The 57,671-nt window shown below is 54.8% G+C and carries 45 protein-coding genes (2 of these 45 running past the window's edge); 12 read left to right on the top strand and 33 right to left on the bottom strand.

Annotation, left to right across the window (positions count from 1 at the left end; genetic code table 11):
* The 10 genes from AC0KVN_RS01425 to AC0KVN_RS01380 all read right to left on the bottom strand — a co-directional run.
* Positions 1 to 4,221, bottom strand: partial view of a DUF7359 domain-containing protein gene (locus tag AC0KVN_RS01425; protein ID WP_483655362.1) — the 5' portion only. Its footprint begins 1,605 nt before the window's first position; the window shows 4,221 of its 5,826 coding nt (coding positions 1-4,221); the start codon lies at positions 4,219 to 4,221; its stop codon lies off the left edge, out of view.
* Positions 4,222 to 4,275: 54 nt separating this feature from the next.
* Positions 4,276 to 4,497 carry a hypothetical protein gene (locus AC0KVN_RS01420; protein WP_483655361.1) on the bottom strand — a complete coding sequence of 74 codons (222 nt, stop codon included), beginning with the start codon at positions 4,495 to 4,497 and terminating at the stop codon, positions 4,276 to 4,278.
* 48 nt (positions 4,498 to 4,545) lie between these two features.
* On the bottom strand, positions 4,546 to 4,833 hold the full coding sequence (locus AC0KVN_RS01415) for a hypothetical protein (RefSeq protein ID WP_483655360.1): 288 nt from the start codon (positions 4,831 to 4,833) through the stop codon (positions 4,546 to 4,548).
* A 78-nt stretch (positions 4,834 to 4,911) separates the two neighbouring features.
* Entirely contained in the window at positions 4,912 to 16,494 is an 11,583-nt protein-coding gene (locus tag AC0KVN_RS01410) for a beta strand repeat-containing protein (RefSeq protein WP_483655359.1), read from the bottom strand.
* Positions 16,495 to 16,522: 28 nt separating this feature from the next.
* The gene (locus tag AC0KVN_RS01405; RefSeq protein ID WP_483655358.1) at positions 16,523 to 17,317 is read right to left on the bottom strand and encodes a hypothetical protein; all 795 of its coding nucleotides are present in this window, start codon (positions 17,315 to 17,317) and stop codon (positions 16,523 to 16,525) included.
* A gap of 9 nt (positions 17,318 to 17,326) precedes the next feature.
* The gene (locus AC0KVN_RS01400; RefSeq protein WP_483655357.1) at positions 17,327 to 21,973 is read right to left on the bottom strand and encodes a DUF7359 domain-containing protein; all 4,647 of its coding nucleotides are present in this window, start codon (positions 21,971 to 21,973) and stop codon (positions 17,327 to 17,329) included.
* A 28-nt stretch (positions 21,974 to 22,001) separates the two neighbouring features.
* Complete coding sequence (locus AC0KVN_RS01395; RefSeq protein ID WP_483655356.1) at positions 22,002 to 22,769, bottom strand: hypothetical protein; 768 nt, start codon at positions 22,767 to 22,769, stop codon at positions 22,002 to 22,004.
* A gap of 37 nt (positions 22,770 to 22,806) precedes the next feature.
* Positions 22,807 to 30,123 (bottom strand): cell envelope integrity protein TolA, encoded by a 7,317-nt coding sequence (locus AC0KVN_RS01390; RefSeq protein WP_483655355.1) that lies wholly within the window; start codon positions 30,121 to 30,123, stop codon positions 22,807 to 22,809.
* On the bottom strand, positions 30,120 to 32,477 hold the full coding sequence (locus AC0KVN_RS01385; RefSeq protein ID WP_483655354.1) for an Ig domain-containing protein: 2,358 nt from the start codon (positions 32,475 to 32,477) through the stop codon (positions 30,120 to 30,122). Before AC0KVN_RS01385 ends, AC0KVN_RS01390 begins: the two co-directional genes overlap by 4 nt.
* Before the next feature lie 36 nt (positions 32,478 to 32,513).
* Positions 32,514 to 33,149 (bottom strand): hypothetical protein, encoded by a 636-nt coding sequence (locus AC0KVN_RS01380; RefSeq protein ID WP_483655353.1) that lies wholly within the window; start codon positions 33,147 to 33,149, stop codon positions 32,514 to 32,516.
* A gap of 153 nt (positions 33,150 to 33,302) precedes the next feature.
* On the opposite strand from AC0KVN_RS01380, the gene AC0KVN_RS01375 reads away from it, so the two are divergent.
* From AC0KVN_RS01375 to AC0KVN_RS01350, 6 genes are all read left to right on the top strand, one after another.
* Positions 33,303 to 34,103, top strand: a complete 801-nt coding sequence (locus AC0KVN_RS01375; RefSeq protein ID WP_483655352.1) for a hypothetical protein — start codon at positions 33,303 to 33,305, stop codon at positions 34,101 to 34,103.
* Positions 34,104 to 34,135: 32 nt separating this feature from the next.
* Positions 34,136 to 34,660 carry a hypothetical protein gene (locus AC0KVN_RS01370; RefSeq protein ID WP_483655351.1) on the top strand — a complete coding sequence of 175 codons (525 nt, stop codon included), beginning with the start codon at positions 34,136 to 34,138 and terminating at the stop codon, positions 34,658 to 34,660.
* On the top strand, positions 34,599 to 35,444 hold the full coding sequence (locus tag AC0KVN_RS01365) for a hypothetical protein (protein WP_483655350.1): 846 nt from the start codon (positions 34,599 to 34,601) through the stop codon (positions 35,442 to 35,444). Before AC0KVN_RS01370 ends, AC0KVN_RS01365 begins: the two co-directional genes overlap by 62 nt.
* An 18-nt stretch (positions 35,445 to 35,462) precedes the next feature.
* Positions 35,463 to 35,807: a hypothetical protein gene (locus AC0KVN_RS01360; protein WP_483655349.1), complete on the top strand. Its 345-nt coding sequence runs from the start codon at positions 35,463 to 35,465 to the stop codon at positions 35,805 to 35,807.
* Positions 35,808 to 35,883: 76 nt separating this feature from the next.
* Positions 35,884 to 36,117 carry a hypothetical protein gene (locus AC0KVN_RS01355; RefSeq protein WP_483655348.1) on the top strand — a complete coding sequence of 78 codons (234 nt, stop codon included), beginning with the start codon at positions 35,884 to 35,886 and terminating at the stop codon, positions 36,115 to 36,117.
* A 3-nt stretch (positions 36,118 to 36,120) separates the two neighbouring features.
* Positions 36,121 to 37,347, top strand: a complete 1,227-nt coding sequence (locus AC0KVN_RS01350; RefSeq protein WP_483655347.1) for a PAS domain-containing protein — start codon at positions 36,121 to 36,123, stop codon at positions 37,345 to 37,347.
* On the opposite strand, the gene AC0KVN_RS01345 is transcribed toward AC0KVN_RS01350, so the two are convergent.
* The 16 genes from AC0KVN_RS01345 to AC0KVN_RS01270 form a co-directional block, all read right to left on the bottom strand.
* Complete coding sequence (locus AC0KVN_RS01345) at positions 37,338 to 37,589, bottom strand: hypothetical protein (protein ID WP_483655346.1); 252 nt, start codon at positions 37,587 to 37,589, stop codon at positions 37,338 to 37,340. The genes AC0KVN_RS01350 and AC0KVN_RS01345 overlap by 10 nt on opposite strands.
* A 62-nt stretch (positions 37,590 to 37,651) precedes the next feature.
* Positions 37,652 to 37,981, bottom strand: coding sequence for a GIY-YIG nuclease family protein (locus AC0KVN_RS01340; RefSeq protein ID WP_483655345.1), 330 nt, complete (start codon positions 37,979 to 37,981; stop codon positions 37,652 to 37,654).
* Between the two features lie 40 nt (positions 37,982 to 38,021).
* Positions 38,022 to 38,654, bottom strand: a complete 633-nt coding sequence (locus AC0KVN_RS01335; RefSeq protein WP_483655344.1) for a hypothetical protein — start codon at positions 38,652 to 38,654, stop codon at positions 38,022 to 38,024.
* Positions 38,651 to 39,877, bottom strand: a complete 1,227-nt coding sequence (locus AC0KVN_RS01330; protein ID WP_483655343.1) for a T4 RnlA family RNA ligase — start codon at positions 39,875 to 39,877, stop codon at positions 38,651 to 38,653. Before AC0KVN_RS01330 ends, AC0KVN_RS01335 begins: the two co-directional genes overlap by 4 nt.
* 59 nt (positions 39,878 to 39,936) lie before the next feature.
* Positions 39,937 to 40,356, bottom strand: coding sequence for a hypothetical protein (locus AC0KVN_RS01325; protein ID WP_483655342.1), 420 nt, complete (start codon positions 40,354 to 40,356; stop codon positions 39,937 to 39,939).
* 37 nt (positions 40,357 to 40,393) lie between these two features.
* Positions 40,394 to 40,990, bottom strand: coding sequence for an ATP-dependent Clp protease proteolytic subunit (locus AC0KVN_RS01320; RefSeq protein ID WP_483655341.1), 597 nt, complete (start codon positions 40,988 to 40,990; stop codon positions 40,394 to 40,396).
* An 86-nt stretch (positions 40,991 to 41,076) separates the two neighbouring features.
* Positions 41,077 to 42,537 (bottom strand): vWA domain-containing protein, encoded by a 1,461-nt coding sequence (locus AC0KVN_RS01315; RefSeq protein WP_483655340.1) that lies wholly within the window; start codon positions 42,535 to 42,537, stop codon positions 41,077 to 41,079.
* Positions 42,534 to 43,934: a hypothetical protein gene (locus AC0KVN_RS01310; RefSeq protein ID WP_483655339.1), complete on the bottom strand. Its 1,401-nt coding sequence runs from the start codon at positions 43,932 to 43,934 to the stop codon at positions 42,534 to 42,536. The genes AC0KVN_RS01315 and AC0KVN_RS01310 overlap by 4 nt, the downstream gene beginning before the upstream one ends.
* A 56-nt stretch (positions 43,935 to 43,990) precedes the next feature.
* Positions 43,991 to 44,407, bottom strand: coding sequence for a hypothetical protein (locus tag AC0KVN_RS01305; protein ID WP_483655338.1), 417 nt, complete (start codon positions 44,405 to 44,407; stop codon positions 43,991 to 43,993).
* Complete coding sequence (locus AC0KVN_RS01300) at positions 44,400 to 44,699, bottom strand: hypothetical protein (protein WP_483655337.1); 300 nt, start codon at positions 44,697 to 44,699, stop codon at positions 44,400 to 44,402. Before AC0KVN_RS01300 ends, AC0KVN_RS01305 begins: the two co-directional genes overlap by 8 nt.
* 143 nt (positions 44,700 to 44,842) lie before the next feature.
* Positions 44,843 to 45,082, bottom strand: a complete 240-nt coding sequence (gene rpsU, locus AC0KVN_RS01295; protein WP_483655336.1) for a 30S ribosomal protein S21 — start codon at positions 45,080 to 45,082, stop codon at positions 44,843 to 44,845.
* A gap of 60 nt (positions 45,083 to 45,142) precedes the next feature.
* Positions 45,143 to 45,640, bottom strand: coding sequence for a nucleoside 2-deoxyribosyltransferase domain-containing protein (locus AC0KVN_RS01290; RefSeq protein WP_483655335.1), 498 nt, complete (start codon positions 45,638 to 45,640; stop codon positions 45,143 to 45,145).
* Positions 45,633 to 46,880 (bottom strand): ATP-dependent Clp protease ATP-binding subunit ClpX, encoded by a 1,248-nt coding sequence (clpX, locus tag AC0KVN_RS01285; protein WP_483655334.1) that lies wholly within the window; start codon positions 46,878 to 46,880, stop codon positions 45,633 to 45,635. Before clpX ends, AC0KVN_RS01290 begins: the two co-directional genes overlap by 8 nt.
* A 66-nt stretch (positions 46,881 to 46,946) precedes the next feature.
* Positions 46,947 to 48,293, bottom strand: a complete 1,347-nt coding sequence (locus AC0KVN_RS01280) for a hypothetical protein (RefSeq protein ID WP_483655333.1) — start codon at positions 48,291 to 48,293, stop codon at positions 46,947 to 46,949.
* Between the two features lie 71 nt (positions 48,294 to 48,364).
* Positions 48,365 to 48,847, bottom strand: a complete 483-nt coding sequence (locus AC0KVN_RS01275; protein ID WP_483655332.1) for an S-adenosylmethionine decarboxylase — start codon at positions 48,845 to 48,847, stop codon at positions 48,365 to 48,367.
* Positions 48,847 to 49,401, bottom strand: coding sequence for a hypothetical protein (locus AC0KVN_RS01270; protein ID WP_483655331.1), 555 nt, complete (start codon positions 49,399 to 49,401; stop codon positions 48,847 to 48,849). Before AC0KVN_RS01270 ends, AC0KVN_RS01275 begins: the two co-directional genes overlap by 1 nt.
* Positions 49,402 to 49,520: 119 nt before the next feature.
* Between AC0KVN_RS01270 and AC0KVN_RS01265 the strand changes: the two genes are divergently transcribed.
* From AC0KVN_RS01265 to AC0KVN_RS01245, 5 genes are read left to right on the top strand one after another with little or no spacing between them, the layout of a single operon-like run.
* Positions 49,521 to 51,431 (top strand): toprim domain-containing protein, encoded by a 1,911-nt coding sequence (locus tag AC0KVN_RS01265; protein ID WP_483655330.1) that lies wholly within the window; start codon positions 49,521 to 49,523, stop codon positions 51,429 to 51,431.
* 2 nt (positions 51,432 to 51,433) lie between these two features.
* Entirely contained in the window at positions 51,434 to 52,840 is a 1,407-nt protein-coding gene (locus tag AC0KVN_RS01260; protein WP_483655329.1) for a DNA gyrase subunit A, read from the top strand.
* A 52-nt stretch (positions 52,841 to 52,892) separates the two neighbouring features.
* Positions 52,893 to 53,336, top strand: a complete 444-nt coding sequence (locus AC0KVN_RS01255) for a hypothetical protein (protein ID WP_483655328.1) — start codon at positions 52,893 to 52,895, stop codon at positions 53,334 to 53,336.
* 11 nt (positions 53,337 to 53,347) lie between these two features.
* Positions 53,348 to 53,584, top strand: coding sequence for a hypothetical protein (locus tag AC0KVN_RS01250; RefSeq protein ID WP_483655327.1), 237 nt, complete (start codon positions 53,348 to 53,350; stop codon positions 53,582 to 53,584).
* 17 nt (positions 53,585 to 53,601) lie between these two features.
* Positions 53,602 to 54,024: a hypothetical protein gene (locus AC0KVN_RS01245; RefSeq protein ID WP_483655326.1), complete on the top strand. Its 423-nt coding sequence runs from the start codon at positions 53,602 to 53,604 to the stop codon at positions 54,022 to 54,024.
* A 25-nt stretch (positions 54,025 to 54,049) separates the two neighbouring features.
* Here the strand turns inward: AC0KVN_RS01245 and AC0KVN_RS01240 are convergent, their stop codons facing one another.
* The 7 genes from AC0KVN_RS01240 to AC0KVN_RS01210 all read right to left on the bottom strand — a co-directional run bounded on the left by AC0KVN_RS01240 (position 54,050) and on the right by AC0KVN_RS01210 (position 57,023).
* Positions 54,050 to 54,493 carry a hypothetical protein gene (locus AC0KVN_RS01240; protein WP_483655325.1) on the bottom strand — a complete coding sequence of 148 codons (444 nt, stop codon included), beginning with the start codon at positions 54,491 to 54,493 and terminating at the stop codon, positions 54,050 to 54,052.
* Positions 54,490 to 55,143 carry a hypothetical protein gene (locus AC0KVN_RS01235; protein WP_483655324.1) on the bottom strand — a complete coding sequence of 218 codons (654 nt, stop codon included), beginning with the start codon at positions 55,141 to 55,143 and terminating at the stop codon, positions 54,490 to 54,492. The genes AC0KVN_RS01240 and AC0KVN_RS01235 overlap by 4 nt, the downstream gene beginning before the upstream one ends.
* Entirely contained in the window at positions 55,140 to 55,562 is a 423-nt protein-coding gene (locus AC0KVN_RS01230) for a hypothetical protein (protein ID WP_483655323.1), read from the bottom strand. Before AC0KVN_RS01230 ends, AC0KVN_RS01235 begins: the two co-directional genes overlap by 4 nt.
* Positions 55,559 to 55,714, bottom strand: a complete 156-nt coding sequence (locus AC0KVN_RS01225; RefSeq protein ID WP_483655322.1) for a hypothetical protein — start codon at positions 55,712 to 55,714, stop codon at positions 55,559 to 55,561. The genes AC0KVN_RS01230 and AC0KVN_RS01225 overlap by 4 nt, the downstream gene beginning before the upstream one ends.
* The gene (locus tag AC0KVN_RS01220; protein WP_483655321.1) at positions 55,711 to 55,935 is read right to left on the bottom strand and encodes a hypothetical protein; all 225 of its coding nucleotides are present in this window, start codon (positions 55,933 to 55,935) and stop codon (positions 55,711 to 55,713) included. The genes AC0KVN_RS01225 and AC0KVN_RS01220 overlap by 4 nt, the downstream gene beginning before the upstream one ends.
* Before the next feature lie 2 nt (positions 55,936 to 55,937).
* The gene (locus tag AC0KVN_RS01215) at positions 55,938 to 56,237 is read right to left on the bottom strand and encodes a hypothetical protein (RefSeq protein ID WP_483655320.1); all 300 of its coding nucleotides are present in this window, start codon (positions 56,235 to 56,237) and stop codon (positions 55,938 to 55,940) included.
* A 474-nt stretch (positions 56,238 to 56,711) separates the two neighbouring features.
* Positions 56,712 to 57,023, bottom strand: coding sequence for a hypothetical protein (locus AC0KVN_RS01210; RefSeq protein WP_483655319.1), 312 nt, complete (start codon positions 57,021 to 57,023; stop codon positions 56,712 to 56,714).
* 375 nt (positions 57,024 to 57,398) lie between these two features.
* Between AC0KVN_RS01210 and AC0KVN_RS01205 the strand changes: the two genes are divergently transcribed.
* Positions 57,399 to 57,671, top strand: partial view of a TerD family protein gene (locus AC0KVN_RS01205; RefSeq protein ID WP_483655318.1) — the 5' end (the start) only. It continues 1,854 nt past the right edge of the window; 273 of the gene's 2,127 nt are visible here — the first part of the coding sequence; it begins with the start codon at positions 57,399 to 57,401; the stop codon falls past the right edge of the window.

Here is a 57,671-nt window from a genome sequence, read left to right as displayed (position 1 = left end):
CATGATGAACCCGCGCTTCTCCGGCGTCACATAGTAGACCATTTCGGCAGCCGCTTGGGTTCCCAGCGTGTAGGCCGATGAGGATGTGGACTGGTAGATGAAGACGATGAAGCCATCGATATCATTGTTGGACCCAGCCCATGTCCACTCGAAACTGATATTGGCCGAGCCGTCAGTGTTGAGCGTATGATCGACAGCCGTGCCATCACTGGGGACGATCGGTGAGATGATCGGCGAACCATCACGGTCATTTCGGTCATTGAAGTTGATGACCGATTCCTGCACCGTGACCGCGCTCTGGTTACCGACATTGTCGGTGTTGGTCGCGCTGCCGCCCTTGGAGCCAGACGCCGCGAAATTGAACTCGACGTTGCCAGCAGGGATGGTATTGCCGGTGCCGCTGAACTTGCTCCATGCGTTGACCGCATTTTCCTTGACGGTCGTAGCAGGGGTTCCGGCAACCGAACCGGTGACGTCGCCGTTGAAGGCCACGGTCGCGGATGGACGATACGGGTTCTCCTCCGCCAATGTGCTTTTCACGATAGCGCTGCGCACATAGCCGGTGGCGCTGACATCGGTATCTACGATACGATAAGCTTCCACGAAGAACGTGTAATATTGATTGGCGGGTACGCCGTAGGTGATAAACGCGCGCTTCTCCGGCGTGAGGTAATAAACTGCTTCCGCTCCGGTGTTGCTTCCCTTGACATAAGCAGCATTGGAAGTGCTCTGGTAGAGGTATACTATGAAACCGTCGATATCGGCGTTACTACCGCTCCATGTCCACTCAAAGCTGATATTGGCGGAACCATCTGTGCTGATCGTGTGATCAACAGCGGTTCCGTCTGTGAGGATTACCGGGGCAGCAATCGGCGACGCATTGCGGTCATTTCGATCATTGAAGTTGATGACCGACTGTTGAACCGTCGTTGCCGTTTGGGTGCCGACATTGTTGGTATTGTTGGCGGCACCACCCTTTGATCCCGATGCCGCGAAGTTGAACTCAACTGCGCCAGCGGGCAGCGTATTGTTCACACCGTTGAACTTACCCCATGCGTTGAGAGCAGCCGTCGAAACCTCGTTGGCATTCTTGCCGTCGATCGTCCCCTTGATATCGCCGTTGAACACCGGGGCGGTTGCAGGGCGATAGGGGTTTTCTTCGGAGCGAGTGCTCTTCACAGCAGCGCTGCGCAGGTCGCCGTCGGCCTCGATGTCGGGGTCGACGATGCGGTAAGCCATCACGTAGAAGGTGTAATATTGGTCGACCGGAACGCCGGACAAAATGATCGCACGACGGTCAGGCGAAACATAATAGACCGTTTCCATGGTGGGGTAGGTCCCAAGCACATAGGCTGCCGACGAGGTTGACTGATAGATGTAGACGATGAAACCATCGATATCGGCATTATTGCCACTCCACGTCCATTCGAAGCTGATGTTGGCCGAGCCGTCCGTGTTGAGCGTGTGATCAACGGCCGTACCATCGGTCAGGACTACCGGGTTGACGATAGGCGACGCATCGCGGTCGTTTCGGTCATTGAAGTTGATGACCGATTCCTGAATACTCGATGCAGGCTGGTTACCGACATATTCGGTGTTCGTTGCTGCGCCACCCTTCGACCCGGATGCTGCGAAGTTGAAATCAACAGCGCCCGCAGGCAAGTTGTTGTTGGTACCGCTGAATTTGTTCCAAGCATTGGTTGCAGCGTTCGCAACGGTGGCTGCCACTTTACCGTCGATCGTGCCCTGAATATCACCAAGGAATACCGGCGCTGACGCCGGGCGATATGGGTTTTCTTCCGCGCGCAGGCCCTTTACGGCTTCGCTTCGGATGTATCCGCTCGCAGAAATATCCGGATCGACGACGCGATAGGCTTCGACATAGAAGGTGTAATAGAGATCGGCCGGAACGCCGCTCATGATGAACGCACGTTTCTCCGGGGTCACATAATATGCAACCTCCGCCGAAGGGGTGGTCCCAAGGCTATACGGGGCATTGCTGTTACTCTGGTAGACGTAGACGATGAAACCATCGATGTCGGCATTGTCCCCAGCCCAATTCCATTCGTAGCTGATGTTGGCCGAACCATCCTTGTTGACCGTGTGGTCGACGGCAGTGCCATCAGTGGGGATCACAGGTGCGACCACGGGCGAGGCATTGCGATCGTTGCGTTCCGTGAAATTGATCACGGACTCGTTGATCTGCTCAGCAGTCATGTCGCCCAGATTGAGCGCGTTGGTAGCTGAGCCGCCCTTTTCGCCCGATGCGGCGAAATTGAATTCGACGTTACCCGCCGGTAGCGTCGCACCAGCGCCGGTGAACTTACCCCAAGCTTCGATCGCGGAATCACGCACGGTCGAAACTGGCGTGCCCGCGATTGAACCCGTGACATCGCCTGCGAACGCAACGTTTTCGGACGGACGGTAGGGATTTTCCCCCGTTGCGCTACTCTTGACCGCGACGCTCTTCATGATGCCATCGGCGTTGATGTCCTTGTCCACCATACGGTAGGCCTGAACGTAGAAAGTGTAATATTCGGTCGGCGAGACGCCGTAGACGATCGCCGCGCGCTTCTGGGCAGTCGCGATGATCACCTGCTCCTCTGAGGGGGCCGTCAGGAGGGTGTAGGGAGTGGAGAGGTTCGACTTGCGCACATAGACGATGAAGCCGTCGATCGCGTCCTCAGCGCCCGCGTAGCTCCATTCAAAGCTGATGTCGGCCGAACCATTGGCATTGATCGTGTGATCGATCGCGGTGCCATCATTGGCGATTGTCGGAGCGACCACGGGGTCGGCATTGCGATCATTACCCGTGTTATAGTTGACGACCGTCGAAATGACGTCACCAACGGTCTGGCTACCGATATGGGTCAGGGTGATGTAGATGGTCTTTTCCGACGCACTGCTGAACGGCGTGACCGCGATACCGGCCGCGCCCTCGATGCGAAGCGTATCGGTTCCTTCCGCGTTGAACTCGCCATTGGGCGTTACAACCTTGGTGAAGGCGTTGGTCAATGAAGGGCCACCCAGCGCGTTCAGCTTGATCTTGTCGGCCGCGCTCATGTAGCCATATTGGGTCGTGGTCGCTGTGTTGAAAGTCAGCGCGTCGAGCTTTGCCTTGTCGGTCCCCGACATGAAACCAGCGGTGCCGTTCGGAAGAGCGTTGGGGTGCAGGTTGCCGCCTGCGCGCTGGCCATGGGATGCATCGCTAGGCGCGAAGCCGATCGTCATATCCTTGGTGTCGGTCTCCAGCGTGATCGGCCCGGAAGACTTGAAAACGAACGCATCATTATAGGACGAGGCGTCGCGAATATTGAGGCCCTGCGCGTTCTGGACAATCATGCGCGAGAAAGCGAGGCCGGTGCCACCGATGGTGTCCAGTTTCGCCTTATCGGCCGCCGACATGAACCCGGCCGTCGTGGTGGTTGCATTGGCGTGGAGATTACCACCACCAAGGGAACCATGAGTGGTCGCCGAAGGGGTCAGCGAGATAGTGAGTTCATTGTTTGCGAGCGCAGTGGTGATGCCACCAAGCCCGGCGATCTTGATGTTGCCGCCGATCTGGCTTCCGCTATTGCCGGTGATGGTGCCGATATATTCGCTATGCGAGTGGATCAGCGGGGCCTTTGATGCGATCTGGTTCGTGATGTTGGCCGCAAAATTGGCGTCATTCCCGATCGCGTTGGCCAGTTCATAGATGCTGTCGAGCGCAGCGGTGGTGCCGCCTACTAGCCCGGCAATCTCACCACGAACAAACGCAGTGGTTGCGATCTGGGTCGTGTTGGTCCCTGCGGCGGCGGTAGGAGCCGTTGGAACGCCCGTCAGAGCCGCGCTGTTGAGCGGCGCAGGCTGGAAGCCCAGAGCGTCGATGATGCTCTGATAGGACTGCGCATTGAGCGCTACCCACGCGGTGCCATTGAACACCTGAAGGGTCGACGATGCATAACGCAGCATGCCAACCGTGGCGGCGATGGTGGGATCGCCGATCGGGAGACGGAATGCGTTGTTGCGGAAGCCGACATTATACTGGATCGAACCATCGCTGTTTTGCGTGGTCGTGATGTCGAAAAGGCTGTTTGCGGTCGACCCGGCCGATTGCAGGCGCTCAATCGCCGTCTTGATGATCGCGAAGTTATCGCGCAGCCCCTTGGAACTCTGGTCGATCCCAGCTACCGGGAAAAGCGCGTTGTAACTGATCGTCGAGCCAGTATCGATACTCATCTGTAAACTACCACCTGAAGGATTTCCTGTATTTAGCTTCAGGTGGCAGATGGTTCAGTTGGAAGGGGCTGTGCCGGAAAGAATGGTGCTGGCGAAATAGGCCCGCCCGTCGGTCGTCAAATACATGACCGCATTGGCTTCAGTGCATTCGAGATGGCTCGACACCTTGGGACCAAACCATTCGAGAAACTGCATATTGGGACCAAAACCCAAACCAACCACTTTCATATGCGTGCCCGTCGGCGTGGTATGGATAGAACAATTAGGGAAATTCATATGGATAACATCTCCACAGGTTATGCGGAGATGTTATCACTTCTGGGATCAATTTTGGTATTTCTTTGTTGAGAGAATTTCGACCGATCGACGACAATGATCATGGTCGCCAAGCAGGGCAAAAATCCAGTTGATGATTTTCTCTGCAATCTTAGCCCACCTTTTCCCATCAATGGAGCGGCGACCAACGACTGATGAAATCGTCTCGTCGGCAGAGGGCAGGGGCCCCATCCCGAGAAGATAGATCGCACCACCGATGATAACCTGCGCCAATTGATCGATAGAAATGAGAAATTGCAGAGTGAGTCGCTTCAGTTTAGTAATGAACGAATTCATAATAGCTCACCCACTTCAAGTGCATGAGCTATTTATGAATTTACAATGATATTTGGTGATCAGGAATGTCACCAAATATCATTCTACAGTATTAATACCGACCCGCTGATTACCCGTTCCAGACGGTGTAAAGTTGCGAACAATAGTTGCTGCAAAATTTCTCTGTGTAGTGCTACGTTCTGGATCAGTATAAGTGATGGATTTGCTGTATGTGTAGGTATACTTGATCCACCCCGGTTGTCCATCGGCGGGCTCGGGCCTTATACCAACCAACGAAATATAGCCATTGCAACCACCTTCAGTAGCCACCGTGCCACCGCTTTTTGTGATCGAAAGGGCGAACGCGTTGCCATCGCGATTGTCATATTTGTATCCGTTGTGGTCGCGACCGCCGCTGCCACCATCTGTGATGGTATAACCATTGGACCGAAGGTTCGAAATGGCCGCGTTATAGTTATTCACACCTTGTGCTGTTGCGGCATATTGGCCCGTATCGGTCGAATCCCATGACCAGCTTGCGTTCACCACAATCTGTCCACCATTGGAGCCAAACGGTCCGACCGGAGCAGAAGCGTTGTTCGCAAGGATAGACGTCATATTTGTGTTCCGCAACGTACCAGCCAGCAGCGCGCCGCCGAAATATGCCGAGCCATCGATCTTGAGATAGCTGGTGGCATTGCTCTCGGCGCACTGGTTGACGTTGGACAGTGCGGGACCAAACCATTCGATGAACTGATTTGCCGAACCAAAACCTGTTCCCGACACCTTCATGACCGTACCATTGTTGAAAATGATCCGGCCGCTGCTGATATCGAATTTGGACGAACCGTTCGAGTTCTGGATCACACCAGCCGTCAGCGTGCCGACATTTGCCGTAATAGCCGACAGATTGGTAACGCTGAGTTTGTCCGCCGCAATCGTACCAGTGGTGATGCGATCACCATCAATGATGGTGGCACCATAGTTCTGAATGACACGGTTGGTACCCTTCAGCCACGTGGCTATACACACCACATCCTGACGCGTCGCATAGGAGGAATCGACAGTCCATCCGATCGAGTTGTTACCTTCCCACCAGTGGATGTACCAAAAACCTTCACCCGGCGAGACAGACCCCGCAGCGATGCTGACCTGTTGCGCATTACCGTTAACATCAATCCACTGAACGTAGAAAGAATCCCAGCGTAGCGTCGCACCACCATTAATAACTTGGAACGACAGGTCGGGGAAGTTAAGGTTCCGGTTACCAATCTTCAACTTGTTCGCGGTAATCGTGTTGGCAGCGATCGCTCCACCTTCAATCTGGGTCGTGTTCGACCCGTTGCGCCAATTCGCCAGCGTCGTTCCGCCTGAAATCGTGATTTTACCCGGATCGATTTGGGTCGTGTTGGCATTGATAGCGGATGCCAATGACTTACTAGCCGTCACACCGTTCGAGTAGGCAGGCAAAACAGTTGTCGATGCCGTGACTTCACTTACCATCGGCTCAGAAAGAACCATACCGAGCCACCCATTGGTGCTTGAAGTAGCATATAGCTCCAACTGAACAGTTACTGCACCAGCCGGAACGTCACCAAAACCACCTAACTGGTATCCCCATGGAAGTGCACCATTGACCACTGCGGTTGCCAACTGACCGACGATGTTATTACCACCATCTCTGAACCGAGCAACCAGATACACGCTTTTGATCGCGTTTTGAGTCTCGGTCTTCACCGAGAAAGCTATGCGAGTCCCACCGTAAACACGACCGAACACATCGGAATCGACGGCACCTATGCTAATAACCTGATCAGCACCAGTCATCTGTCCAATTATCTTCATGTAACGGCGGTTCTGGAATGTATCAAAGGTCATGCTTTGTGATACATTCGACGGGTTATAGAGTATACCCCAACCACTCACTCCGTTGCCTTCGAAGTCGGTATTGCGCATAAAGTTGCCACCAGACTGACGACGTGCATTATTCTCAACTGATGACAGGTTGAAACCAGTATTACCGATGGTCAGTGACGCAGGAAGCTGCGCATTACTATAGATGCGATCTCCGGTGATCGAACCTGCAACAATTCTGTCAGCGTTGAGTGTTCCCGTAGTAATACGGTTACCATGGATGATCGTGCCACCGTAATTGACGTTGAGGTTGTCACCGCCCCACCAAGTAGCGATCTGAACCGAGTTGTCACTCAGCATGAGACTTTCGGTCTGGGTATAGTTGAGGCCGCCCTCGCCCTTGTTCCAATATATAAACTGGTGCGCAGCAGCACTCCCGGTGTTACCCGCTGCTATAAATGTTCCGACAGTTACGTTGCTGTCATTCTGCCAATAGATATAGCCGTTGGACCATTCAACGCGATTAAGCGACGGATTCCACTCAAAATTGAGACCAATGAAACCGATGTTTCGGTTACCGATGGAAAGCTTGTTGGCTGAGATTGTGTTAGCCGCAATCGCGCCACCCTCGATCTGGGTCGTGTTCGACCCGTTGCGCCAATTAGCGAGCGATGTAGTCCCAGAAATAACAATCTTACCCGGATCGATCTGCGTCGAGTTTTGATTGATGTATTTCGCTGGATTGATCTCTGCTTCGGTCGCGTAGCGCCAACCAGCGTTATGCCACGTAATGTCATTGGCCGTACTAATCGCCCCGATACCAGCCCAGTGGTTCATCAGATACATTTCCTGACGTCCGTTACCACCAACCTCTGTGCGAACGACCTTGCGGAACGAATAATTCTGGTTGGGGTTACCGTTACCGGCAACGAAGCCACCAGTGTCGGGGTCTTCCGCGAATTTGATCGTGACATCGTTACCGCCACTGGCACGCAACAGAACACCGGCACCTTGTAGGGTCCCGCTGTTCAACGTAATGTCGGCCATAATGACGACATAGCGGCCGGTGTAGAGCGACCAACGCGCCGCACCCGTCGAACCATCGCCAGTTTGTTGGATACCGTTCGAGCCATTAGCAGTAGCCACAATTCGAATGGAATTCTTACCATTGTCGCCAGTCACTTTTGTCCACGAACCATTACCGGTCCATCCGATGAAGCCATCAGGAATTTGACCAGACCACGCCAAGAAAGAGCCATTATAGCTATCGTAAGGTGTAGCGTTAGCGAGCGCAGTGTTGATCGTACCCAGTGAGAAACCGGTTCCAGAAATCGACAGAGAGGCGGGCAAAGCACTATTACTCTGAATACGATCAGCGTTGATCGACCCGGTGACAATTTTCCCACCGTTGATCAGCGTTCCAATCCCCGATTTAACTTCGAGATTAGCGCCTCCTGTCCATGTCGCGATGTGGAAGGAGCCCAATGACGTTGCCAAGTTGGCGTTATTATTCCAGTCGAGGTTCGGTCGCCCCAAAGTATATACAAAGTATAGGGTTTCATTATTATTATTACCAGCGCTACCGCTGGGAATAGTAACCTCCGCGTAGTTCCCGTCATCCCCCAGATACTGGAGTTGGCCACCATCCCACCGCATGATGCCATCAGTATCGACGCGCATGTTCATGCCACGAATGCTAAACGGGCGAGCGCCTATCGTCATTTTGTTGGCAGTGATCGACCCTGTTGCGATGTGCTTTGCGGAAATTGCCCCATCGACGATCATATTTGCCGTCGCTGCTTCCCGCAATGTAAAGTTTCCGACGTTGGCGTATCCATTAAAATTGGAGCCAGCTTCAACTTCGAAATAGACCCGGAAGGATGAGGTAGCATCGAGCGTCCTGAAGCTCACATCCCACAGACGGGTCGAACCGTTGCCCGCTGGGACTGAAAAGAGTTCAGTCCCACGAAGGTCATTTCCTTCTTGGCTAAATTCCTGAAGCACAAAACGAACGCGCTTATTACACTGGTTGAAAACGCCTACAGAGAACTGATATGTGGTGTTGGACTTAGCCATCAATGATGGAGGAACAACTTGCGTCGTAGCGCCAGACGTATACCCACCATCGGACCACAACTGCCACATGCCACGCGAACCGGCAGTTCTATATGACAGATGCCCATTATTCGGGAACAGCGTCCACCCCGCCGAGCTAACATTGTTATCATTGCCGGGGCTGACATATCCCGCTGAACTGTAGGTGCCCTGCGACGATCCTTTCCACCAGTTAAGGTCCTGACATTGCGGGTCAGGCCAAAGGTTATCACCATTGAGGGTAAGTTTGGACGCCGTGATAGCACCGGCAGAAATTTTCTCCGACGTGATAGCGTTTGTATCGATTTTTTCAGCTTTGATCGAGCCGTCTACGATCAATTCAGCATTCGCTGCAACATCAAGCTGAACGCCGCTGACCGTTGCGGAGCCACTAAACGTAGACCCACCCGCTCGATTGTAGATCACATATCCAATTTTACGAGCACTACTGGGGACCGAAAACTGGGTCGTATACTGCTGATAGCCAGAATTTGGAGATGAATTCAACGAATAAGAAGCGATGGTCGCATCCGAAGAGTTCAGAAAATTCACCTGAACCGTGACATCCTGATTACTGTTATTGCTCATAGTTGCACGTAAACGCAAAGGCTGCCCCGCACCGGGACTTTCCACATAATGCGACCATACATGCTTTCGCGCAGTTCCGGGATTACCGTTGGGGTTACCACTCCACAGAGCGATATAGCGGGATTGCTGGTTGGTCGATTCCTCTGCGTACCAGCCACCAGTATTCCAATCGCGACCCCAAAAACCGTTGGTGTCGACGAAATTAGGGTCAGGGCACAGACCAGACGATATCAACTTCAGCTTGTTTGCCGTGATCTGACCAGCGCCAATTTCATTAGCCGAAATCGATCCGGCTACGAGGCGATTTGCATGGACCGTTCCGGTCTTGACCACGTCACCGTCGATGATCGTGCGGCCATAGGTAACGTAAAGGTTCGTGCCACCCCAATATTGGGCCAACTGAATATCGTTGATGTTGTTGACCGGGTTAGTCCCGGCGTTCAGCGAACCGCTGCCCTTGTTCCACCAGATATAGAGCGTAGTCCCAGCAGTGTGGTTCGCAGAACCAGCAGCGACCCCGACATTGGTATAGTTGCCATCATCGTTATACCAAACCACCGTAGCGCTGGTCCACGTCACTTGGTTCGATCGGTTAGTATCGAAGGTGAGACCGATAAATTCAGCACCACGAACACCAATCGCAACTTTATTGGCCGTGATGGTGTTTGCAGCGATTGCTCCACCTTCTATTTGGGTGGTATTGGACCCATTTCTCCAGTTCGCCAACGTCGTGCCGCCAGAGATTAGGATTTTCCCCGGATCGATCTGGGTCGTATTGGCGTTGACAAATTTGGCAGGATTGTATTCGGCTTCCGTTGCAAAGCGCCAGCCCGCACGATACCATGTGATATCGTTGGCTGCCGCGATCGAACCCATCCCAGTCCAATGGCTCATCAGATACATTTCCGGGTTCGCGTATGAACCTGAGTTCATGCGAACGACTTTGCGGAAGGCGAAAGTGGTATTGGCCACACCATCACCATTGATATTACCGGTCGTATCCGCGTCGTTAGAGAAATTAAGGATGGTATCTCCGCCGCCCGATGCACGGAGCAATACACCCGCACCGCGCAGTGTACCACTGTTGAGCCTGATATCAGCCTCGATAACCACCCAGTGGAAGTTATAGAGGCTCCACCCCCCACCAAGAGAGGCAGGTTGATGTATACCATTATTACCACCGGCATTGCCGGTAATACGGATGGCATTATTGTAGGTCACGCCAGCTACTTTGCTGAATGACCCGGAATTCCCCCAAGCTTGGAAGTTGTTAGGTAGCGTCCCACCCCACGCATCGAATGAACCATTTGCGCTCACAAAATCGTTAGCGCTGGCAATGGCCTTGGTGGCAGTATCAAGAGAGAAGCCAGACGAACCGATCGTGAGTGTTGCTGGCAACTGCGACGTGCTCAGAATACGATCGGCATTGAGTGTTCCCGCTTTGATGCGGTCACCCTCGATGGTGTTAGCTGTCATGTGTTTGGTTTCGATGGTTCCATCCACAACCAACTTACCGGTAGTCGCCTCGCGAATACCGATGTTGCCAACATTTATCGCACCGGAGAAAGCTGCACCAGCCGTGACTTCAAAGTAGAAACGGATCGTGTAACAATTTGTAGGTGTCTTGAACTGTGCCTCGAAAAGCTTGGTTCCTGTGTCACCGGCAGAGAATGACATGACTTGCTGGCCGGTCAGGTAGTTACCCGCCTGATCGTAATATTGAATGATGAACTGGCATGGTTTATTGCTGCTGTTGTAGCATCCAACAGTAAGCACATAATAGGTATCGCGCTTAGCCATGATACTAGGCGCAACAACTTGAGCCATAGCCGTTGAAGTCCAGCCATTATTACTAGGTCCAGACCATAGCTGCCACATACCTTTGGACCCACCAACGCGGTCCGCATATGCCATAAGGCCGCTAGGAACAAATTCCCAACCACCTGAAGTAAGATTGTCATTATTCGCAGGGTTTACATAACCACCGTCGGCGATTGTGCCTTGGCTTGGTCCTTTCCACCAGCTAATATCCTGAATCTGTGGGTCGGGGAACAAATTATCGCCACTGATAGCCATTTTGGAAGCGGTGATCTGTCCCGCACCAATTTGACCTGCGGTGATGGAACCAGCAACAATCCTATTGGCGTTGATCGTACCCGTAGTGATGCGATCACCATGGATGATGGTTCCGCCATAGTTGACGTTGATGTTGTTGCCACCCCACCATGTCGCAATCTGAATGGCATTATCATTCAACATTGTTGATTCGGCATTGGTATAGTTGAGGTCGGTAGCGCCCTTCTGCCAATAGATGAATTGATGCGCGGCAGCGGTCGAAGTGTTGCCTGCCGATATTGCAGTGCCAGTAGTGACATTGCTGTCATTTTGCCAATAGATGTAGCCGCTGGACCATTCAACTCGGTTGAGGGAAGGGTTCCATTCGAAGTTAAGCCCGATGAACCCGATATTCCGATTGCCGATCGACAGCTTGTTTGCCGTGATGGAGTTGGCGGCAATCGCGCCACCTTCGATCTGCGTTGTGTTGGAGCCATTCCGCCAGTTCGCGAGTGTAGTCGATCCCGAAATCGTGATTTTTCCCGGATCGATAGTAGTTGTGTTCGCGTTGATAGCGTGCGCCAACGTCTGACCCATCAGTGAGCCGGGGGAATAGACCGGTAACACCGAAGTTGCGTCTGTAACGACGCTCACCATAGGACGCGAGAAACACTGCGTCACATAACCTGCGCCGCTACCATAAGTGTATAATTCGAGCTGTCCTGTAATGGCATTAGCTGGAACAGTGGCAAAACCGCCGATAATGGTTCCCAAAACCTTTCCACCGGAAGTGGAAGAAGTTGCCGTCCCGACGATACCACCTGATCCATTACGGAACCGGATTACCAACTGAACCGTACCGACAGCCCCCTGACCTTCAATTTCGCAGGAATAAGCTAGTCGGTCGCCTTCTCGAACGGTGAAATAAGTTTTAGTGTCAACGTTACCCAAAGACACAACTGTGCTCGTGTTGACAGATGTCCACTCAGCCTTGATGATGTTGCGCTGAACGGCGTCGGTCTTATAGCAATTGACTGCGAGGCTCGTTGGCTGCTTTGCAATCACGCCGTAGCCAGCATTTAATCCACCATCAAACTCGGTGTTGATCATGATGTTGCCGCTTACGACGGCTTTGCTTGTGACACTGGATACCGTGTTCAGCGAGAAACCTCCGGTGCCGATCGTCAGCGTGGCAGGCAACGCCGTATCGCTTTTGAACTTGTTACCGGTGATCGTATCACCCTTGATGTGATCGGCTTCAATCGAGCCATCGACGATCATCGTGCCGGTCGATGCTTCCCGGATCGAAATATTACCTACGTTGATGTAGCCGGAAAAAGCATCCGAACTGGCGGGGGTTTCCCAGAATAAACGGAAGGAGGTCGCACCATCGGGTACTTGATACTTGGTTCTTTGAATGATGGTGGTGCTGTCGCCAGATGCGAACGAAAACAGACCAACGGTCCCGAAAGCAACGCCCGCGCTCGTGAACGCCTGTGCATAAAGGGTCAGAACTCGGTTGGCGGCGTTTGTGCAGCCAATCGAAATTTCATAATATGTCTTCGCCTTCACCATCATGCTGGGCGTGATGACTTGGGTCAGTTCTGTGCCGGTATAACCGCCCGACCATAGCTGCCACATACCCTTCGAACCGCCCACACGGTCGGCGTAAGCAGTCAGACCATTTGTCGATAGAACCCAGCCACCTGAATCCAAGTTGCTATTGTTGACCGGAACAACACGTCCGGGCTCGCTGAACGTGCCCTGTGACGGTCCCTTCCACCAGCCTAAATCCTGACACTGAGGGTCTGGGAACAGGTTTTCACCACGGATGGCCATTTTGGACGCAGTGATCGCACCGGCTTCGACATGCCCTGCCGATATGCTATTAGCGGCGATCTTATTGCCGGTGATCGCGCCGTTGACAACGAGTTCACCCGATGTCGCTCGGCGCATGACAGGCTTTGACCAAAAGGTTGGATTACCACCGGTCGACGAGCGATCAGACTGCAACAGCATTCGCAGCGCTGTGATGCCAGTGGGGACGGTATATTGTCCCTCCAGACGCCGCCAGACGCCCTTATCATTGGTACTGGCTACCGAAAAGGCGGACGTATTTTGGAGTGAACGATCTGCGTTCTGGAAAACCATAATCTGCGCGACGTTTGCGTCATTATTATTGACCCAAGCGCTCAGATAATATGTTTCACCCGGCGTAACACTGATAGTCTGTGAAGTCACCTGATCGCGAGCGTTAGAGGCTACACGCCACCCTGCCGCCGAGCCCTGCTCGATACCATCTAGCGACCAGTTGAGGAACCCGGCTACCGACCAACCATCATATGACCCGGCAGACCAACCGTTGTCGACGATGTTCGATGAATCACCAATGACGATTTTACTTGCCGTGATTGCTCCTGCTTCGATCTGAGCCGCTTTGATCGAGAAGGCGGTAATTTTCCCACCGTCAATCGTCGTGGTGTTAGGCGTGCGCCAGTCCGCCAGAGTGGTCGCACCCTGAATGGTGATCTTACCCGGATCGATATTCGTCGCCGCGCTGTTAATCACAGTGGCGGGATCAAGAGCGTTCGCTCGTATGGTCGCCGCAGCCGTTCCCGCAATATTTCCTGTGAAATTGGCGGTTGCCGTTGCCAAATTGGTCCACTGGCTAATCGTCTGGATGGCACCAATTTCGAGACCATTCTCAGTGCGGCGCGCTGCCGCGATACCGAACGAGATCGCGGTTGACGGATCGATGCCTTCAAAAATGTAATAGGACGCGGCCGTGTTCACGTTAACGGCGACCGAGCTATCGTTGATAGTTGGAGCCGTGGCAGCACGCTTCCAGAAGATCATGATGAAGTCGGCTTTACGCGCGCCCTGCGTATAGGCTGCCCAGTTCAGCGTGACATTGCGGGTGCCATTCGTGTTTGCGACGATACCAACGGTAGTGGTTGGCGTCGGGTTGTTTGTCGGGACGCCGGAAGTGCGATAAGCCGTAGTTCCGTCAAATGCAGTCGACGCCTCAGTCTGCACGGTGCCGATCGTGTCACCAGTGGTGCCGATAAACATTCCATTGGGAAGCTGGTTCTCAGCGATGTTTCCACCAGCAACGACTGTCATCTTGCCTGCGCTGACAGCACCAGCGGCAATCTTGGACGCAACGATAGCGCCATCGACGATCAGTTCGCCATTGGCGGCACGACGGATAACCGGCTCACCAAAAGAACCCTCCGTCGCAGCAGCAGACGCATCTTTGACCCATTTGAAACGGACCGCGCGAGCATTGCTCGGCGCAACAAATGTTCCCGCAATGCGTGGCGTGGTTGTGTTGAGAGTTGAAGTGCCTACCTCATCGGTACGGATTAGGGTACCATTCGTTGCGGTATACCATTCAACCTGAACGCGGACGGTTGACGTGCCTGTTTCAACATACGCCATGCAACTGAAATAATATGGCTTGTCGCGCTCAACATTAGTCCATCCGGTAGTGACAATTTGTTCAAGCGCACTAGAAATGGTTCGCAGTCGATTAGGCGCGGCATTCACATTGGTAGTGCTGAATATCGTGAATGAACCCTGATAATAGGCAGTGTCCGCCATATTCGGATCGCCGAACATGTTGGATGTGTCGCCGATGTTGACCTTGGTAGCCGTAATTGATCCGGCCGCGATCTGGTCAGCCGTGACCGAACCGGTGGTGATCTTCCCACCATCGATCGTCGTGCTGTTTGTTGTGCGCCAGTTGTCCAGCGTCACCGCACCGCTGATCTTGATCTTGCCGGGGTCAATGGTGGTCGACGCGGCGTTGATCTGCGCAGCGGGGTTCATTGCATTGGCAGCTACCTGAGTCGCATCTTCGCCACCGACAGTGCCGGTGAAGTCAGGTACCGTGGTAGCGAGATTGGTCCACGACGCGTGCGTCTGGATCGGTCCGATCTCAAGGCCACTTTCAGACTTGCGCGCCGCCGCGATACCGAAGCTGTAGACGTCAGCCGGGCTCACGCCTTCGAAGATGTAATAGGACGTTCCAGTCGTGTTGACGTTGACGTTCACCGCGCTGTCATTGACCGTCGGGGTCGTCGAAGCCTTGCGCCAGAAAATCAGCAGCAGGTCTGCCTTGTTGGTGCCCTGCGTGTAAGCGCTCCAGTTCAACCGGATGTTGCGGCTACCATTGCTGTTCGACGTAATAACCGCGCCGGTCGCGGTCGGGTTGGTCGACGGAGGACCGGACTTGCGATATTCCGTGGTGTTGAGATACGCGGTGGTGCCCTGCTCAACGTTAGTCATCAGGGTGGCAACAGCCGTACCGTTGATCGTGCCACCGATGTCACCCAAGAAAGCAACATTCGCCTGCGGCTGATACGGGTTTTCTTCACCACGGCTGCTCTTGACAACCGCCGAGACAATCAGGCCATTGGGAGCAATGTCGGGATCGACAATACGGTAAGCCTGCACGAAGAACGTGTAATATTTGTTGGCCGGAACGCCGGGTAGAATGATCGCGCGACGATCGGCGGGAAGGCTGTATGCCTGCTCTTCCGCTTTCGCGGCACCAAAGGTGTAGGCACCGCCCACTGAAGCCGAGCGGACATAGATCGTCCAGCCATCGATCGAGCTATCGACGCCACCCCAGTCCCACTCAAAGCTGATATCGACCGAGCCATCGGTGTTGAGGACGTGATCAACTGCGGTGCCATCGGTTGCGACAACCGGATCGACGATCAGCGAGCGATCGCGATCATTACGAGTGTTGAAGTTGAAGGCGGTCGCAGCAATGGTGGAAGCGGGCTGACCGGCCACATAACCATTGAAGCTGACGTTGCGGCTCGGAATGTGCTGGCCAGCCATCGGCGTCGTGGTGGCGCTCTGAATGATACCCGACGGGTCGATGTCATTATCGACATTACGGTAGGCCAGAACCTGAACCGAGTAATCCTTGTCCGATGGCACACCAGCGAGCGCCATCGTGCGTTTATTGGCCGGAACAACATAGGTCTGCTCATTCGCTTGGTCAGTACCGAAGCGATAACCCTGATCAATAAGGTGAGAGGAATTCAGACGACCCGAAGGCTGGATACGAAAAAGCACGTTGTTCTACCAATAGATTTGTTCTTATTTATTTAACTGCGATCTCCATGCCGAGCCGGATATTTCCCGTGCTGGTGCCATCGGGGTAAACGAGCACATAAAGTGACGTCGTGTCGAAAACCTGCGGCATGCCCGTGCGAAGAAAATCGTGGTTATCGCCGTCATTGGGGAAGGGGACGCGACCGTCCCACAGAGGGCGCAGGACGCTGACGTTGAAGGTTCCGGCAGTCGCACCGGTAGCCACGATGTTGGTCACCTTCTGGACGCCTGTGTCACCGGCCGCCAAAGGCACGAAAAGGCATTGTCCCACTGACATTGCACCGGGGGCAGCATAGGCCCCGGTGGTGCGGCCTGTGACGCCCGACTGGCTCACATAGGTGATATTGAAGCTGGGCGTGCCGGTGAAGGCCGTGACGGCTTCAATGCAGAGCATCAGGCCCGAATAATCGCCAGCGGGGACGCGATGGGAAAATGAAGGCTGCGACGAATATGGTGCGTTGACGTTGAAAGGATGTGCACCCGCGACCCACAGGCGATCGAAGACGGCAAGGCGTGATGCCACGCTATTCGTCGACACGATCCGCGACAAATACCCCACGGTTCCCGAGGTGAAAGGCACGAGGTCAGGGTAGCCCGAGGCGGTATTGACCGGCACAATACCCGTCGCGGTGTTTCCCGCGTTGAGCGTGCCGCCACCATATGAACCCGCGAGATCGAACACCGAAAAGGGTTCGCCGATTTTGCTCGTGCGGGTCTGCGAACGATAATTGATCAGATACTGCTTGGTCGATGAAATATAATCGTCCAGATTGTTGATACCCACGAATTACTCCTAGAAGAACATGTTGCGTGCAACTGCTCCACTGGGGCTTCTTCCTGAGTTCTGATCTCCCTGATGGATCACGACCGTGAAACCGTCGATATCCTCCTCAGCACCATCCCACGCCCATTCCAGTGAAATATTTGCACTACCATCGGTATTTATGACGTTCTTGATGGCAGTGTTGGGATTTAGATAAGGAGAGATAATTTCCGAACCGTCGCGGTCATTTCTTGTATTGAAATTGGTGTCGAGGGTGGTCAGCAATTCATTCTTCGCTGGGTCCAGTTCGAACAGCGAAACAGGCGCGACCTCCTCAATGAGGATGCTCTCAATGTGCAGATTGGCCGGGCTGATGCCGGACCATCGCAATATCTCGAAGCCCATATATTTCGCCGTCGCGGTCGGGGTGACCGTAACCGTGAAATCCTGATAGCTAGTGGTGAGAAGCCCGCTATTCTCAATCGACACACCGTTCAGCGCGGTGGTGCCACCGGTCCGTTCGCGCGTGGGAGCAAGGATTGTTGGATCGTCATATGTGACGCCAGCCGTCCCGCCGAGGTGGGTGATGTTGGTTGCGGGCGTTCCGTCGAATTCCACGAAACGAGCATAGAAACCGGACGTTCCTACCGCACTGACCTTTGCTCGACCGCGCACCCGATAGGTCGCTGTGGGGTTCACCCGCCACATGGGGAAAAACACGCGAATGGTTGCGTTGAGGCCTTGTCCGATGGAAAGCCCGCTTGAGTAGTCCCCAGCCGTCACGTAGGCCAGCATCGTGTCGCCGGTGAGGGCGGTCGTGGATTGCGCCGATTTGACGCCCTGCGGGCGGGCCGGGCTTGTCCCCTGTGCGACCAGTTCAAATTTCTGGTTGAAGAACAGCGATTGCGACCCCTGCGCGGATGTTTGCTGATAGGGCAGGGTGCCTGCGGTAACGCCAGTGTCGCCGATCATTGCGGACCCGCCGATCGTTGCCGAGAACACAGGGTTGGTCTGACCGACATTGCGCCAGACGGGGCTGGTAACAGGCGCTTGAATCGCCGTGATTTCGACGCCGGTCTCGGTTCGACGTGCGGCAGCAATACCGAAGCTGTAGGTATCAGCGGGGTTCACGCCCTCGAACACATAATAGGAGGCGGCGCTTGTGTTCACGGTGAACTGGGTCGCGGAGTCGTTGATTGTCGGCGCTGCATTGTCCTTGCGCCAGAACAGGACCAACCAGTCTGCCTGTCGCACGCCCTGCGTATAAGCAGCCCAACTCAGACGGATATTGCATGTACCATTGCTGTTCTGCGTTATGGTGATGCCGGTGGGCGATGGTGCGTTGGTCGGCGCGCCAGTGGTTCGATAGTTGGTCGTGCCGGTCAGAGCCGTTGTGGCGTCAGTCTGGACGTCTCCCAGCGTCTTGTTGGTGTCACCAAGGAGGAACCCGGTCGGAAGCTTGTTTTCGTTCGTGTTGGCGCTCAGGATCAGCTTGCTGGCCGTGATGGAGCCATCTACCACCAGTTCGCCCGACATCGCACGCTGGAACATCGGCGTGGCAATGAAAGCCGTTCCGACACTGGCTCCGGTAGCCCAGCGAACCGCGATACGAGGACGACATGACACTGCGTTCGCCGGGGCGGCAATCTGTGAGGAGAATTCTGCGCCGGTTGCCGCACCAAGGGGCGTTACGCGATAGTCAGGGAACCCGTAAACGATGTTGGAGGCAATCAGGCTGCCCGACACATCATACCAGTCGACGGTGGCAAAAATGGCTGCATTGAGGCCTGCGGTGCCATACCACATGTATCGCACACGATAAGTCTTTCCGCCTTCGACCGTGAGATTGGAAACAGGCTGAATGTTGCTGTCAGGCGTTGCGGTCGCACCGGTGGCAACACTCTTGAACGCCTTGTTGGCACGAAGCGCGGTGAGCGCCGCTGTCGTGGTAGTGTCGTATGACCCGCTATTGAGCACCCAATATGACGCGTCTGCAAACCCTGCATCGAGAAAGAAATTGGTCATGTCCGAAATGGACATGCGGCTCGCCGAAATCGCACCGGCAGCGATATGTGATGCATTGATCGCATTGGCGGCGATGTTGTCAGCGGTGATCGAATTTGCGGTGATCGACGATGCGTGAATCTGCCCCGGACCGATGATGACCGCAGAGTTGGTCCCCGCTCGGATGTCGAAATTATCCAGCATGAGCGAACTGGTCGCGCCATTCCACAGGTAGATAGCCAGCGTCGCAAATTTGGCGGTCTGCGGGGCGGTCCACGTATAGCTTTCATCCGCTACCACGGAAGACCAAGCTATGCTTTCATTGTTCAATGAAACTTCTGTTCCATCCACATAGGAAATCTGGCCGTTGGTGGGGAGATTGGCGACCCACGACATGCGGATGTATTTGCTGTTCGTGGCAGCAGACGAGGCCGCCAAACCACCACGGAATTTGATCGTGTAGGTCTCACCGGGCGTTACCGGAAATGGGCGACATGCCACTGCGCCAGATGATGGCGCGCTGAAATTGAACCTACGCGAACCCATGCCGGGAACAGTGGTGGTCGCGGTCGTGAACGAACCGGAACCGCGATAGATATACCATCCATCAGTCCCGATTTCGTTTACGTCAGGGTTGGGGTTCCAGACGAGGTTCTGAGAAAGAGTTCCGATTTCCAGCTTGGTAGCGCTGATCCCGCCATCGACGATCAGCGAACCTTCATTCTTGCGACGAAGGCGGCAGCCGGTGAAATAGACTGCGCCCACACCATCACTGGAAGCGCCCTGCGTCCGAAGGCCAACGTCAATCCACGCCGCGCCTTCCGGAACAGTGATTGTCGACGTGATTTTGGTCCACGCCGTCCCCAAAGAAGCAAAAATCTGCCCGCTGGGCGAACCACTCGCGTTAGACACGCTGTAATGACGGAAATAATGCTGGAACGTTCCGACATAGTCCGATGTCGCGCGGACCCATGTTTCCATATAATATTGGTCACCCGGAGTGACCGGCATCGCCTGAATACCAACGGTTGTTCGTGATGAAGTGCTACCTTTGAGGGACGAAGCATATTGGAATGCGGGAGCGTTCGCCCCGCCGATTGATGCGACGGTGACAACCGGTTCAAGGTTGCTCACCGTCCACGCATCACGGTTATTATTCGCGAAATCAGGGTTACGAAAGATGTTCGAGGTATCGCCCAACACGAGGTGCTTGGCATTGATCGAGTTGGCCGCAATCGAATCCGCCGTGATCGAGTTGGTGGTGATTTTCCCACCGTCAATTGTCGTCGTGTTGGGCGTGATCCAGTTGCTCAGAGTTGTTGCGCCCTGAATGGTGATCTTACCCGGATCGATCTGGGTGGTAGCCTCATTGATGACCTTTGCCGGATCGAGTGAGTTGCTCACCACGGTCGCCGCATCGGTTCCATCGAGGAGACCCTTGTAATCAGGGGACGCAGTGGCGATGCCGCGCCATTTCGGCGAAGCCGAAGGTGATACGATGGTTCCAAGAACCACGCCTTCCTCTGTGCGCCGGGCGGCAGCGATACCAAAGCTCATCGTCTCCGATGGGCTCACACCCTCGAACACATAATAGGACGCACCGGTCGTGTTCACATTGACACTGACCGCGCTATCATTGACCGTTGGGGCGTTGGTCGTCTTGGTCCAGAATACCAGCAGCATATCGGCCTGACGCGTGCCCTGTGTGTAAGCGGCCCAGTCGAGGCGCACATTTCGCGTGCCGTTGGAATTGGCAGTGATTGAGATCGAGGTGGGGGTTGGGTTGTTGGTCGGGGCACCGGCAACACGATATTTGGCCGTTTCGTTGAACGCGGTTGCACCCGATGATGCGTTGCCAACCAGCACGGCGACATCCGTGCCATTGACCGTTCCGCTGATATCACCAGCGAAGGCGATATTCTGGGTCGGCTGATAGGGGAATTCGCCAGATGCGGTCGAATAGACCACGTCCGACTTGATCATACCGCTGGGATCGATGTCAGGGTCGACCACGCGATATGCCTGCACGAAGAATGAATAATAGTGGATCGCCGGGATGCCGCTCAGGATGATCGCGCGACGATCTGCCGGAATGTTATAGGTCTGCTCTTCGGCAGGGGACGCCCCAAGCGTGTAAGCCATCGGCAGGGAAGATGACCGGACGTAGACCGTCCACCCGTCGATGTCAGCGTTGACGCCATTCCACGTCCACTCGAAACTGATATTTGCCGAGCCGTCCGCGTTGAGCGTGTGATCGATCGCCGTTTGATCATTGGCGATAACCGGGGCAGCAATCAGGTTACCATTTCGATCGTTGCGCTTGTCAAAGTTGAACGATGACAGCGCGATCGCCGAGGCAGAGGCACCGTTAATCGTGCCTTGAATGTCACCAGCAAAGGCAACCTGTGTCTCTGGAATATAGGGAGAGGACGGCGCGATGGCGCTGCCGCTGAGGATCAGGCCAGATGGTTCGATGTCATTATCGACATCGCGATAGGCCATGACCTTGATGGAATATTCGGCATCGGCAGGGACACCGTTGAGGACGATCGAGCGATCGGCCGCAGTAGCAATAAAAGTGCTCTCCGTTTTCACATCGCTACCAAAGCGATACCCGAAATCGATCAGGTTTGTGGTGCGGAGACGGCCTGACGGCTGGATACGGAAGAGCACTTTTACTACCTACATAGAGAGACTTCCCTTATTTATTGGCGATCTCAACCTGCACGCTCGGAATGCCCGTGGAGGTGGAATCCGGGCTGACGATCATGAAGAGTGACGAGTTTGCAAACACTTCGGGGAGTCCGGTGGACAGCATGTCGTGCATCGCTCCCGATCCGGCGACCGGAACGCGTCCTTCCCACAGAGGGCGCAGGACCATGACGTTGAAGGTGCCTGCGGTCGCGACGGTGCCAGTGATGGACGAAATCGTCCGAACACCATTGTCGGATGCCTGAAGCGGCATCTGGAACATGCGCCCAACAGTCAGGGCCGCGCCCAGCGAGACTGCACCAGTGGTTCGCCCGGCGGTATTATCCTCGTTGGTATAATTGATCTGGACAGTGGGTGTGCCGGTGAATGCCGTGACAGCTTCGACCCAAATCTGGAGACCGCTGTAAGACGAATTCGCGATACGGCTTGCGAAGCTGGGCTGGCTAGCCAGCGTGACCGCGTCGTTGAAGGCATATGCGCCACCGAGCCAAATACGATCGTAGATGCCGATACGGCAGGGCACCGACGAATTGAAGCCCACGCGGCTGATATACCCCTTGGCACCCGAACCAAAAGCGTTGATGACGGGATAGCCATCAACGGCATCGGTGGGGACGACACCGGCCGTCGTGTTGCTACCGGCAAGCGTTCCTGCACCGGGATTGCCAGCCAGATCGAAAACGCTGAACGGCTGGAGTGCGACCGACGTCCGGGTCGCAGTCTTGGTAATACTGACGACCTGCTTGGCCGAAGCCATATAGTCGTCCATCGATTGAATTGGCATCAAATAACCTCTAAAAAAATAGTCCGTTTCCAACATAGCTGACTGAACGGCCAGTATCGGATTTTCCTCTTCGAACAGTTACAACGAAACCGTCGATGTCCTCGTTGTCACCTTCCCAACCCCATTCTACTGAAATGTTGCAACTGCCGTCAGTATTTAATGTATGATCGACATCTTCTTCAGGAGTAAAGGTCGGACTAATTATCGGATCGCCATTGCGGTCATTTCGGGTGTTGAAATTAACCGTCGCGGTGCTGATGTCTGCGGCAATCACGCCATTGATGTTCGCGGTGTAATTCGGCGTCAGGTTGCCGATGCCGCGCCACAGCGGCGTGGTGGTAGGCGAAACGATGATCCCGACCTCAAGACCGGTTTCAGACTTCCGTGCAGCGGCGAGACCAAAGCTGTAGGTGTCGGCCGGGTTCACGCCCTCGAAAATATGATACGACGATAGCGTCTTGTTCACCGTGAAGGAGTAAGACGCATCGTTGACCGTCGGGGCCAAACCGTCCTTGCGCCAGAATACGACCAGCCAGTCTGCCTCAATTGCGCCTTGTGTATATGCGGCCCATTCGAGACGAATATTCAGCGAACCGTTGGAGTTCGGCGTCACCGTGATCCCGGTAGGCTGCGGCGCGTTCGTCGGTGCGCCAGCCGTGCGATATTTGATCGTCCCGGAATAGGCTGCGTCGGCAGTCGTCCCGATATTGTTCAGGGTTTTGCCGGTTGTGCCGACATAGAGACCCGATGGCAGGCGGTTATCCGCCGTGTCGCCGCCGGTGACCATAAGCTGACCGGCCGTGATACGACCATCGACCTTGACCTCGCCGCCAACAATGCTCAGCGCCTTCTTCCATTCGCCACCGATCGAGTTGAGGATGTGGACCTCACTCGCGCCGAACGAGACGTTTGAAGTGGTGGTAGGGGCGACCGACCCAAAAACCAGATTGGCAGCAATGGCCCCCATTGTCCCCAGCGACATATCGAGCGAAAGCGTCAGCCCGGCGGGTTGGCCGATCGTGTTGCGGATTGCCACGCCATTCTTGGCATAGACAACCGTTGTCCCATTATAATGGATCGAGAATACGTCGACGGCCGTATATGAACCATAGGACCCGATCGTCACGCCGCTTTCGACAACGCGAACGGTTCCGGCGTCGCAGAAAATCCCGTAATTGATCTTGGAGTAATCGATTTCGGGCGTAGGAGTGGTGGACAGGCCTACCACGACCTTCCCTGCGAGATTGGAAGCCGAGAATGACGCATAGGCCACACCGGTATAAGTCTCCAGTGAGTAGGTCGACGCATCCCATGTAGCTTCAGCGCCGCCGGTCTTGGTGACTGTGCGGTTGTTGAAGGCCAGATTAGCCTCCCGCAACAATGTGAGCGGGGTAGAGGCGGGCGTAGTCGTTTCTGCGCGCGCCGAAATGAACGCATTCGCGCCCGATCCGGAATTAACGTCGGTGGTCCAGTAGGCAGCAGACTTACCCGCCATTGATGCCAACGCGCCCGCCTGCGTGTTTACGATCGCACGCAGTTCCTCAATATCGGTTCCGACATTCCCGGAAGTGATTTCCTGATTGGCAGCCGGGCGGATCGAGCATTTGAACCATGTGATCTCATTGGCGGTCGCAACGTCACCCAGAGCAGGATCATGCGTGATTGCAAACAGCTTGCCCTTGCTGACGCTGGGATCGGTAATCTGAACCAGTTTACGGAAACGATAGGTGGTATCGACCACGCCGTCGCCACGCGGCTCTTCGCCATTGTCAACGTCGATCGAGAATGTCATCGGGTAGTCCGTGATGGGATCGTTCTCAACCGTGATCGACCGGAACACGACACCCGCGCCACGCAGCGTGCCTGCAACGAGACGAACATCCGCCTCCAAAACATACCAAGCGTTGGGGATGATGGAGCCCGTCTTACCAGCCGAGACCATCTGGCTGACATTGTTGATCTCGCCAGCGTCGCCCACCATGGTGAGGCTGTTCCCAACGCCTATTTCGCCTTCCGTGCGGGAGATGGGGCTGGTGCCGACATAATCCCAACCGGTAGGCAGATACACGTCAGGCGCTGCCGGTGCTTCGGGGTCGACCGGCTCTTCCGGTTCCTGCTTGGTGAACTGCGTAAACACGGAGTTGCGCACCAGTGAGTTGAGACCCACACCAGCTTCAACAGTGGTCGAGGAACTGGCTTCGGCCGCGCTTGCGGCTGCGGCGTCTGCGGCCTGCTCAGCACGCGACATCTGCTGCTGCGTTGTGCTGGCATAGGTTTGCGCATTGCCTTCGGAAACCGATGCGGCAGTCGCAGATTGGCTGGATGCTTCAGAATATTGGCGAGCCTCGTCAGCATAGCTGAAAGCCAAGTCCTTGTTAGCGATCGAGGCTTGGGCTGCTTCACCTGCTGACGTCGCCGCTGCGGCTGCTGCACCGGATTCGAGGATCGCAATGCTCTGCGACGAATAGGCGTTGCTGGCAGAGCGAGACGCTTCCTCCCGATAGGTATCGGCTTCACTGGCAAAGGTCTTTGCCGCGTTACTGGCATCCTGCGACTGCTGCGAACTGGTTGCAGCGGACGTCGCCGATCGATTGGCCGACTCCGCATATTGACCAGCAGAGTCGCTGTAGACCTTTGCCGTCGACGAACTGACCGCCGCAGCTTCAGCCGAACCCTGCGCCGCCGCACTATCGGTGACGTCCTCGACCTTAAAGTATAGAATTTCGATAACGCCATTGCCAGTGTTGGCCACGCCTTCGTTGAAGTTGAAACGAATTTGGGCGGTCGCGGCAGTCCCGGTCAGAGCGAAATCGACGCTGAAAGTCTTCCAGCTATTGGTTGCATTCAGGACCGCTGTCTGAACCCCAAACTTATTGTCATAGAGGGTCAGTGCATTGGTGTTATCGGGATATGTCGTAATCGGCTTGAGCGTAACGCCCTGCATCGCAGGATAGGTGCCGTTGGAGAAATAACGAGCACGAACCGTTGCGCGGTATCGACGACCAGTCTGAAGCGGTAGCGTTGAGAATGGCGCAACCCAGTTTGGGCCGGTGTAGCCCGACACGCGCATCGTGCGCCCGGTCTGCAAGACGTCCTGATAGGTTGCCGTCCCCTTATACAGCGTCCAGAATTTGCCATCCTGCGTGAAACCAGAGGGGAACAGGGCCGCCGCTGTCGTCGATGCAACGACTTCCGATGCAATTGATGCAGCAGACGCGATCTTGGCATCAGAGGCGAATGTCTCAGCACTCTGGACAAAGCCACTCGCGGCCGTTGCGGACCGACCGGCCGCGTTGGCGCTTTCGGCTGCCGCACGCTGGCTTATCGCCGACTGGTTCGAGAAGCCTTCTGCGGTCGCGGATGATGCCGCTGCTTCAATGCGCGAGGTTTCGGCTTGACCGGCTGATGTGGCAGCAAGCGTGGAGGCTTCCTGTGCGACATTGGCGAACTCGCCCGCTTCGTTCTTTGATGCGGCAGCGTTGGTGGCGTTCTGGGCCGACGCAATGACAGATGCTTCGGCGTTCTTCTGTTCAGTGACGTCGATGACCCGGATCGTTCTGATCTGGATCGTGTGATTGCCTCTGGTGCCATTGTAGGAGACGACAGGGCGCGCGTAGACGCCACCGGAAAGCTGTTCGCTGGTCACGGTGCCGGTGAGGGTGACCCAACCGTCCTCGACCACCATAGGGGTCCGGCCATCGATGTTGACCGAGGACGTTTCCTTCAGATAGTCGACGGTCAGGCCAGAAACATAAAGTTGCGTCGTGCTATCGATGAGCGACGTAGTGGTGGCGCGCAGGACCGCTTCGATGCGATAAATGCGGTTTGGCTCGACGTTGAACACGCCAACCGGAGCAATCCGCCCAAAGGACTGGAGCGTCTGGAAAACCTTCCCGACCCCAGACACCGTGACATAGGTTCCAAGAGGAGGGTTGTTTGAGCGTGTTTCAGGAGTGCCTACGACATTGACGCCCCAAAAACGGCCATCAGCCGAAAAGTCGAAGGGCAGCATGGACGCGGCAACCAGCTTTGCCGTGACATTGGCTCGTTCTGCTGCCGATGCACTCTGCTCCGCCTCGGTCGCCTTTGTAGCCGAAGCCTGCGAGCGTTCGGTCGCAGCCTGTGCGGCTTGGGTCGCGCCCTCAAATGCGCTTTGAACCTGCGTGCCAATGGCGATCGCCGAAGCTGCGGCGGTCTCAGCATCACTTGCAAAGGTCGAAGCCGTCTGGGCAAACCCACTCGCCGCCTGTGATGACGTCAAGGCGTCATTGGCGCGACTGGCTGCCTGAACACGGGACTCTTCGGCTGCTTCAGCGCTCGTTCCTGCTTCGGATGCCTTGGTCGACGCCGTCTGCGCATGTCCAGATGCGGCGATGCTATGATTTTCGGACTCCAGCGCCTTGCTCTCAGCAGTGGCAGCAGATTCAATCGCCGACGTCGCAGAGGTCTCCGCACGATTAGCCTCGGAGGTGGACTTGAATGCCTGCGCGGCAGCCGAATTGCTGTAATTCTGGGAATCCTGCGCGGCGTTCGTTGCCACACCAGCCTGCTGGACCGCTGTATTCTTCGCGCCGGTGGCCGTGTTGGCACTTTCGGCCGCTTCCAAACGATATGAGCGCGCATCACCAGCCGCCGTGCTCGCGGTGACCGCTGACTCTTTGGACGCCTGTGCGTGCTGCTCAGCGGCCGTCTGAGAGGCAAAAGCCGCACTGGCTTCCCGAACTGCCGCAGCGGCATTGACTTCGGCCTTGTTGCTCTCCGTGACGTCCTCAAGACGATAGGTGAGGATTTCGATCTGCGCGTTGCCGAGCGTCGTGCTGTCGTTCCAGCAGAAGCGGATGTTGAACCGAGGGAATAAATTCTGGAATGCAGAGTCCGGGGTGAACTCGATGGCGTAATCACGCCAGCCATCCGCAGTATAGAACAGGCCGCCACTGGGGACGTTTTCGATTGCGGACAACATCGTCGTGCCAGCTTCCTCGAACGTCCCGTCCATTTTCTGGCCGAACGCGCGGAAGCGGATCATCTGCGATGCCTTGTCAACGGCATCATTCAAATATCGAACGCGAACGGTGGCGCGGTATCTGCGGCCTACCATCGTCGTTACGCTCTTGATCGGAGCCAACCATGCCGCGCCATTGTTCCAGCGCTGACGATATGTGCGGCCTACGTCATAGACATCCTGAAAACTTGCCCCTTGCGCGGCAGTCGTCATACCGGACCAAAAAAGCGCGTCCTGCGTAAAGTCAAACGGTCGGGTTTCCGAAACCGTCGTAAACGCCATGAGGTTCGATGCTTGCGCTGCCGTTGCATTGGACCCGGACTCATCGGCGTAGCTCTGAGACAGTTCAGCAGAACCCGATGCGGCCGTCGCCGAGTTGCCAGCCTTTTCCGATCGGTCTGCGGCCTCAAGCGCTGCGGCAACTGCTGCATCCTGCGCCAACATGGCAGCGCTTCGGGCTGCGACCGCTGTCGTGCGGTCCTGTTCGACCTGACCCTGAATTACGAAAATGCGGTTATAGGCGTCATCCGCTGCCATATTCGCCGCCTGCGCGGCGTCGCGGGCGGCGTTGGCCAGATCGCGGGCAAGCTGTGCGGCTTCGGCATAGGCCTTTGATGCGGCGGCAGCCGTTTCAGGGTCCGCCTCCATCTGCGTGATGAGGTTGCGAAGCTCGCCAATATTGCTGGTCAGCGTCCCAAGGGTGCCGATCACTTCAGCAGCAGTCTTGGTGCCGACGTTCAGAGTATTCTTCGCCGTGCTATTGGCGGTTACGTCGGCAAAATCCTGCGGGCGACCCGAGCCAGTGACGTCGGCCCATGATGCCGAACTCCCTGCTACGGCGATCGATTGCAGCAGTTCACCAACGGTCTTGCCACCAACCGAACCACCAATATCACCGTTGAACACCGCCTTTTCGGCAGGACGATAGGGGTTCTCCTTCGAGGCCAGACTCTTGACGGCTGTGCTGGTGATCAAACCATCTGGATCAATGTCAGGATCGACCCGGCGATAGGCCTGCACGTAGAAAGTGTAGAAGCGCTCTGGCGGCATACCGAGCAGCAGGAATGAGCGCGACGATGCCGGGACGCTCGCATAGGTCTCATTGCGCGCGTCCATTGCGAACGTGTAAGGCGTCGATCCAGATGACTGGTAGGTATAGATGGCGAAACCATCGATCTCATTCTCGTCGCCATACCAGTTCCACTCGACCTTGATATTGACCGAGCCATTTTGCGTGGTGGTATGCGTGATCGCCTTATTGTTCGGGGCAAACGATACCGGATCGATCGGCGTCTTGAGGCGATCGTTGCGAAGATTGAAGTTCGCCAGTGTCCCGGCAAGCTGGTCGATGGGAAGGCCGCCGATGGAGCCAAGGCTGATGAGCAGCTTATGCTGGCCGGGCACGGCCGAAACATAGATGCCGTTCGCGCCTTCGATTGCCAGCGCGCCATTTGCGGGAGGCAAGATCGGGCCATTGTTGACATCAATCTGGCTGAAGGACATCGCCAGCCCGTCCAGCTTGGCCTTGTCCTCCTTGCTCATGTAGCCGTTCTTCAGGTTCGTCGCGACCGTCGTGATCAGCGCATCCAGCTTGGCTTTGTCGCTACCGGAAATGAAACCGGCCGCGCCATTTGCTACTGCCAGAGCATGCAAATCACCGCCGGGAAGCTGCCCATGGGCTGCTGCGGTCATGTCGAAATTGAGACTGACCTCTTCGCCGGTTTTTTCGAAAAAGAGCGGCGCAACAGCGCGCATCTTGAGATCACTCTCAAGCTCTGTCGCTTCGGACACAACGATGCCGTGATCACTGCGGAAGACGGCGCGGCCGAAACCAAGACGAAGGGCATCCAGCTTGACCTTATCGGGCGCAGACATGAAGCCTGCGGTCGTCTGTGTGGCGACAGCATGCAGGTCCCCGCCGGGCATGTCGCCGTGATTAGCCTGCCAGCTATCGTCACCGGTCAGGGCGGCAATAATATCGGCGAGAGAAGGGCCACTGACGACACCCCAACTGGTGCCATTGTGAACCTGCATGATGCCGTTCTGATACCGGACCATACCGGCTTCGGCTGTGCCATCGGGGTTACCCGTCGGCAGCTTGAAGGCATTGTTGCGGAACTTTACGTCATACGCGATCGCGCCATATTCATCCTGAAGAGTTTCGATCGCAAAAATGCTGTCATCGGTGCTCTCGGCGAGTTGAAGTCGCTCAATCGCTTTCTTGATGATGGCAAAATTGTTACGAAAACCTTGCGACCCCTGATCGAGGCCGGGAATAGGATAATTCGCGCTATATGAAATGGCTGAGCCCTGATCGATACTCATATCGGCTTTTTGAAGTCATCCGCTAGTTTGATATACTTACCAATCTCCGTTGTTCTGTTGTCGAACTTGGTTTCGCCATCAATGTTGTCAGCATCGAACGTGGTTTCTGACATTTCGATACGAATTTCTGTTCCAGCGACGAAATTACTCGTCTTCTGGACTATCCCCTGATCGGGCTTGCGAACATATTGGGCCGGGGGCAATTCGACATTGTCGATGACCAACTTGGTCATCCCGGCGACGAACGGACCAAGCACAAGATTGGTGCCGATCGGCGCATTGTTCGCGCGCGGTTCCGATTGCGGCTGACCAACAACCAGCAGGTAGATCATCCGCGCGAAAGGCTCGGTTGGTATAGTCATCACACCATATTCGGCGTTGAGATCGACCCGAGACATATCGATGGCCGATAGGTCGCCATCCGGGACCGTGATCGAGGGTCCATCAACTACCTCAGTGATGGTCGTGAGGCGCAAGGCAAAAGCTTCGCTCACCAGACCGGTCCAGCGGGCCGTTGTGATGCTGTTCTGATTTGCCGCTACATAGAAGGGAATATAGCGCGGCTGGTCCACATCGAACCGCAGACGCGCAGCGCCGATCCGGCTCACCAGCACGCGATCGAAGGGGACGCTATATCCGTCACGGGGCAGAGTGGTATCTGCCGCGATCAAGTCCAGCATTCCCTTCCCGTTGCCGGGCTTGAGATAGGCTACTGCTACGGCCGTTATGAAGCCGAGGGGCGCGGTGTCCTGTATGGAGGACATCCAGAGCGGCATGATATCGTCATAACCATTCCCGTAATCGGCTATGAGGTCATACCGCATATTCCAGATCGACATCGGGTGAATCTGGAGGGCTTCTTTTGCATGCCGGTAATCGATCGTGAGACCATAGGGGCGATAGTCGGTCCCGAAGGGGTCTTCATCCATCGGATCGATGATCTGGCGATAGAGAACCTCATAGATCACCTCGCCTGCTTCATTGCGCGCATAGGCGATCTTGTGCGGCCCAAGGCGCGAGGCGATGTTGTTTCGATAATCGAGATTGGAGAGAGTTGCGTCAGGGAAAATACCGCGAGCAATATGGATGAATGGCTCATCGACGATACCGAAGAACGGATCATCGGCCCGGTAAATCCAGTCGGCCGGAATGAGAGCTTCATAGCCCTTCATCAGGTCACGCTTTGCGCGGCCTTGGAATTTGAGTTTGACCGTGGCGACGTTCACCACATTATAGAAATCGCGCACTTCAATGCTGAATGTGCGATCGGCAAAAATCGTCCCGCTCGAAGCACGAACCTTGAATTCATAGACCGTGTCGGCATCGACATAGGATACCTGCCCTTCGACATCACCTGTCTGCGAATTGAGCACCAACCCCGGCGGCAGGTCGCCTGTCCCCGGCAGGAGGGAGTAGATGACGTTCCCGCCATTGGGGTCTCGTGCCGCCACCGAGAGCGTGCAGACATCGGTTTCCATGAGGGAACCGAGCAGCCCTTCCGACGTGATCCACTGCATTTTTACAGGGCGCTTGAACGTCGACACCCGCGAGGTCATCACCTCGATCATGCAGGGGACGAAATTATTCGATCCCAATGCCGCGAGATTGAAGAAATATTTGCCCGGCGGCGTCGAAGGAAGGACCACGCCCTCGATACTGTTCCCCAATACCGCAAGTCCTTCAGGCAGCTTCCCATTAAAGTGGTTGGCCGCCGGAATGATGGTCGTGATGTTGTCGATCGAGATGCTGACCTCTTCCCCATCGGGGTGGGACACGTCGATCGTGAATGCAAAGGCGTCGCCGCGACGCACATCACCAAGAGGGTGATAGGCGGCCGTCGATGCAGTAGCATCGAGAACGGGGAGGGGAAGACCGGCGAGGTTCCATGATGCAACTTGCGGGATCGGGTAAACGATCAGGCTGAAGGTGCGATCCTTGACCAGTCGGCCGTTGGTTGCGCGGACCGTGAATGTGTAGTTTTCCCCGGCGGGGTCTTTGATCGAATTGGGGACGCCAGAAATTATCCCCAACGGCGTCATGGACACGCCTTTAGGAAGCTTACCACTGATCACTGAGTAGGTGATCGGAGTAGAAGCCCAAATTTCCAGAACAGTGTCTGTGGCGAGAGCGGTGAAGAACAGCACATTTGCGCCGCCGGAGAAGCCGCGATCATCACCATTGAAATGCACCTGCGTGACGCTTGAAGCATCAAGTCCAAGATCAAGCTGGGCCTGACCTGCCGGGACCATGACAGTTGCGAAGTTGGTCGCCGCGAGGGCGATGTTCACGGCATCGCCCTCAGTGGCATCATCGAGGATGGGATCGGTATCCCAGCGTGGACTGAACTTTATCATCTCGCCTCTATTTAGGCGGGCGAGATGATCTCAAATTCAGGCCGCAGCGACTTCCTTCAGCTTGGGGGTGATCGCCTTGATCGCCTTGTCGATCGTCATTTTGTCCGGAAGAACCGTCTTGGAGATGCTGACCTTGCCGATGGCGGGAAGAAGTCCATAGGCCGTCTGATAATCCTTCGACAGGACATCCATGACGGTCTGCTCCGTGACGGTGATCTTCTGATCACACGAGACGATGAAATCTTCCGGGAGGTCGACGCCTTCAAGGATGGCCTTCTCGATCAGATCGGCCAGTTTGAGGAGAATGCGCTCATTGTCCGCATATTCCCCGTTGATCGCAAAGCGCGGACCGGACGGAGCGGGAAGGGCGATCTTCGCGGCCGAGAGCTTCTTGATCTCCGGCGGCTTGAGGGCGACGTTGGATTTCTTGCGGTTGAAACTGATGACGCCGGAGGCCTCACCATCGACGGCATCGACGCTCCGAAGCTCATGCACGCCATCCTCGTGCATTTCGTCCCAGAAGGGCGCGAACAGCGCGGCTTCGATGTCGCTCACCGCTACTTCGCGAGCGGCTTCGATCTGCTTTTGCACAGCGTCGAGTTGGGCGATCAGTTCCAGACCGGACAGGTCAATCGATGGCCGTTTCCCGGCCGATGGGCGTTTTGCTGCCATTTCTCAAATCTCCTCTATGAGATAACTCGGTGGCATACTCCAATTTATGAAGTTATGAAAGAGTCAAAATGCACTCGATCGCTAAAAGTTTGCATAAATGGAGGTATCGGCATATAAGGCACACGCATACGCTCCCCTAACCACGGACAGGTGATGCCCCATTACGTTACGCTGAACAAAGCCACTCGCGAGAATTTACTCGATGGGCGAACACCCGCCTTCATGAAAGTGAAGGAAACCGAAGATGGTATTGAGCTAACACCGATGGAACATGGCAGCGCATCAGACGATGTCATCGCGCTAACTGGTAATAATCTGGTCGTGACGATCAGCGATACGGCGGCGGCTCTACTCAAAAGTGGTAGCGCGATCGCCGTGACGTTGAATGACTCAGACGCGCTCGTGCTGAAACCATCCGGGAGTGACATACCCGAAATTCGCCCCAATGCGTCAGTCTCGTTCAAAAAAGGACGGACCACAAAAAGCCCGGCGGTGGAAGCAAAAACACCAAAACCCAAAGCCAAAAAGCCAACCGACAAAGCTGCTCCGAGGAAGAGCCGAACGGTCAAATCCATCCCGCTGGTCAACATCGTGATACCCGATCTCATTCAGGATGAGGACAAGGGGTTGGCTCCCGCACCCAAGAGTGCAAAGAAGCCTAAAGCCGATAAGGTGGCAGCAGAGACAATCACACCTACCATTGCCGATCCGGAGCCTGCGCCGGTCGAAGTAGCGGAGACAGATACATCGCAGGGTGATGCGGGTCTTCCTCCGGCGCTGTCCTATCTGAGCGATGATGTTCGAGAAGAAATCGAGCATTTCGAATCCGAGCTTCAAGCGGCTGTCGCCGAAGGCATTGACGTCGCGGCCTCAGATATAGGCAGTATGGAGTTCAACCTGTCACGGCGGCGGCGAATGCTCCTCCAGTCGGAACGTAGGCATAGACTCCGATAATGGCCTAATGTCGGGTCAAGCTAAATATAAGCATGCTTGACCTGACACGATTTGAAGAATCCCCACATCTGTTGGACATCCTCCTGCAAATGGAAGATGTGCTGGATTCGCTCGACCTGTATGTTTTCAAAAACTGGTTCACCGGGGAAGTCGTGGATGGTCCCAAAGTCCATCGATACTGGCTGGCGATGACCCTTCGCTACCCTTTGAAGAAGATGCCCGATCCCAAAGGCGCTCGCCGCCTGCTGAAGCAGAATATTCTCGTCGAGTTCGAAAAGGTCACCGTGTCTGACGTGAGCACCACACCTGATGGTGAGGATCAGAAGCCCACTCACTGGGAAGTCACTATCACGATTCCGCGTCGCCTCGTGTCCGACATGAATGCGGCCGAACTGGATTTCTATGACGAAGATATCGACGTCGAGGACGTTCAGGATGCGCAGGATAGCGGCATGAACGATGAGACCGCATTCCAGACCGACGGCGGTGATCCAAATGCCGCTCCGACCGATCCAGCGGCTGCACCGCAGGGAGGCGATGATGCGATCAATTTCTAATCTGACCGAAGGCATGTGGGCGGGCGATCTCAACGATCTCATGCGATCGGTCGTGTCGATCGATGAATATGAGTCCAAGATCGATGATGACGCGATCGTGATCGGATATTATGTCCACGACATCGATGCCGCACAGGACCTCAATCGCTTCATCCAAAAATCGGCCTGTAAAATTCTGGATGCGGAAGTCAGCCCGGCACCGGACCAAAAAGGCTATTACGTGGTCTTTGTCGAGATCATGCGGAACGACGAGCTTCCCGAAACCGTGTTCGATCTGACTGAGGAAATTTCATTCCTTTCCAACATCGACGAATGGCGCATGAGCGTATTTGGAACCGATGGTATCCACCCTCTCACCGTCGACGCGCTGCGGGCGGCTCTGAAGAAATCGACCAAAGCCAATTCGGAGCGCGCGGCCGTCAACCGCAAGGCTCGGATGAAGAGCCTGCGCAAAGATATCGCGAAGCTGCGCGCACGAATTGATAGCGCTGCTACCATGTTGCGAAATTCAACTCTCTCCGATATAAAGGAAAATCGCGGTAACCTCGTTCTGCATGACGGGTTCTCGCTCATGGAATTTGAAGTTATCGGAGTTGGAGACGAAGATATCATTGCTGAACACAACCTTGATGAGGCTCCTATTTCGATGGAGCCAGATGATTTGAGGAAGTGCCGTAAGCTGGTTGTCGGTTTGGGTGAGGGATGGAATGTCGCAATTCTGGGCGAATGTACTGTCCTGTCGCATTGCAACGACGATCGCTTGATTTTGCTGAAAGAGATTTGATCGAAGGATGCCGGTCGCATGTATACAGTTGACGTTCCTTTCACTTGGGGGATGGTCCAAACCGCAATAAAAGACCCCACTGCGGAATTCCCTCTTCATACGCGCGAGACCGTCAAGCCCGAGGAGCATAGCAGCATCCTCGTCCTCAACACCGTCGAGGAAATGCGTTTTGTGCGGGACTGGCTGATCGAGCAAAGCATTCGGTTCCGCCTGTTTGGGCATGTGGTGCTGCATTCACAGTCGGAAAAAATGAAAAAGCGCTTCGAAAAATGCGTCGGTTTTCGCTTCCTGTTCGACAATGAAGCGGACCTGAAATTTTTCACCATGATCTGCCATAATGGCAGGCAGATCACGGTCGAATAACAGGCTTTTCCACCGTTTTTCATAAATACGGGACATACTGAGGTGTCTCGTGAACGTTAGCCAAATCATTACGCATATGATCCCTCAGTTGCTTGCGGGCGGCGGCCCGCAAGTGGTCATTTTGCTTCTCATGGGGATCGTCGCTTTCTTCTGGTTCGAGCGCAAAAGGCTGCTCGATGAGATCAAGCGCAAGGACGACAAAATCGAGAAGATCATAGACGACTACCAGAAGGGAAACACCACTTTAACGGACGCATTCACTCAGTTGAGAATTGTTCTTGCTGAGATCAGAGCCAAGTTGACGAGGTGATCCATGGGTTGGTCAATTAATCGCAAGCGCAAAAAAGCCGATCTCCGCGAAAAAGAACGAGTGATGGAAGAGCGGATGCTCACCAGTCAGAGCGTGCTGCTCGATGCCGTGCGCGAAGCCACTTCGGCGGCAGAGGATGTCACCTATCTGTTGCGATCAGAGTTGGACGACAGCCTGCGCCAGATCGAATTGACCGCCGGGATATTGAACGACGGCCTGCTGGTATGCACCGACGCGGGCACCGTGCTCTCCATGAACCCGGCAGCCGAGAAACTGTTTCTCCAGTCGGTCGGCCACAAGCCCGTGCAGATCAAAAAACTCCTGAGCGTCAACAATGGCGGCGGAGATTTCTGGGCGAGCCTTGCAGCCAATGATGTCCAGATCACTGGTCAGCGCGCTGACGGCCAGACCTTCCCGGCATCGGTGAATCTGGCGCGCCTTGATCGTTCAGACGCCACTATCACCTATTTGCTGATCATTCGCCCCCAACTCATGGGCGAGAGCAATGGTATCAGGAACCTGCTTCAGGCGGGCCTTGAAGGCGTCCTGATCGTAGCTCAGGACCACATCATTGCAGCCAACCCGGCATTGTCGGTGTTGCTTGGTTATGCACCTGACGAAATCGTATCCCTGCCTCTGGGGGCGGTGATCGATCATGGCGAACTAAGCCTTTTCCGGGCCAACAGCCGCGAATTCATCGACGCGCAGTTCGACACCACCCTGCTGTGCCGGGACAGCTCTACGGTAGGCGCACGCGTCACACTGACCCATCTGGACTGGGCTGGACAGAATGTCTGCGTCGTCACGATGGAGCATGGCAACCACGCGCTCGATACCAGATCGGTCGACGATATCATTCGATGCTTTGGTCAGGATTATTCGCTGCGGTCGGCGCGCGTTGGTCGGCCCCATATGCCACTGGTCTGCCACCTCGATCGCAATTTCAATGTCATCTACGCAAACTCGGCATTCTGCGCCGAATATGGCTACGACAAGGCGCAGGTGCCTACCATGGCTCTGCGCGATCTCATTCCGGCGGCTGAGTATGAACCTGCCGTTATGCATCTGAGAAGTCTGAAATTGGATGCACCCGAGCGGGCTCTGAGCATCCAATTTCAGCAAGGGAATAAAGTCGTGTATCAGGAATGGGTCGATAGCCTAGTCACCGATGCCGACGGAACCATTATTGAATATATCCGCACTGGGCGTGTCACCAAATCTCAGCGATAATCGGTGACAATCTCGCCATGTGACGGACTGCTGAAAAACTCCCGGACCATATGTTCGGCCTGCATATAGTAATTCACGCAGGAACGTTCGAACCGGGCAATAAAATTGCCGAAGTCGACCATAATATGTCGCCCGTCCGTCTCGACAACCTCACCTTCATGGTAGGTCTCAAGATCGGAGGAAAATTTCACGAAGTATGCGCCTCGCTCAACGGTACTACCATCCGCCAGTTTGATAATCATGCGACCTCACTCACGCATTCACTGCGTCATGGTGCATATTTTAGAAGGGGGCGGCGAGGGGGTCAACGTCTCTTTTCCCTCACCCGCATCTTGAGCAGAGGATCGTCCTCCCATGTCATGATTGCGAATTTCACTTCCGCAATCGCATCGGCGACGCTGAGATCAAACCATTCCCCCTTCAGGCGTCGATGGTTGACCTGCGAATGGACGAATTGCTCCAGAAATTTTGGAAAGCCGCTCGAAGTGCTTTCGGTATGATGAAGCCGCAGGACCTTGTCCTGCCCGGTCTGCAACTGCTTCAACCGGCGTTCCGGCTTGGTGCTGATACCGATCTTTACCGGACCTTCTTCATCATACCCAATAACGTAAATAAAAGTGTTTTCTGTTTTCACTTCAACAGTGTAGAAAACACTTCAAGCGACATTCCATATCTTAATCGAAAATTGACCGGCAGACCGCTTCGCATTTGTCAAGGTCCAACCAGTCATTAGTCCTTACCTTAGTTTCCATGTCGATCCAGTAATCGTGCCGACACTTAATCGCCTCTACCAGTTCACCAGCATTGTCCGGCCCCATCCCACCCGCGTAGCCAACCATGCGGCCATCTTCAGGATGAATGGGCCAAGATTTGGGGACTTCACCGGTTCCACCGGAGCGGTCATAGAGCCAGTCGATGCTGTCCTCCTCCGGGAAGCGCAGCGTTCGCCATTGCGCGATCGCGCGCAACCCAGCCTTATGCGACCATTCGGTGATACGGTCGACGTCAGGGATGGTGCAATTGATCTGCGCACGACGGAAACCCTTGAGGTCCAGCTTGACCGGAAGACTACCCTGCACACGCGCGGCATATCGTCCGCACAGATGAGCCGACAGAGACAAGCTATCGGCATATTCTCGCTTGAGGACATGCACGAGGTCCAAGTCTGGATATCGGGGGTCCCATCCCTGCCTCTTGGGTGAGAACAGGACGCCCCATTCCACTGGATAGGCTCGGCTGATCTCGACAACCCGGTCCATATCGGTCCGGGCGTCGAGGCCAGTGAAAGTGATGAACTTGGGCCTCATGCGCCTGCTACCCCATAGCGGTAGTCGGCCCAGCGGACGCCGCCAACCAGCGGCCGGGCATCCTCTACCGACGTTGCCGAGCCACAGGATTTTGCCAACACCTTGCGGATTTCAGCAGCAGTGTCACGGCCGTTGAAAGTCGCGAACAGCAGTCCCTTGTGGCTATGGTGGGCGAGCGACGCTTGCTCCACCTTGAGCGCAAACTGCTTCTTGCGCTCACGTTCATCGTCCATGGTCAGGCCGATGAGCAGGAGATCGTGCATCACCCGGATTTCCTTTGAAGTGCGAATAACCTCCTTTTCAAACGCTTCGACGAACGCCGACACGTTCGCCCGATCATCCGGCGTCATCAGTGCCATCTGGTCATCGAGAACGTCCGAAAGGATCAGCGCCCAGACGTTCTTCTCAAGCTCCAGAGCCTCCTTGGCGTTATGCTGGAGACAATATTCCTCCGCCTTCATCTTCACCATCAAACCGCTATCGAACTTGATCACATAGCCTTCCTGCCCCTTGAGCGCGCGCGTGTGGGCCATAAACTGGTCCACATCGAAAACGCAGGTCTTGGCAATACCCACGGTCGGGATGCCATAGAGCGAAGCAATTTCGCCCATTTGCTCGATCGTCGCATATTCACCGGTGTGATTGTCGCGGATCGCCAGAAGCACGAGGCGGTCGACCGGATAGTCGATCACGATCCGCTGCTGGCGCGAACACCATTCAAAGAGTGGGGTCTTGCCTGCGATGCAGCACATATCGGCAAGCTCATTGTAGACAGGGTTTGCTGCCACAAACTCCTCGACCGGCTTGGCGACATCAGTCGCGCCCATCTTGGTGTGCCATTCACGGCTCTTGCCATGGCCGACAGGCGCGATCATCGACCCGTCTAGCTTCTCCATGATGATGTGGGGCTGAGTCCAGTCGATGACATGCGACTGCGTCTCTGCGCGCTGGTTCACGTTGAAAAATTTATGAAATTTGCGTGCAGCAAGTACGCCGGACTTCGTGTGGAAAGTCAGCCCACGGCATTCACGCAGAATGCCGATCTCGCGGTCACGAACAGGATCACCGGTATATTCAGGGAACGTCCCATCGAAGCTGATAAGATAATTGAAGATCGTGTATTCGCCACGCTCCGCAATGATGAATGCCTCGCAATCGAGCGCAGCATTGTGCGCCTCTACAACCGACTTTACTTCTTCAAGTCCAATACCAACAGGGAACATATCAAATACCTTCTCTCAACTTGGGAGAAGGTATTTGTTCGCTTTATCGATTTTCCATATTATTCTTCACATGTCTCACGACGTGGCATGACACACAGATCAATATATGTCCCACCGGGGAGACTGATGACCCATGACCGGCGACCATGGGGCTTTTCATCATGAGCGCCGCCATGAACGGTTGCGAAACCATTGAACGCCCGCACGAGGTTGGCGATCGCCACCACTAGCACTTCATCCTCTTCCGCATCCTGCGTCCACGGGATGGCGATGAGATCAATGTCGCGGGCAAGCGAGCCATGAACGGCGATGGCATAGCCCAGACGGCGTCCCAGAGCCCGCAGGGGCGCAATCAGGACAGCATACTGCTCCAGTGCGGCTGCGGACGAGCTTATCGTGTGAGCGACCATTTCAGCGCCCGTGAGCGGCTGCTCGCGCTCCAGATCGGCGTGGCGGGCGTCAAGGGGTGGATTGAGCATAGAGAAAGGCCTCCGGGTCTCCCCGGAGGCCAGTTCCTCAGTCGACGATGCTGGCGCGGTCGGTGATGACCCGATCGATGCCGCCGAAGACCAGAGTTTCTTCGGCCGACATGAACGTGTCACGGTCCATGATCTGCTCGATCACTTCGAGCGGCTGACCGGTCCGATTGGCCACGATATTGTTGAGGTTCGCCTTCATCTTCAGGATTTCGCGGGCCTGAATTTCGATGTCGGATGCCATACCGCGCGCGCCGCCCGACGGCTGATGATACATCACGCGGGTATTGGGCAGCGCCATGCGCTTGCCGGGGGCACCGCAGGTGAGCAGCATTGCGCCCATCGAGCAGGCCTGACCGAGAGCGATCGTGCGCACGTCCGGCTTGATGAAGTTCATCGTGTCGATCATGGCGTAACCCGAGGTCACGACGCCACCGGGCGAGTTGATATACATGTAGATGTCGGCGTCAGCGTCCACGCTCTCCAGATAGAGCAACTGCGCCACAACCGTCTGGGACATATAGTCATCGACCGGGCCGTTAACGAACACGATGCGGTCCTTGAGCATGCGCGAATAGAGGTCATACGACCGCTCGCCGCGACCTTCCTGTTCGAGTACCATTGGAACAAATGCCATTAAAATCTTTTCCTAAAATTGGGTCATCAAATCGTCGGCTTTACCCGATGACCCATTCTAGGAGCGGCATTCCAGCCAATTCAATTTTATTCGTAATAGACTGTCCGCCCATATGGCGCGCGAATATTCCGTTGACGTTTGTTGTTGATCACGAAAATTGTCTCGGCGAAATTGGGATCGCCCCATTGCCCATCGGCGATCTCACCATCGGTGAACATGATCAGCTTCTCTACTGAAATCCGGTTCTTTCGAGCAAAATCGACAACGCAGGTTGGGTTGGTTCCGCCACCGCCTTTTATCCGTTTGCTATGAAAACTGGTCAGATCACTGATGTTGTCCGGAGTGAACACTTCATGATTGTGAACCTCCACATCAAATGACACGACATGGATTTCATAGTCAGGGAAACTGGTTGCCACGCCCTTGATTTCGGACAGGCTTTCCTGAACCATGCGCGCCGTAACCGATTGCGACATGTCATAGGCCAGCAGCACCTTGATCTTCTGTGCCTCGACCTGAGAAGGGATGATGGCACAGAAATGCTTACTGAACTTGCTACCGGGTTTCCAGTGACGGCGGTTGTGAAACCAACTGGCCCATGTGGAATCGCTGAGCACATCATATGAAAATTCATCCGGGCGCGGGCTGCGAAGAGTAGCGGAAATCAGCCTTCGCCAATCCATGATCGGTTTCACCAGCTTTTCCACAGTTCGCGCTACCCCGGCCGGGAAACTTCCCGGATCGTCGTGATATGCGCGGATAACCGCGTCTCTGATTGCATCAGCGCGCTTTTCAAATTGTTCAATGGACCGGGATGGTGGTCCGTCCATGTCATCGCCGCTTTCTACGCGGATTTCTCCGTCCCCGGCCCCGAAATCATCAGGAGACGCTCCATCATCGCTACCTGCGCCTTCGCCGTCCAGTTGCTGGTCACCCGGCGAATCTTCATCAGGCGATCCATCGGCACTATCATCGGGCGAGCCGTCGATCTCGACCGATTTGCTATCACCATCGGAGGTCGGCTCGATATGCATATCGAGCGCCGGTTTGACCGGGGCCTTGTTCCTGCGAAGATACACGTAGATTTCCTCGGCGGTCATGTCCGAGTGGAAACGCTTATCAACCAAACCACCATCAGGCAGAATGCCGATTTTCTCCTCTACCAGCAGTGCATTGGCGGCGTAGTCGATCGCCATCCACCAATAGTCCTTATCGCGGTTTCCGCGACGCATCAGATGGTTGAGGATCACATGCCAGATTTCGTGCGCGATCAGCGCTTTCAATCGCTCTCGGCCATTGTGCCGCGTAACGACGTTACCAGCATCGTGATAAAGCGATATGACATACTGGCGATTGAAATAGATGGCGAATGTGTCGGTGGCAGCCGTGTGGCACCAGTTTGATCTGTCCAGAACAATCAAGTCCAGAGAAAGCGCAAACTCCCCCAAAAGCGGATAGGCGTAAATCAACTGCATCCGGGCGTTGCTCAACTCCCGAACGACGATGTCCGAACTCTCCTCGGTTGCTTTTACACCTTGGCCCATCATGTCAGGTTCAGCGGATTATCTTCCATGTATTGCTTGAAATGCGGCATCTTGTTCGGAGCAAAAGGAAGGCGATATTTGCGGAATGACGTGCGAACAATGGACGCGACAATTTCGGCCTTGAAGTGCGCCTTGAAAAACAGGATGGCTCGATCGCTCTCCTCATACCAGAGAGCCATCAGGTTTTCATATTGGGGATCGGATGCATTGAGCTTGAGTGCGCGAATTTCATTCATCCGCTTCCGCATGATCCAAATGACATTGTTACTGATATATTTCTGATCAGCAACGCTCAGCTTTTCCTCAACGGTGGTGATGTTCCCTGACAGAATATCTACCGCCTTTGGAAGATGCTGTTTTGACGTCTTATGCGTGGCATAGATACGCGCGATTTGATCCCCGACCAAGCCAGCATATGTAGCCATGCGGATATGTTCGTCGAACATCTTCAGATCATCGAAGATAGCTTCCCACTTGCATAGCTTCGTCCACGAGCGCGGCGAAGCGAAGTTCATCGACGCCGATTCAGGATCGAAGACGAAGAGATATTTCCCCTCGGTCTCGCGATGAAAATCGACAACGAACGGATACAGGGACACGCCGCGCGCATAACTGTCCCAATCGGCCCAGCTAACTTCCAGTTCATAATGGGTGAAACGGTTGCGCAGAGGCATGACCATCGTGTAGTTGACGCCCTTGTCAAACTCGCGATTACCTGCTGCGCAGATTTTCACCCCAATCGGAACAACATAGGTGTCCATGCGCCGATCGAGCGTCAGGGAATATGCTGCGGCTTGAACCGCCGGATTGGCCGACGAAAGCTCATCAAGGCACATCAGCGCCCGAGCTTCACCAGTGATCTGATAGCGGACCGCACCAGCCATTGCACGACCGGTTTCGTCCTCCAGAACTACGACAAAGCTATCGGGTGTCTGGGAAATGATGCGCGCGGTAAGCTCCGGCTCCAGCGACGTGACCGTGATATCCGGCTTGGTCACATAATGAATGCCATTCTTACCCGTAGGGTTGAATGTACTGAAGTCGATATTGCGCGGCGCGGCGCGGATATCGATGATGTTATCGATCTTGATATCGCGCGGGAAAATCTCCGGGACCTGCCATTTGGCCAAAGTCTGGCCATGGTCTTCAACCGGATAGGGGACACCTGCGATCTGCGATGGATTTTTGGTCGCTAGGCGAATGTCGATATAGGCCACGCCAGCCGCAGTCGCCTGCTGCTCAAGCAGTTCGGACTTGCCGATACCGGGAGGACCCCAGAGATAAATGGATTCTTCCAGATACCACAGCGCGCGCGTGATGCTGGCGATCTGCGACGGCCGGATTTTCGTGATTAGGACGCTACCATCCTCGACCTTATCTTTTTGGGGCTGGGCCGCCATCCATCAAATTCCCGCGTTATCCAATCAGATTATAATAATGGTACCCGGTCGGCGCATCAAGCCGAATGGGTGATATCGCTACCGGACTGTGACATTAATGCAATATCGCCACCGGCGAGCGCAGCGTGGGTCGCAAACAGCCGATCGAAAACGACCAATTTGGGAGCTACGAGATCGAGCCAATACGGCATGCGGCACATCCTATCGAGAAGCATCAATTCCTTTGCGTTGATCTTATATCCCTTCCGGAAATCAATAGGATAGCTCTCAAAGCCCCTCTTCAAGATTTCCAAACCGAACGAAGTCAAACGCAATCCCCTTGCTGTTTCCGATACGCTCCCCCGATAGGAGTAAAAGACTCGACGGGCAAGCGTCTCGCAGTCAGCTTGAAGCAAAATTTCATCAGCGGGCTGATCACCCTGTGACATCAATTCTCTACAAAGCTGGATTAACGATTTCTGAATCTCATTCATCTTTCTCTTCCGTAACAGTAATTCCCTGCGTCAACATGACAACAGTGAATTTGTCCGTCTTGAACAATTTGTTAAGTCGTTCTGCGAGATTGAATGCATGACCCGAATTCGAAAAACTCACCTTCTTGTATTTCACGGAAGGAAGGTAAAGTGGCTTTAGTATCGAACGCAGATTGATCGGCTGACCGTCGTAAAATACGGCATAGATCGCATCCGCCTTCAGCACCTGCTCTGAATTATAGTTCCGGGGGTTCGTATAGGCACACAGCACCGTAGGCTTGGGTCGAGACATCTTTCACCGCAAAATCTTGTTCTGCGATATTTAGCCAGATAAAGTGCTGAGTTAATCGGTTTTGGAAGTTGGTTAGCGAAGTGGTTATAAAAAAGGAGGCGGGTTTCCCCGCCTCCAAGTTCACCACCCTGTTAGGCAACTGATCAGTCGTTTCGGCGCGACATAGCCTTGCGGTGACGGGCCACCGCTTCCGCTGCCTTGCGGCGACGAACAACCGACGGCTTCTCGTAATATTCACGACGCCGAACTTCCCGCAGGAGACCTTCCTGCTTCACCTTCCGCCCCAAAAGACGAATGGCACCTTCGATATTGCGATCCCGGACTTCAACAGCGAGACCGCTCTTTCCTGCAAATGGACCCTTAAAATGACGGTTCTTAGACAAAGAACTAACTCCAATTCCTATAATCAAATGATAGTTGAACGAATTATCGTTCCGCAATATTTACTTGGTTGACAGTTGCGATTTTATCGCTTCGATCATTTCTTCGAGGGTGTCGACCAAGTTTATTCCGTATCGCGCGCACACGACCTGCACATTACCGCGACGCCAAAAGCCTTCGGGACAGCAAACGACCATCCGATCAGCGTGGCTTTCCGCATGGAGACCAAGCTCCATTAACGTGATCGGAGCCTTACCCTTGGCGTCGAAATACATCGCGATGAAATCTGAGCTTTCCAGACCATCGAGTTCCCACTCGACCTGCCCACGGAATTCATCATTGGTGATATCCTGCTCCAGCGTCGCATCCCAATTGTCCCGGCGCGGGTTCAAAATGGCGACCTTCTCGGACGCCAGAGCATCCTCAACTGCCTTTTGCCAATCGACCGCGCTGCCCATATCGATGGACCCGGCGAGGAAAATGCGGGGCAGGGTAGTCACCACCTCATGAGGGGGCTTGAACACCGAAGCCCCCTCCATGATTTCGATCAGATCACGCATCCTCCGTGATGCCTTTCACCAGTTCAGGCACACCTTCGCCGGTAAAAACATCTGCACCGATGATGACCTTGGTGGTCCCTTCGGCAGCCAGATCAGGCAGGTCGAACTGGACCGCAGTCAGTTTGCCTTCCAGAACACCATGCAGGCCACGCGCGCCGGTCTTCCGCTTGATTGCAATGTTCGCGATCGCGCGCAGAGCTTCCTCGGCAAACTCGATCTCGACATCGTCAAGCTTGAACAACGCCTCATACTGCTTGACGATCGCGTTCTTCGGAACCGTCAGGACATGGAGCAGTTGCTCCTCATCCAGTTCGTCCAGTGCGGCGATGACCGGCAGGCGGCCCACCAACTCAGGGATGAGGCCGAACTTCACCAGATGATCCGGCGTCACATCGGCTTCCGAGAGCGCCTCACGTTTCGAAAGGTTGGCAGCAGTCTTGCCGAAACCGATCGCGCGCATGCCCTTGTTGCTATCCTCGGCAACGATCTTGTCGAGGCCGACAAATGCGCCACTGACGATGAAGAGAATGTTGCTGGTATCGACCTTGACGTCGGCACCGCTGTTCTTCTTGCCACCCAGCGGGGTGACCATCACCTCGGAACCTTCGAGCATCTTCAGCAGACACTGCTGAACGCCTTCGCCCGAGATGTCACGTTGCCCCGACGCCGACGATTTCGCGCGCAGTTTATCCACTTCATCAAGAAACACGATGCCGCGCTGCGTCTTCTCGACATTACCATCGGCAGCCGCGAGAAGGCGGGCGATCACGGTTTCCACATCTTCACCGACATAACCGGATTCGGTTAAAGTGGTGCAATCGGCCATAACGAAAGGAACGTCGAGATAGCGCGCCACGGTTTCAGCAAGAAGGGTTTTGCCCGAACCGGTAGGCCCCAACAGGACCATATTGGCCTTCTTGATCTTCACCCCCTCGACCACGGGGTTATTGATGCGCTTGTAGTGATTATAGACCGCGACCGATACGCTGACCTTGGCCTTGTCCTGACCAACAATATACTCGTCCAAATACGACTTGATCTTTTTGGGAGTAGGGAGGCTGGCTGGTTCTTCCGCCACCTCATCACCAGCCTCAAACGGAGTCTGGATCATGATATTGTTGCAGACATCGATACATTCGTTGCAGATGAAAACACTATCACCTGCGATCAACTTCCTGACGTCGTGCTGCGATTTACTACAGAACGAGCAATACAGGGTGTCTGCTTCTTTTTCGCTCATATTTGGGTATCCTTAGACAAGCCACATCAATATTTATGATATGACTTGTCTAAGCCCCGGCGTTAATTAAAAATCTGCACCAGCTTTTTCGGGTGCTTTGGTCGAAGCGCCGCCGCCATGGATACGAGCGTCCTCTTCAGCCGCTCGCGCCAGCTTGATCTCTGCTGCAATGTCCATGACTTCCTGCAAAAAGCCCTTGTCTTGCTCAAGCAGTTCAATGAGGCGCTCGCGATGGCTCATACCAACCCGTTCATCTTCCAGTTCACGAATGATATTACCAGCAGGAGCAGGCTCCACGGCAGGCTCAGCAACCGGCTCGTCCTTAGCGACGACGTCGGGTTCAACGGCCTCGACGGTTTCTTCTTCGGTGGCGACTACTTCCGCCTCGACCGGCTCAATGATTTCACCGGTTTCAACCGAGCGCGTGACAGGCTGGAAAATGGTGTCGATATAGGCCTTGATGTCCCCATCCTTGATCGCCTCAGCCGACGGGGCAGTCTCGACCAGTTCATAGTTGGTCACCGCATCAGGCGCAGCGTCGGCCTTGGATTCCTCTATTGTCACCTCTTCAACGGGCAGGGCCTCGGCTTCCTCTGGAGCGATCGGCTCGATTTCTGAAGTGATTTCATCCTCGACTGGCGGCAAATCAGCAACCGGTTCCGCATCGGCATCATCGTCAGATTTCCGGGTGGTCAACGAAATGATACCCGAGATCATCAGGGCGACAGCCAGCGGATCGAATACGAGCATAATCATCACGATCACGATACGCACGGCCGATTCCGGGTCCTTCATACCAAACAGATCAGCGACATATTTGATCGGACCAAGCTTGGCCTCGACTGCATTGCCCTTTTCCTTGATCGGCATGAGCTTCTCGTTGAGCGAATTCACTTCCGCGTTGCGAGCGTCCAGCGATGCCTGAAGCTTGTCCTTTTCCTTCTGAAGGCTGGCGCTGGCGCGAAGCCCGGCCGTGGCCTTGTCAGCAGAGAGGAAGCTTTCAATGTTGCGATCGATCTGCGCCAGACGGGTTTCCGTGCGCTTGATCTCCGCTTCCTTGGTCGCGATCTGGCGCTCCAGACCCTGTGCCTGCATCTCGACGCCTGCGAGCGGTGCCTGCTGTTCCAGATGTCCGGCTGACAGGTAGCCATAGATACCAAGACTCGTGATGAGCATCAGCACGACGGTCGCGACGGTCAGATATGCCTTGTGGATCATGGGGATGGTGCGCTTGGTCCAGTTCATCTTGAGCCACCCGGCCGTCACGACCTTGGCAAACTCCAGACAGGACATCATCACGCCAACGCCAATGGCATTGGCTGCGAAGAGCGCCATCATCCCGGAAACTGAGAAAAATCCTGCAATCAGAGTCAACACAACTGACGTCAGGAGAGCTAGATAGCCAAAAAACATTCTATCAAATCCGCATCTGTTCAATCAGTGGCGATATGGCACAACCGCTACCGCCACTGATAATATAAAAATCAACCGATGTCCAAAAATAGACCGCTGACTTTGTCTACGAGGCCATGCCAGAAACTGCGCAGACGTCCCATGATAGGACGGGCCTCCTTGATCCGCCCACGCTGCTTCAAGACAACACCCGAATTACGATCGAGAATAACATATGTGCCACCGGTGAGGCCAAAATATTCATCTACATGGGCGAGAACCGCATCGACGTCGAAGTCGCGGCAGCTATAGAGATCGAAGTTGAAGACGGGACGGGGCAGGTCGTGCCAGCAATGGAAGCTTGCGTGCGACGTCGAGAGGGCGACCAACCCGGTGACACCCTCATTCCCCAAATCCTCACAGTAGATCGCGCGGGAGTCCATCAGGATGGTCATGCCCACCTTGGCCACCAGTTCGCGCAACCACGCCTCAGCGATCCCCACTTCAATCGGCGGTCGGGAGACAAAAGCGTTGACCACGATGTGCTTGTGGTTGTGCGTCAATTCCTCGCCCATCAGACCTTTGTCACCGTGATGACCGCTTCAGCTTCAGCGATATCAGCCGCAAGAGCCCCGACAGTCATTTCAAAAATGCGGTTACCAAATCGCACGCGCTCGGTTTCATCACCCTTGGTAGTGGTCAGGGTGGGATCATAAACATCGCCACGGGTTACGTGCTCGCGGACCAGCGCACGCGCGATCGCACGCTCAATAGCAGCAGCGCCCTTGAGGAACGTTCCGGGGTTGGTTTCATCATCGGTGTGAAGGCTGGCTTCCCCATGCTCGACGACCAGCGTGAATGCGACCGAGGTCGGTGCGGTATCGGGATCGCCGCCGGGTGCGGTGATCGAAGAGGGCGTGATGTAAATATTGCCCAGCGTCTGCAACTTGCTGATGATCGCCTTCCAGCGAATGTTGGCACGCTCTTTGGTAGTGGACGTTTCCAAAGTCGACGGTGAACCTTCACCCTTCATGAAATAATCCTCGACGCGGAAAGGATCAACGAACCCATCTGCGGGTGCAGATTTCGTAATCGCCGTAATGGCAACGGTATAACTGGTGCTCGGCATGCCGGTTGTCTCCTGCGGAATTCTATTAGGTGTTATTTATGCGGTTTTATTGACTGCAAGGTCGAGCACTAACTAGCGTGAATAAATTAGGACTGATTTGAACTACTTGAGAATATTTGATGAGCGACGAATTGAATGACGAAATTGAAAGCCTGAATGATTTTCAGCACGCGCGTATTCGGACCGAAATGTATCTGTCTTCGCGTGACCCCCATACCCAAGTGGTTCTCGACTATGGTGATCTCAACAGCAGCACGGTTACGCTGACGGCCAAGGAAGTGACGTGGGTGCCTGCCGCCTTCACCGCTTTCCGAGAAGTCCTCGATAACGCCGTTGATGAAGTGGTGGCTCATGGTCACGGCGATCAGATCGATATTCGTTACGACGAAGCGACCAGCACGTTCTGGATCAACGACAACGGCCGGGGAATCCCGATCAACAAGGACGAGAAGACCGGAAAGCATAAGGCCACCATGGCGCTTTCCGAGACCAAGGCCGGGCGCAATTTTCGCAACCGTGGTGCCGCGCGCGGCATGAACGGCGTGGGCGCATCGATCGTAAACATGTGCTCGGAATATTTCCAACTCGATATCTATCGCGACGGCAAGCATTTCAGCCAGCGCTTCTCCGAAGGTGATGAAAATCTCACGATCGGTCGTCCTTCGATCCGGGCATCGAAGAAGCCCACCGGCACGCACATCGAGTTCAAGCTATCGCCGAAGGTCTTCCATGACATGACGCTACCCGAGAGCTTCGTCCATGCCCGCGTGTTCGAACTGGCGCTGTCCTACCCGACCCTTAAAGTGACGTTTCAGGGCAAGAAGGTGAACTCGCGCGGTGGTCCCGAAAAGGCCATCTTTGCCAAGCGCAAGCCGATCACGCTCCGGATCGAAGCACCGGGCTTCAAGTCCAATTTCTGGCTGGTGCCCAATTTCTTCGAGGATGGTAGCAACCAGTTCCACGGCACCGTCAACGCCATCCCGCTGTTCGATGGTGGCGTCCATATCGATACGTTCCGCAACAAGTTCTACGCCGGAATCCTCAAAGGTCTGGAGAAGGAGAGCAAGCGCCGCAAGCTCCAGCCGAACAATAGCGATCTCACCGATGGCATGCTGCTCTATGCCATCACGGAAATGGACGGCCCCAACTTCAACAGCCAGTCGAAGAGCCGTCTGATCAACGAGAATGTTCGCAAGATCGTGGCCGGTGCACTTGCTGATCCGGACTTCTTCAAGACGACGATCGCACGCAACAAAGAGTGGATCGAAGACGTCTACGCCCGCTGTGCGGCGCGAACGATGAAGGACGTCGCAAAGGACCTGAAGAACGCCGGGAAGGCGTCAAAGCGCCTCAAAATCGAGGAACTTCAGGATGCCACGGGCACCCATCGTCAGAAATGCACGCTCTTCCTCTGTGAGGGTAAGAGCGCCGTGTCCGGTATCACGGAAGCCCGCGACCCGGTCATCCATGGAGCCCTGCCTCTGCGTGGTAAAGTCCTCAATGCGTATGGCAAGCATCTGACCAAGGCGAAATATGCCCTCCATCTCAAGGAAGTGGCCGAAAATGCTGCTCTGTCGAAAATCGCCAGTTCGCTGGGGCTGATCGTCGGTCAGAAGGCAAATCGCCTGAACCTTCGCTATGGTCATGTCTATCTCGCAACCGACGCCGACCCTGATGGTGCCAACATCGCGGCCCTGCTGGTGAACTATTTCTACCAGATGTGGCCCGAACTGTTCGACCCCAAGGCCCCGTTCGTATCGATCTTCCAGACCCCCTTCATCATCGCGACGAAGGGCAAGCAGAAGAAATACTGGTTCTCCGATGATCATCAGAATTTCAACCCAGAAGAATATCGCGGTTGGGAAATCACTCGTGCCAAGGGTTTGGCTGCACTGAAGCGAGATGACTGGAAAGCTGCGCTGGCATCACCGCGCGTCATTCCGATCGTCGACCAAGGTGATCTTGGTGACTGTCTCGATCTTCTTTTCTCCCTTGACGCGGATTCGCGCAAAGTTTGGCTTGGTGAATAACAATGGAAATGAACCCTAGAGTAAAGTTTTTGGGCACGGTGAAGAAGTGGTCTTCATCGGTCGCCTATTTGATGGAATCGTCGCGCGACTATGCACTTTATGTGAACGACGTTCGCGCCATTCCGTTCGTCGGAGATGGTTTGAAGCATGTGCAGCGTGTCGCTCTGTGGCAGCTTCGCACCAAGGCCGAAAAGGTGAAAGTCGTGGGGCTTGTCGGCGAACTGATGAAAGAAGGTCTGTATGTCCACGGTGACGTCGCATGCGCCGACGCCATCAGCCTGCTGGCCGCGCCATATAAGAACAACGTGATGCTAATCACTGGTGACGGACAGTTTGGCTCTCGCGTCGATCCCGTGGATGGTATCGGCGCACCCCGCTATGTGTCGGTGAAGCGATCCAAGGCAGCCATGGCATTCCTCTACAACGATCTCGATATCGTCGAGACCGAGGACAATTATGACGGCTCGAACCAGCAGCCGGTGAATTTCCTGCCCCTGATCCCTACCGTGCTGCTCAACGGCATTGCGGGCGTCGGCGTGGGTTATTCTACTGACATCCTGCCGCGCCGCTACGGGGATATTGTCGATGCTGCGATTGCTGCGCTCAAGGGTCGCAAGCTGAAGCCGCTAGTTCCCCACTACGAGCGTTATGACGTGAAAATCGCCCCCACTGGTAAGCCCAACCAGTGGCAGATGTCCGGTGCTATCAAGATCATCGATACGAGCACCGCGCTGATCACGGAACTCCCGCCCGGTATGGACCTTGAACGGTTCCGCAAGACGCTGATCGAGATGGAAGACGCCGAAAAAATCAATCGGTTTACCGATCGGTCGACCGACGCCATCCAGATCGAAGTCAAGTTCAAGCGTGGCCTGATCTCGGAAATGAAGTGGACAGAGGATGATCTGCTCGCGATGTTCAAGCTCACCACCCGCACGACCGAGCGTATCGTGGTTCGCGACTGGTCGGGTAAGAACATCGTCCAGTATCCAGACGCGGAAACGCTGGTGGGTGATTTCGTAAAGTGGCGACTTGGCTTCTACACCAAGCGGTTTGAAAAGCTGCTCGCCGACAGCAACAACGAACTGGTCTATTGGAAGCTGCTCGAAGCTCTGTTCAAGGCTGGCTTCACTGCGAAACTGGGCAAATTCGCCGATCGCAAGGCGATGGAGGCCGACGTGGCGGCCGTCGCCAAGAAGGCCAAGATCGCCGCTCAGGACCATCATATCGATCGGGCCGTAAGCGTGGCGACCTATCGGTGGACAAAGGATTTCGAGGCCGAGGTCAAGACCAAGATTTCTGATCTGGATGCGGCGATCGCCGATTACAACGCGACGCTCAAAAGCCCGGACCGTCTTAAGGCGGTATATCTTGAGGAACTCGAAGCCCTCAAGAAACTGAAATTCTAGACATCGCATATGGGGAGGCCGTAAGGTCTCCCAATATTTGATTGGAGCCGATATGATACCACTGTCGATGATCCGCGATCAGTTCCGGAAGAACGCTGAAGATAAAGATAAAGCAGATGCCGCTGCTTGGCAAAAGCTTCAGGACACGCGCGATCAACAATATGAAGAGCGACGGCAACTGACTGCTGCCGATGTCGAGCAGCGATGCCTTTTGGTTCGCGCGTTGAGTGAGGCAGTCAAAGACATCGATCGCATGGCGATGCATGGAGAAACATTGCCGATCAATATTTGGCTACCCAAACCGAGAAAGAAATGGTTTCGTGCACGACCTAATCCATATGAGTTTGAGGGGTATTTGATATCCCACACGAAAAACCCGTTCTATTATGAATGGAAGTGGTTTATTGAACAATGCGCTGCTCGACGACTGAGTGCATACATTAAATGTCATAGCCGGAATCGACATTATTGCATTAATGTATTCGACCCGATTTGATGAGGTTAACCATGCACAATCATCGCGAAATTAAGCACTACGTCACTGGCGATAAGATTGTCGTGGTAGACGAATGGATGCAGTGGGATGAAAAACACGGAATCCGTGCTGGGGAAATCTACACTTGTCTCAACATTATGGTAGATGAAGGAATAGGCATCTTCACCGCAATCGATAATGGAACATGCGAGGAAAATGGCAAAATCGTCGACGGCTATCTATACGAACGATTTGATAAGGCTGACTAGATTTGAGCGGTGATACGATGACTGACATGATCAAATTGAGCGACCGCTTCTCGGAAAACGAAACATATCATGAGGCCAATGCTCGACACATTCTCAAACAGTCTCAGGACAGCGAGAAGGAAAAAGCCCTGAGAACGACGCGTTGGCAGGAGGGTGGCGTGATCATTCGGGTTTTTCTCGACCAGTTGAAGGACCACATCCACCGGCAGGCCGATATGGGTCTGGCGCTACCGAAATCCTATCCAATTCCCAAAAAGCTGATCTGGGCCATCTTCCCTTGGCTGAACCCATTCTGGTTCAAGGGAGAAAGGATATCGAGCTATGCGCATCCCCACTATGACATCTGGTTATGGTTCCAGCGATATTTCCTCGATCAGGGGATCATAGCCACGGTTGGCCGAAACAACCAGTTCATTCACTTTACGCTCAGCGGATATTGAAAAGGGGGCGGCAGCCCCCTTTTTCTTAGATGTAAGGGCGATACCTGACGTCCTCACCGTAGAAATCGAATTCGACCTTGGTATCGAGAGCGATGACCTCAACCGGATCGAACCCTGACACGCGGACCATTTCGTTTCTGAGGTAGGTGATCATGGCCGTATAGGCCGCAGCATCTACAACCTGACGATGAGCGAAATCGTCGAGTTCCCGGCCCGCATTGCGACAGAGCATGACCCATTGACCTTGATAACGAACGCCGAACATGATCTGCGATCGTCTCGCGTCCCAATATTGATAGTGGAACACCACGCATTCGACGTCCTGCGCGAAATCCCTATTATATTGGAATTGGCTAAGTTCCACTTCGGCGATGTCGGAGACATGGTTGTAATAACAACCGACGAGATATTCGATCCCGCGCTCAATGCGCATAGGCTCCTGCTCGAACAGTTCACGAATGGTCGTCATTCCGGTTCACCCACATAGGAAATCATGAGGTCGTAGTCGCCATCGGGATCGCTCCGGCGGGCCACACATCCATCATCCTTTGCACGCTCCTGTGCCCATTTCCATGCGCTAGTCTGATCATGAAAAAGGCGGTACGGCCGCGCGAGCGTAGCTTTGTCACCCGCGACGATCCAGTGATTTCCTACCTGTCGAACGCTGAAGAAAATGGTCTCCTCAGTTTTTCCTTCTATGCTCACATGCTGGGACACCGCCTTCACATATCGCTCGACAAACATATTACCGGCAGCGACCGGGTCTTCGTCATACCAGATGGCAGAGTCCCGCACCGTCGGTATCTGGCTCATCAGATACTGCCCCAGACGCTGCTGAAGCTCGGCACGAAGTCTGATCCACCTCGAATAATGATAATTGAACACCGCAGGTTCCATCACCTTGGCATCCTCATGTCCGAACATCGCGTCAGGGAAGCATTCAGCCGCCTTGTTAGACACACAGTCGAGGAAATAGTAGTGTTCGCGGGTAAGGGTGATCCCATGCTGAGCAGCGGCCGTGATCGCCCTGAGAATGCGACCCATCGCCAGTTCTCGCTTGAATGCATTGATCTCAGCCAGTGCCTTCTTCAATTCTTCAGTCAGTGCGTCGGGCATCATGCCACTTCCTTTTCCGTCACGCCTTCGGAGGCGATCATATTCTCGATAGTTTTGATCAGCCGTTGTGCCGGATCGGCGCAATCGCCCTGTGAATAATAGGGTTCCATCATGCCGCTGAGGTTTTCCAGTTCCTCGACGACGGCCATGAGGAACGCACCGGTGACGATATGCTTGCGGTGAGGGCGCTGTTGCAATTCATGCTTGGCAGCAAGCTCCCGTTGAAATTGCTCGCTACGCAACCGTTTTGCCGTCGACAGCACGAAGTCATAATGCTCCGGATGGACTTTGCGCATATGCTGACCGATCCCCGACGCCTCGTAGGGGATGCCATATTGTGAGAACACGCGCTTGTCGCATACGGGACAGGCAACTTTGCGCCCCTGTCCAATGATAGCCAGACACCGTTCTTCCGGGATCATTCCTGCATGTCCCTAAACGTGGTTTCGACAACCTTCGCATCGGGGACTTCGCCCGTCACACCGATGTAGATCGCGGCGAAGGCCGCACCGTTGCGGAACCACTCCAGACGCTCATCATCTGGCGTGGGATCGGTTTGCGGCGCGGCGCTCATTTCATGACCCTTCCGTAAAGCTGGAGTTGTGCATCTTCGGTGCTGTCAGCGTAGCCGAGAATGTAGTAGGCGACCGTGCCATCATAGAGGCGGACAATTTCCTGCTCAGTGCGATCGGCAATCGAGGTGTAGAAAGTTTCCCACCAACGTTCGATGTTGCGCAGGAGGACGAACTGATCATCGGGACGACGATCAAGGCGAAATGGGCGGACGACGCTCATGATCAGTCCTCGTCGATCGGGTATTCACCCGGCTTGTCAGGGTGGACACCAAGCTGGTCGGCGACGCGGAAAAACACTTCGCGGATCGCCTGCTTCTCGATTTCCAGCATGGTTAGCGAGATCGCGGTCTCGCGACTGAATTTGATATCATCGCGGGCATCCACCATATCGGTGGCCACGCCGATGATCGTGGAGAGACCATCATCGGCCTCGATCCGGTCATATTCGTGGAGGGCGGTTTCGCGGATGATGTTCGCGAAACGTGGCGACACTTCAATCGTCACCCGAATGGGGTCTTCCATAAATCACCTCAATCAAATCTCGGCGTCGGTTACCACCAATAATGACGCGTGACAATACCAGTGAGGGTCTCGCAATAATCATGCGCCTCATGACGATCACGAAAGTGCTCTTGCTCCCCGATCCGAGCGCCCTTCACGTCGTGGATCACCCATTCGACGAAAGGAGGACAGGCTAGGAACGGGTTGTCGATCTTGATCGGCGTCTCTCGGCGCTCAAGCACAAAAAGTGGAGGAGCATTGCTCCTCCACTCAGTGACGAGGTAGATGTCCTTGCCATCATACCCCACGGGTCGTTTCGAGATCAGTCCTCTCTGAAACAAGATGCGTCCCCGATGATCCGTATCGCAAGCCCCTCATCCACGGTGAGGAGGCAGGCGAAGCCCCACAGAATTCGACGTGCCTGTTGGGTATCATCAGCCTCGAACGCAGCCTTGAGATCATCAAGGGTCTGATCAAGAACGACGGACGCGCTCATTAGTTGGCGTTCGCCCACATGATGCCGTGATAGTTGTCCGACTGGACAGTCACCTGCTTGTCGCGACCCAGAATGTCCAGCGTCAGGCTGCGCATCAGGCTCTTGAGTTCCTGATCCTGTTCCGAGGTCAGGCGGACCTGCTTCAGGGGCTGACCCAGATCGACGGTCAGGACGGCCGACAGGAACTGCGGACCATTGACATGGAACGACGGCTTGACGCCGATGTTCAGGGTCGACAGGAAATTGGCCAGAGCCGTGGTATCAAATTCACGGCGGCGGCTGTTGTTGGAACGCTTCGAATTCTTGCTCATATTCGCTTCATCAAATAAAACCCGGAAGATCATCTGGGTGGTGCCGGGTTGGTTCACCGTTGCCCTGAAATCCTTCTAGGTATTCGATTTGATCGGCTGCAATATTTTTCGCAAACAAATCTCCACCCCACGATTTTCGTCATAAAGTCTCGTCACTTTAAGACGAAATGACATATGCGCATGGCTTTCGACGGCGACGATGAAGTGGTTTCATCAGGGCGCAGATATTTTTCCTACCACCATTTTTGATATTGACCGTCCCCGTGCACCTATCTAAGCAGGGCACCGAGACGCATCGGTGTGCTTCCTTCTATAACTTTTTGGCTAGTAAATAGCTGCCGGATTTGTCTCACATTTGATAAGCGGGGATTTGACATGGATATCGAGGCGATCAAACTCTATTCGAAGGTCTATGTCGACCCCGCTTCTCTCCCCCACGAAGAAATCACCGGTGGCGCGCCTGACAATAATGTCGGCCTACTCAACTGCGAAATCGCGACATTCGGTTACACGCTGGGATCGGACCTGATCGAAGCACTTCATGCTCTCGCTCCGGCACAGTTTTTCCACGTCCGTGATGCGCTCCACAAGGCGCTTTGCGACCTGAGCGGCGCGAACAAGACCTATATCCGGCTGTTCAAGGATTTC

It is taken from the genome of Sphingobium sp. SG1, assembly GCF_057063145.1.
Note: the sequence above shows the minus strand (reverse complement) of the source record. Positions and strands in the feature narration are given on the sequence as shown.

Coding starts and splice junctions, on each gene's coding strand:
- AC0KVN_RS01350 (WP_483655347.1), top strand. CDS start 36,121: ATGGGTTGGTCAATTAATCGCAAGCGCAAAAAAGCCGATCTCCGCGAA.
- AC0KVN_RS01355 (WP_483655348.1), top strand. CDS start 35,884: ATGATCCCTCAGTTGCTTGCGGGCGGCGGCCCGCAAGTGGTCATTTTG.
- AC0KVN_RS01310 (WP_483655339.1), bottom strand. CDS start 43,934: ATGGCGGCCCAGCCCCAAAAAGATAAGGTCGAGGATGGTAGCGTCCTA.
- clpX (WP_483655334.1), bottom strand. CDS start 46,880: ATGAGCGAAAAAGAAGCAGACACCCTGTATTGCTCGTTCTGTAGTAAA.
- AC0KVN_RS01330 (WP_483655343.1), bottom strand. CDS start 39,877: ATGTTCCCTGTTGGTATTGGACTTGAAGAAGTAAAGTCGGTTGTAGAG.
- AC0KVN_RS01375 (WP_483655352.1), top strand. CDS start 33,303: ATGCCCCATTACGTTACGCTGAACAAAGCCACTCGCGAGAATTTACTC.
- AC0KVN_RS01240 (WP_483655325.1), bottom strand. CDS start 54,493: ATGACGACCATTCGTGAACTGTTCGAGCAGGAGCCTATGCGCATTGAG.
- AC0KVN_RS01270 (WP_483655331.1), bottom strand. CDS start 49,401: ATGCCGAGCACCAGTTATACCGTTGCCATTACGGCGATTACGAAATCT.
- AC0KVN_RS01290 (WP_483655335.1), bottom strand. CDS start 45,640: ATGCGTGATCTGATCGAAATCATGGAGGGGGCTTCGGTGTTCAAGCCC.
- AC0KVN_RS01360 (WP_483655349.1), top strand. CDS start 35,463: ATGTATACAGTTGACGTTCCTTTCACTTGGGGGATGGTCCAAACCGCA.
- AC0KVN_RS01395 (WP_483655356.1), bottom strand. CDS start 22,769: ATGGCTTCGGCCAAGCAGGTCGTCAGTATTACCAAGACTGCGACCCGG.
- AC0KVN_RS01255 (WP_483655328.1), top strand. CDS start 52,893: ATGATACCACTGTCGATGATCCGCGATCAGTTCCGGAAGAACGCTGAA.
- AC0KVN_RS01215 (WP_483655320.1), bottom strand. CDS start 56,237: ATGGAAGACCCCATTCGGGTGACGATTGAAGTGTCGCCACGTTTCGCG.
- AC0KVN_RS01380 (WP_483655353.1), bottom strand. CDS start 33,149: ATGGCAGCAAAACGCCCATCGGCCGGGAAACGGCCATCGATTGACCTG.
- AC0KVN_RS01420 (WP_483655361.1), bottom strand. CDS start 4,497: ATGAATTTCCCTAATTGTTCTATCCATACCACGCCGACGGGCACGCAT.
- AC0KVN_RS01325 (WP_483655342.1), bottom strand. CDS start 40,356: ATGCTCAATCCACCCCTTGACGCCCGCCACGCCGATCTGGAGCGCGAG.
- AC0KVN_RS01220 (WP_483655321.1), bottom strand. CDS start 55,935: ATGAGCGTCGTCCGCCCATTTCGCCTTGATCGTCGTCCCGATGATCAG.
- AC0KVN_RS01265 (WP_483655330.1), top strand. CDS start 49,521: ATGAGCGACGAATTGAATGACGAAATTGAAAGCCTGAATGATTTTCAG.
- AC0KVN_RS01300 (WP_483655337.1), bottom strand. CDS start 44,699: ATGTCTCGACCCAAGCCTACGGTGCTGTGTGCCTATACGAACCCCCGG.
- AC0KVN_RS01275 (WP_483655332.1), bottom strand. CDS start 48,847: ATGGGCGAGGAATTGACGCACAACCACAAGCACATCGTGGTCAACGCT.
- AC0KVN_RS01370 (WP_483655351.1), top strand. CDS start 34,136: ATGCTTGACCTGACACGATTTGAAGAATCCCCACATCTGTTGGACATC.
- AC0KVN_RS01280 (WP_483655333.1), bottom strand. CDS start 48,293: ATGTTTTTTGGCTATCTAGCTCTCCTGACGTCAGTTGTGTTGACTCTG.
- AC0KVN_RS01415 (WP_483655360.1), bottom strand. CDS start 4,833: ATGAATTCGTTCATTACTAAACTGAAGCGACTCACTCTGCAATTTCTC.
- AC0KVN_RS01335 (WP_483655344.1), bottom strand. CDS start 38,654: ATGAGGCCCAAGTTCATCACTTTCACTGGCCTCGACGCCCGGACCGAT.
- AC0KVN_RS01365 (WP_483655350.1), top strand. CDS start 34,599: ATGCCGCTCCGACCGATCCAGCGGCTGCACCGCAGGGAGGCGATGATG.
- AC0KVN_RS01305 (WP_483655338.1), bottom strand. CDS start 44,407: ATGAATGAGATTCAGAAATCGTTAATCCAGCTTTGTAGAGAATTGATG.
- AC0KVN_RS01260 (WP_483655329.1), top strand. CDS start 51,434: ATGGAAATGAACCCTAGAGTAAAGTTTTTGGGCACGGTGAAGAAGTGG.
- AC0KVN_RS01225 (WP_483655322.1), bottom strand. CDS start 55,714: ATGAGCGCCGCGCCGCAAACCGATCCCACGCCAGATGATGAGCGTCTG.
- AC0KVN_RS01210 (WP_483655319.1), bottom strand. CDS start 57,023: ATGAGCAAGAATTCGAAGCGTTCCAACAACAGCCGCCGCCGTGAATTT.
- AC0KVN_RS01320 (WP_483655341.1), bottom strand. CDS start 40,990: ATGGCATTTGTTCCAATGGTACTCGAACAGGAAGGTCGCGGCGAGCGG.
- AC0KVN_RS01235 (WP_483655324.1), bottom strand. CDS start 55,143: ATGATGCCCGACGCACTGACTGAAGAATTGAAGAAGGCACTGGCTGAG.
- AC0KVN_RS01390 (WP_483655355.1), bottom strand. CDS start 30,123: ATGAGTATCGATCAGGGCTCAGCCATTTCATATAGCGCGAATTATCCT.
- AC0KVN_RS01230 (WP_483655323.1), bottom strand. CDS start 55,562: ATGATCCCGGAAGAACGGTGTCTGGCTATCATTGGACAGGGGCGCAAA.
- AC0KVN_RS01245 (WP_483655326.1), top strand. CDS start 53,602: ATGACTGACATGATCAAATTGAGCGACCGCTTCTCGGAAAACGAAACA.
- AC0KVN_RS01315 (WP_483655340.1), bottom strand. CDS start 42,537: ATGATGGGCCAAGGTGTAAAAGCAACCGAGGAGAGTTCGGACATCGTC.
- AC0KVN_RS01345 (WP_483655346.1), bottom strand. CDS start 37,589: ATGATTATCAAACTGGCGGATGGTAGTACCGTTGAGCGAGGCGCATAC.
- AC0KVN_RS01250 (WP_483655327.1), top strand. CDS start 53,348: ATGCACAATCATCGCGAAATTAAGCACTACGTCACTGGCGATAAGATT.
- AC0KVN_RS01385 (WP_483655354.1), bottom strand. CDS start 32,477: ATGATAAAGTTCAGTCCACGCTGGGATACCGATCCCATCCTCGATGAT.